45 protein-coding genes (1 of these 45 running past the window's edge) are annotated in these 57,671 nt (G+C 33.4%); 39 read left to right on the forward strand and 6 right to left on the reverse strand.

The window, feature by feature from the left end:
- The 5 genes from JST55_16570 to JST55_16590 all read right to left on the reverse strand — a co-directional run.
- The coding region (locus JST55_16570; GenBank protein ID MBS1495122.1) for a hypothetical protein at positions 1–3,888 on the reverse strand (3,888 nt) is incomplete at its 3' end.
- 174 nt (positions 3,889–4,062) lie between these two features.
- The gene (locus JST55_16575; GenBank protein MBS1495123.1) at positions 4,063–5,559 is read right to left on the reverse strand and encodes a T9SS type A sorting domain-containing protein; all 1,497 of its coding nucleotides are present in this window, start codon (positions 5,557–5,559) and stop codon (positions 4,063–4,065) included.
- Positions 5,560–6,180: 621 nt separating this feature from the next.
- Positions 6,181–7,263 (reverse strand): site-specific integrase, encoded by a 1,083-nt coding sequence (locus JST55_16580; protein ID MBS1495124.1) that lies wholly within the window; start codon positions 7,261–7,263, stop codon positions 6,181–6,183.
- A 2-nt stretch (positions 7,264–7,265) separates the two neighbouring features.
- Positions 7,266–7,577: a hypothetical protein gene (locus tag JST55_16585; GenBank protein MBS1495125.1), complete on the reverse strand. Its 312-nt coding sequence runs from the start codon at positions 7,575–7,577 to the stop codon at positions 7,266–7,268.
- Between the two features lie 396 nt (positions 7,578–7,973).
- The gene (locus JST55_16590) at positions 7,974–9,446 is read right to left on the reverse strand and encodes a hypothetical protein (protein MBS1495126.1); all 1,473 of its coding nucleotides are present in this window, start codon (positions 9,444–9,446) and stop codon (positions 7,974–7,976) included.
- A gap of 228 nt (positions 9,447–9,674) precedes the next feature.
- On the opposite strand from JST55_16590, the gene JST55_16595 reads away from it, so the two are divergent.
- From JST55_16595 to JST55_16785, 39 genes are all read left to right on the forward strand, one after another.
- Positions 9,675–9,860 carry a hypothetical protein gene (locus JST55_16595; GenBank protein ID MBS1495127.1) on the forward strand — a complete coding sequence of 62 codons (186 nt, stop codon included), beginning with the start codon at positions 9,675–9,677 and terminating at the stop codon, positions 9,858–9,860.
- A gap of 4 nt (positions 9,861–9,864) precedes the next feature.
- Positions 9,865–11,685 carry a T9SS type A sorting domain-containing protein gene (locus JST55_16600; GenBank protein ID MBS1495128.1) on the forward strand — a complete coding sequence of 607 codons (1,821 nt, stop codon included), beginning with the start codon at positions 9,865–9,867 and terminating at the stop codon, positions 11,683–11,685.
- An 81-nt stretch (positions 11,686–11,766) separates the two neighbouring features.
- Positions 11,767–14,391 carry a T9SS type A sorting domain-containing protein gene (locus JST55_16605; GenBank protein MBS1495129.1) on the forward strand — a complete coding sequence of 875 codons (2,625 nt, stop codon included), beginning with the start codon at positions 11,767–11,769 and terminating at the stop codon, positions 14,389–14,391.
- Positions 14,392–14,589: 198 nt separating this feature from the next.
- Positions 14,590–15,750: a DegT/DnrJ/EryC1/StrS family aminotransferase gene (locus tag JST55_16610; protein ID MBS1495130.1), complete on the forward strand. Its 1,161-nt coding sequence runs from the start codon at positions 14,590–14,592 to the stop codon at positions 15,748–15,750.
- Positions 15,751–16,081: 331 nt separating this feature from the next.
- Positions 16,082–16,621 (forward strand): hypothetical protein, encoded by a 540-nt coding sequence (locus tag JST55_16615; GenBank protein MBS1495131.1) that lies wholly within the window; start codon positions 16,082–16,084, stop codon positions 16,619–16,621.
- A gap of 15 nt (positions 16,622–16,636) precedes the next feature.
- Positions 16,637–18,895, forward strand: a complete 2,259-nt coding sequence (locus JST55_16620) for a polysaccharide biosynthesis tyrosine autokinase (protein ID MBS1495132.1) — start codon at positions 16,637–16,639, stop codon at positions 18,893–18,895.
- 111 nt (positions 18,896–19,006) lie between these two features.
- Positions 19,007–20,017 carry a UDP-N-acetylglucosamine 4,6-dehydratase (inverting) gene (pseB, locus tag JST55_16625; protein MBS1495133.1) on the forward strand — a complete coding sequence of 337 codons (1,011 nt, stop codon included), beginning with the start codon at positions 19,007–19,009 and terminating at the stop codon, positions 20,015–20,017.
- Positions 20,018–20,019: 2 nt separating this feature from the next.
- On the forward strand, positions 20,020–21,255 hold the full coding sequence (gene pseC, locus JST55_16630; GenBank protein ID MBS1495134.1) for a UDP-4-amino-4,6-dideoxy-N-acetyl-beta-L-altrosamine transaminase: 1,236 nt from the start codon (positions 20,020–20,022) through the stop codon (positions 21,253–21,255).
- Positions 21,252–22,115 carry an aldo/keto reductase gene (locus JST55_16635; protein MBS1495135.1) on the forward strand — a complete coding sequence of 288 codons (864 nt, stop codon included), beginning with the start codon at positions 21,252–21,254 and terminating at the stop codon, positions 22,113–22,115. Before pseC ends, JST55_16635 begins: the two co-directional genes overlap by 4 nt.
- A gap of 2 nt (positions 22,116–22,117) precedes the next feature.
- Positions 22,118–22,912, forward strand: a complete 795-nt coding sequence (locus JST55_16640) for an SDR family oxidoreductase (GenBank protein ID MBS1495136.1) — start codon at positions 22,118–22,120, stop codon at positions 22,910–22,912.
- 15 nt (positions 22,913–22,927) lie between these two features.
- Positions 22,928–24,691 (forward strand): N-acetylneuraminate synthase family protein, encoded by a 1,764-nt coding sequence (locus JST55_16645; protein ID MBS1495137.1) that lies wholly within the window; start codon positions 22,928–22,930, stop codon positions 24,689–24,691.
- Positions 24,691–25,674, forward strand: a complete 984-nt coding sequence (locus JST55_16650) for a hypothetical protein (GenBank protein ID MBS1495138.1) — start codon at positions 24,691–24,693, stop codon at positions 25,672–25,674. Before JST55_16645 ends, JST55_16650 begins: the two co-directional genes overlap by 1 nt.
- A 16-nt stretch (positions 25,675–25,690) precedes the next feature.
- Positions 25,691–26,716 carry an NAD(P)-dependent oxidoreductase gene (locus JST55_16655; GenBank protein MBS1495139.1) on the forward strand — a complete coding sequence of 342 codons (1,026 nt, stop codon included), beginning with the start codon at positions 25,691–25,693 and terminating at the stop codon, positions 26,714–26,716.
- Positions 26,717–26,760: 44 nt separating this feature from the next.
- Complete coding sequence (locus JST55_16660) at positions 26,761–27,294, forward strand: acyltransferase (protein ID MBS1495140.1); 534 nt, start codon at positions 26,761–26,763, stop codon at positions 27,292–27,294.
- A 26-nt stretch (positions 27,295–27,320) separates the two neighbouring features.
- Positions 27,321–28,031: a WbqC family protein gene (locus JST55_16665; GenBank protein ID MBS1495141.1), complete on the forward strand. Its 711-nt coding sequence runs from the start codon at positions 27,321–27,323 to the stop codon at positions 28,029–28,031.
- Positions 28,024–29,079: a pseudaminic acid synthase gene (pseI, locus tag JST55_16670; GenBank protein MBS1495142.1), complete on the forward strand. Its 1,056-nt coding sequence runs from the start codon at positions 28,024–28,026 to the stop codon at positions 29,077–29,079. Before JST55_16665 ends, pseI begins: the two co-directional genes overlap by 8 nt.
- A 163-nt stretch (positions 29,080–29,242) precedes the next feature.
- Positions 29,243–29,884 (forward strand): SGNH/GDSL hydrolase family protein, encoded by a 642-nt coding sequence (locus tag JST55_16675; GenBank protein MBS1495143.1) that lies wholly within the window; start codon positions 29,243–29,245, stop codon positions 29,882–29,884.
- Complete coding sequence (locus JST55_16680) at positions 29,881–31,236, forward strand: hypothetical protein (GenBank protein ID MBS1495144.1); 1,356 nt, start codon at positions 29,881–29,883, stop codon at positions 31,234–31,236. Before JST55_16675 ends, JST55_16680 begins: the two co-directional genes overlap by 4 nt.
- Positions 31,237–31,348: 112 nt before the next feature.
- The gene (locus tag JST55_16685; protein ID MBS1495145.1) at positions 31,349–32,191 is read left to right on the forward strand and encodes a hypothetical protein; all 843 of its coding nucleotides are present in this window, start codon (positions 31,349–31,351) and stop codon (positions 32,189–32,191) included.
- Positions 32,188–33,381, forward strand: a complete 1,194-nt coding sequence (locus tag JST55_16690) for a glycosyltransferase (protein ID MBS1495146.1) — start codon at positions 32,188–32,190, stop codon at positions 33,379–33,381. Before JST55_16685 ends, JST55_16690 begins: the two co-directional genes overlap by 4 nt.
- A gap of 116 nt (positions 33,382–33,497) precedes the next feature.
- Positions 33,498–34,664 (forward strand): EpsG family protein, encoded by a 1,167-nt coding sequence (locus JST55_16695; protein ID MBS1495147.1) that lies wholly within the window; start codon positions 33,498–33,500, stop codon positions 34,662–34,664.
- Between the two features lie 21 nt (positions 34,665–34,685).
- Positions 34,686–35,810 carry a hypothetical protein gene (locus JST55_16700; protein MBS1495148.1) on the forward strand — a complete coding sequence of 375 codons (1,125 nt, stop codon included), beginning with the start codon at positions 34,686–34,688 and terminating at the stop codon, positions 35,808–35,810.
- Position 35,811: 1 nt separating this feature from the next.
- Entirely contained in the window at positions 35,812–37,701 is a 1,890-nt protein-coding gene (asnB, locus tag JST55_16705) for an asparagine synthase (glutamine-hydrolyzing) (protein ID MBS1495149.1), read from the forward strand.
- Positions 37,702–37,726: 25 nt separating this feature from the next.
- A complete protein-coding gene (locus JST55_16710) occupies positions 37,727–38,740 on the forward strand; it encodes a GDP-mannose 4,6-dehydratase (GenBank protein ID MBS1495150.1) in 1,014 nt (337 codons plus the stop codon).
- 29 nt (positions 38,741–38,769) lie between these two features.
- The gene (gene asnB, locus JST55_16715; protein MBS1495151.1) at positions 38,770–40,644 is read left to right on the forward strand and encodes an asparagine synthase (glutamine-hydrolyzing); all 1,875 of its coding nucleotides are present in this window, start codon (positions 38,770–38,772) and stop codon (positions 40,642–40,644) included.
- Complete coding sequence (locus tag JST55_16720) at positions 40,637–41,725, forward strand: glycosyltransferase (protein ID MBS1495152.1); 1,089 nt, start codon at positions 40,637–40,639, stop codon at positions 41,723–41,725. Before asnB (JST55_16715) ends, JST55_16720 begins: the two co-directional genes overlap by 8 nt.
- Positions 41,722–42,258, forward strand: a complete 537-nt coding sequence (locus JST55_16725; GenBank protein ID MBS1495153.1) for an acyltransferase — start codon at positions 41,722–41,724, stop codon at positions 42,256–42,258. The genes JST55_16720 and JST55_16725 overlap by 4 nt, the downstream gene beginning before the upstream one ends.
- Before the next feature lie 24 nt (positions 42,259–42,282).
- On the forward strand, positions 42,283–43,413 hold the full coding sequence (locus JST55_16730; GenBank protein ID MBS1495154.1) for a glycosyltransferase family 4 protein: 1,131 nt from the start codon (positions 42,283–42,285) through the stop codon (positions 43,411–43,413).
- Between the two features lie 34 nt (positions 43,414–43,447).
- Positions 43,448–44,125 (forward strand): class I SAM-dependent methyltransferase, encoded by a 678-nt coding sequence (locus JST55_16735; GenBank protein MBS1495155.1) that lies wholly within the window; start codon positions 43,448–43,450, stop codon positions 44,123–44,125.
- A gap of 107 nt (positions 44,126–44,232) precedes the next feature.
- Complete coding sequence (locus tag JST55_16740; protein ID MBS1495156.1) at positions 44,233–46,371, forward strand: bi-domain-containing oxidoreductase; 2,139 nt, start codon at positions 44,233–44,235, stop codon at positions 46,369–46,371.
- Between the two features lie 23 nt (positions 46,372–46,394).
- Positions 46,395–48,266: an alginate lyase family protein gene (locus tag JST55_16745; GenBank protein ID MBS1495157.1), complete on the forward strand. Its 1,872-nt coding sequence runs from the start codon at positions 46,395–46,397 to the stop codon at positions 48,264–48,266.
- Entirely contained in the window at positions 48,267–49,514 is a 1,248-nt protein-coding gene (locus JST55_16750) for a glycosyltransferase family 4 protein (protein ID MBS1495158.1), read from the forward strand. It abuts the gene before it with no gap.
- A gap of 35 nt (positions 49,515–49,549) precedes the next feature.
- Complete coding sequence (locus JST55_16755) at positions 49,550–50,677, forward strand: hypothetical protein (protein ID MBS1495159.1); 1,128 nt, start codon at positions 49,550–49,552, stop codon at positions 50,675–50,677.
- Between the two features lie 3 nt (positions 50,678–50,680).
- Entirely contained in the window at positions 50,681–51,286 is a 606-nt protein-coding gene (locus tag JST55_16760) for a sugar transferase (GenBank protein MBS1495160.1), read from the forward strand.
- A 9-nt stretch (positions 51,287–51,295) separates the two neighbouring features.
- On the forward strand, positions 51,296–52,300 hold the full coding sequence (locus JST55_16765; protein ID MBS1495161.1) for a hexapeptide transferase: 1,005 nt from the start codon (positions 51,296–51,298) through the stop codon (positions 52,298–52,300).
- 762 nt (positions 52,301–53,062) lie between these two features.
- Entirely contained in the window at positions 53,063–53,377 is a 315-nt protein-coding gene (locus JST55_16770) for a hypothetical protein (protein ID MBS1495162.1), read from the forward strand.
- 85 nt (positions 53,378–53,462) lie between these two features.
- Positions 53,463–54,134: a YdcF family protein gene (locus tag JST55_16775; GenBank protein MBS1495163.1), complete on the forward strand. Its 672-nt coding sequence runs from the start codon at positions 53,463–53,465 to the stop codon at positions 54,132–54,134.
- Positions 54,135–54,166: 32 nt separating this feature from the next.
- Positions 54,167–55,351 (forward strand): aminotransferase class I/II-fold pyridoxal phosphate-dependent enzyme, encoded by a 1,185-nt coding sequence (locus JST55_16780; protein ID MBS1495164.1) that lies wholly within the window; start codon positions 54,167–54,169, stop codon positions 55,349–55,351.
- Between the two features lie 15 nt (positions 55,352–55,366).
- Positions 55,367–57,058 carry a hypothetical protein gene (locus JST55_16785; protein ID MBS1495165.1) on the forward strand — a complete coding sequence of 564 codons (1,692 nt, stop codon included), beginning with the start codon at positions 55,367–55,369 and terminating at the stop codon, positions 57,056–57,058.
- 397 nt (positions 57,059–57,455) lie between these two features.
- On the opposite strand, the gene JST55_16790 is transcribed toward JST55_16785, so the two are convergent.
- Positions 57,456–57,671: the 3' portion of a hypothetical protein gene (locus JST55_16790; protein ID MBS1495166.1), read on the reverse strand. The gene runs 1,221 nt beyond the window's last position; only the last 216 of its 1,437 coding nucleotides appear in the window; the start codon falls outside the window, past its right edge; its stop codon occupies positions 57,456–57,458.

The following is a 57,671-nucleotide window of genomic DNA, read 5'->3' on the forward strand; positions in this document are numbered from 1 at the left end:
TTGAATCGAACCAATGTTTGCATTATAGTTATGGATTGCCAATTGTACTAATCTATTATTTAATAACATCATCTTTTTTTCATTGTTACTTAATCTATCTAACTCAGAAAGTTTTGAAGTAACCTGAGATTTCAATTTATTGAGAAAGATGTTTGTTATGACAGAGTTCTTAACATCAATTTTTGCTCCAATTGATTTAATTTTTAGATTGGTATTGATGCCCTTTATTATAGCGTTATTTACAAGGTTCATAAGCCCGATATTTTCGAAATTATCTCCTTCATGATAATGAGCTAGCAAACTGTCAATTATTAATCTATATACTCGGGATTTGTTTAGATTAGCATAAAATATTTCTTTATCATCACCGGATGTATTTATTATATTTTCATAATCATTTACAGCCGGAGTTAAAAATTCTTCTTCAACTTTAGTTTCTATTTTCAGGTCACGAGATCTCTTTGATATTATTGTATCTGTTGAGCTGTTAGCAATATTGGAATAGAATGATTCTAAAGTTGACAAATCAGAATTATTAATTACCGATGTATAAAAAATATTGTTTAGTGCTACAACCTTAGAAAAATTGGTATCCTGTAGATTGTATAAATCATATGCATAACCTAAAGCAGCATTATTATTATTTTGATTTCTGGAAACCATAAAATTACCTAATAATAATTCGGATTGTGGAATTTCAGAATTATCTTCATTTATAACTCCGAAACCGCATGGAGTGAAATCAAAATTATCCGCATAATTTTTATAACTAAATGAATAAGCCGGAACTAATCTTCCACTAGGGTTACCGCCCCAAGCATTTCCGCTACAATAAATCATAGGAGGTGTTACATATATTTCCGAGTTAAAGATAAGGGTATCAGGTTGGTCTCCTCCCGAATGTAAATAATCTTCAATGATATTATGTCCATTGTTAATTATAGGATCACTGTTATAATTTTTATCATTATCACAATAGATTTCAGGTCCGGCACTATTAAAAATATGATTTGACCCTCCTATTTCATAGGTTTGATTTATTGTGTAACCTGGCGTCATTAAGGGATGTGAATTGTTAGTCAAAAATAATCCTACTCCATTATTTTCCATTTGATTACTATACAAAACAGGTTGAGAATTATCTAAAAGAACACCATATTGCATACAATTACTTATTGAATTGCAATTATATGACCCACCGGAAGCGTAACCAACTATTCCAGTCGAATAGCCGTCATTTGAATTTGCTCCTGTAATTGTATTTCCGTAGATATCCCCGTAAGGACAATTGAGCATTGCTATACCAAACTGACCAATATTGTTTAAAGTATTATTTCGAATATGTGCGATGTCAACGTCGGAGCAGCCAATAGATGTATATTGATAATTTGAATTGCAATTAAATGTATTATTTAAAATATCGACTTGAAATAAATCCGGATGAGCATTTTGAATTACTATATCATGAGCTATGGAGTTATTAAAAACACAATTTTCTATATCCATATGTTGAATATAATTTGCTTCTATTCCTGTTAAAGCATTGCTAAGTGTTACTTGACTAAATATAATATTTCCACCGGTCAATTGTATTCCCTTCCATGTTTCATTTACATTTTTGGGAGATAAAGTAACTCCGCCGCCGCCAACCACACTATATATTGATGAGTTGTCAAGAACAATTCCGGAATTATTTTTAAACTTCCAAACATTTCCAACCTTCAAATTAGCTGAATGTAAAGAAATATCATTATCAATTTCAGCCCCTACACCTGTGGAAGCTAAGTAGATATTACAATTTGATAAATCTATTTTTGAATAATTTCTGTTTTGTACCAAGGCAATATCGTAAAAATCAGGATCAGAGTAATTTGTCTCTGAGACATTAATGTTCCTGAGAACTATTGGATTAGTTCCACCGGTGTTAAACATAGTAAAATCCCTAATATTGCCATTGGTATTCTGAAGTTTTATATTTTCAACTACAATAGAGTCTAACTGAGACGTTCCTCTACATTCAATTCCTGCAACTGTATTAATATAACTTTCACTTGTATTGGCATAGTTAGCACCTTTGAATAATATTGGATTATTATCATGTGTTCTACTTTTAAATGGTCCTAATACAAAACTTCTTCCTGCAACACCTTCAATTTCCGTATTCTCGTAAAATATATAATTAGCATTTGGGTCATTTTCATGATAGTAAACTTTATCAGAAAGTGAATACATCTGTGGAACACTTCCCCTGTTATATACTACATGTTGATAGTCAGGTGGCTCTGAAATTGTATATTGGAGAGTAAAGCTTATTCCGCTGTTAACATTACTGTAATCATTTTGATTTATATTTGTCAGTTGTATACCTGTTTTGAGATTTTCTCCTGAAAAAGTCCTTTGAGTAAGAAATGATTTATAAGCTCCTGAAACATCAGCATGAGCAAAAAAATGAAGTGGATTTCCTATACTCCCGCACATTTGGCTGAGTAGAACAGTAGGATCTGCTGGTTTTATTATTATTGTAGGATCTTCTCCTGAGCACGAAGAAACAGGTTGAGGAGTATACGGAGAGTAGTGCCAAATTAATAAACCTCCTTTAAAATCATTTATGTTATCGGTTACTATTTGCCTGTCAAATCCAATTCTTTTTCTGTTTTCCAATATAAAACATTCACCAGCCAGATGATCCGGGGAAACTGTTGGCTTACCGTAAATCGTAACAATGCCGCATTTATTGCTGGTTTCGATCGGTGGTAAATTTGTTTCTGTCATTGAATGTTCATAAGGTACTGCATCTAGCCATCCTTTTCTGAGTTTATAGACGGGATTTGGATGTGAAGGACAATTCAAATCTCTAGTCATAAAAACATTCATTAAATCATATCTGCCTGAAACTGTATGTCCCCAACCGAATGCACTATGTCCAAACTCATGTGCCATATTACTAAATCCATCAATTCGGCATGCAATTTCATCCGGTTTTGCGTTCATGTCTCGTACAATAATGCCGTCAGAAAATCCTAAACCTTTAAATCTATATGATGAACCGGCAAATACAAAAATGCATTTACCACCTGCTGCATTAAAACTTGTATAATCAAACGGCGTTTGCCCATGTGAATACATGTATTTCAATTTTTTAATCATATCTTCCTGCATAAGTTGAAGTCTGCTTACATCATCTGCAATAGGGGGATTTGTATATGTATACCAGTAATAATCCGGCATATACGATGTAGCTTCCGGTCCATACTTATTTTTATCTAATGTAATATACTTTATTATTTGCTTTCCGTTTGGTAAAGTTATATAGTCATTTACAATTCCCTGATAATCATTTCCGGAATTTGGATGAGTAGTCGCCGGTATTACATCTAGCATATTGGATGAAACCTCTTTCCAATATTGTCTCATACTTCCATATGCCTGGTCGCCATACATACTGTTATGGGTCTGATAATCAGGATGTGCACTGCCCTGGTAAGTATTTGTTATATCAAAAAACATGTTATATCTATCCTGCCATGAATATTTAGCTGCATTTGTATATAGCGTATGAGAATTTCCCGAAACAACATAGGGCGATAAATCGTTTGTTAAGCCTATTTCACCGGCTGCGTCAAAATTCGGAACATACTGTAAATCACTTGTATATATAGGCTGTTCACCATTGTCACTGCGTCTTCCGTCCGGAAAGTCAAAATAAATAACTGCCAGTTGAATTGTCTGTGAGGTTTTCCAGCTTGCAGATAAATATTCAGGTTCTTGTTGAATTGAATTGACGTTTGTAAAACACTTATCTATTTCTGTATTTTGAGCAAAAGCTAAATTAGAAATAATCAATATTGCGTATAAAAATATACCCAATATATAATTAACTTTTTTCATATTTTAATGTTTTTAGTGTTATAAAATAGGGCAGCTCTATATACTTCAAAAAAGTATATAAAATTAATAATTATCCGTTGGCGCGTGTAATTTATTAAGGGGCTGTCCCTGTGATTTTAAAATTGTTTTTTTAGGAAAAATTTTACTACGGTCCTTTATTCATTCTTTTTTATTTTATTTTAATAAAATTAGTTTTTTAGTTTCAAATGATGTTCCCCCAATAAATAATTTATAAAAGTAAACACCACTGCCAATTGCAGAAAAATTATATTTTATTAAATATCTTCCCGGAGTAAAATTCCCCTCCATTAATTTTATTTTTTCTTTTCCAAGTAAATCATATACAATAATTTTAATATCTTCTGACCTATTTACGTCGAACATTATATTTGTTTCAGGATTAAAAGGATTTGGATAGTTTTGATATAGTTTGTAGTCAGAAGGAATTTCGCTTGAAATATTATGAATTGCTACTGTGCTGTCCGGCTTGTTGTATGATCGAATATTACCGAATATATCTCGGTTTCCAAGCCTGGTATCAGTCCATGTAGTTATTATTCTTTCATTCGAAAAAACAAAATCTGCAAATGATTGTTCTTCAAATGGAAACAAGCTTGAAACTGCAAATTCATTCCCTATGAAATTCCCTGATGAATCTGCCCTAAGCATATAAGTTATTCCGTTCAAGTCATTATTATAGCTTAAAATAAAATTTCCATTCCTTAATTTTTTTACGTTTGGATTAAATCTTTCTACTCCTTGGTTTCCGTATAAAGTATTATCGCCTTTTCTTACTCCGTCTTTATTATATAATTGATATACAACACTTCTTGAATTGAACCCAAGATTGTAATAAGAAAACACAATGCAAAATCTTCCCACACTATCCGAAGAAACAACAGGATTAGTATAACTATCAAATGCACCTGTATTATTGTTTACTTGTAATCTGCCGCCGATAGGACTTCCACCTGCACTAAATAATTGTGCCAAAATGTTTATTGCTCCGCTTCCATTACTTTCAGACCAAGCTATAATGAAACTGCCGTCATCTCTTACAGATAATGCATTGTAATCCTTATTGACAGTAGTATCAGTTACAAGGATATTATTGCCAATTCTGGTTCCTGCCGAATCAAATTTTTGATATTTTATTGCTGAATATGCCCAATTTTGATTGACTTCTAACCAGCTTATCAATAAATAACCGTTTGTATTTATAGCTATCTTATAGTTTCTAATTACATTTAAATTATTATCTTTAAAATTATTTGTTGTTGAAATAGAATCACCATATTTATTGAAATGTTTTATTCTATAGAAGTAGCTGTTGCCAATTTTTTCATTCCAAATCACAAAAAAATTACCATTGGGCTTTACTACAATTTCGGGGTCATAGGCAAAGATTGTTTGTGAATTTATTTTTGTATTATTTCCAAGTATAGTTCCATTAAATGAATATCTCTGAAAATAGACATCAGAAGAATCGTTCCTTCTATTATCATTCCATACAATAACAAAGTTTCCCAAAAGATCAGATCCTATTCTAGATTTACTTTGCGAAAAATTTGTAACATCACTGTTAACTCTAAAATCCTGAACAAGTTGAGGGAAAGCTTTTGTAGTTACTAGTAAACAAATTATATAAATAAACAAATAATACTTTTTCATAATTTATTTTTGACCTATTTTACGAACTAAAATTAAGTAAGCAGATTTAAATTCTGTAAAATTTAACAGAATAAATTGTATTGTTGATTTCGAGTAAAATGAATTTTTGTTTTCTGACGGCATAGATAGCACTTTAAAAATATAAAATTTAAATGAATCCATTAAACCAGGATTCAAAAAAACCTGTGCCACTAAGTTTTTGAATTGTTAGTTTATAATGAGATAAATTTACCTTACCTAAATTATCTCATATTAAAGTATATGGAGTTTATTATAACTATGAATTCATAATAGTCTATTTATTATTATAATCTTAAATAGTAATAAAAACGAACGATGAAAATATAAACTTTCATAACAAAAAAAATGTGTTTATTCTAATAATGAATAAAAAATTCTTCTAAATATTATTAAATTTTTTACCGGTTCGCCGTCTCGGATTTTTTATAGAAATTTCTTATCAGTGGGTTATAAGAAATATTTATTTCAATGTAAAATTAATCTTATGCTAATTATATGTCAAGTATAATTTTTTAACTTAATAAAAATTTAATATCATAGTTTCAAGAAATAAATTCCAAATTCAACAAATCTATAATCACCCGGAATTTCTCCGGGCAATTATTCTTGAATCATCTTAGGAAGGATTTGTATAGAAGAGTTTTCGATTTCAGCTTGAATGCTTACGATCTCTGGTAATGCATAGTATTTCATAGTTGTTGCTAGTTTCTTATGATGAAGCAATTTACTTACGAATTCTACTCGAACTCCGGCGTTTAACATTCTTGTTGCAAGAGTCTTACGGAATGTCTTGAGCGTAATTGTATAGTTGTTTGGTATATCAAAACGCTTCTTCATTCTGCGAAATCTTTGACCAATACTTCCACGTGTAAATCCTTCAAATAACTTCTGGTTTTTTGTTAAACTTAGCAGCGGTTTCATTTCTTCTTCTATAAATATTCTCAGTTCTTCGTATATCGGAAATGTTCTGAATAATTTTGTCTTTGACACATTAAGCTTTATATAGCTTTCCTTCATTACAAAATTATCCGAAGTTAAATTTAATGCATCTATCACTCTCATACCAGTTAATGAAAGGAAAACAAACAAAATGTATAGTTTGTAATCCAAATGCTTTGTTTCTTCAAGTATTTTTAAAAGCAAATCATCTGAAAACACAATAATTTCTTTTTCGATTTCTCTCGGACCTGGAACATTTCTGCAAGGAGATTTATCTAGTATGTCTTCCTTAAACAAATAAGTAAAAAACATTTTTATGTAAGTATAATTTGTTCTTTGAGTAGCATTACTAACGGTAGCTTTGAGTAACCGTAGATAGCTTGTAATATCTGAAGAACGAATTTTATCGATTCTTCTTTCCGGTTCAACTACTTTTGAAAATTTATTCATTGCATTTATAAACATGTTCTGATGTTCGATACTGCTGTTTGATAAATGATTCTGATATTTTTCAATTGCTGAATAGAGGGTAAGCTCAGAGGTTTCAAGCTCTTTAAGTATTAATTTTCTTAATAATGAATTTTCATTCTTTGTTTCGTAAAGTGCTTCAATCTCCTTGCGTTTACTTCTACCTAATTCCCAGTTACGTTCATTCGGAATGAGTGCCAAGTTTTCTCTTACCTTATGTCCAGCTTTATTGTACTCGATATGCAGTTTATTTCTGTATACAAATAATGATGCCATATTTATTTTTTAATTCTTGATTTCATGATTTGATATAGTGAAGAATGTCTATTCTCCCTTTCCCCGACTTTATTATTATTCATTTTATTTGACACATCAGATTCAAGTTCGTCCATATCGAAACTAGTAACGTAAGAAATAATACTTTGAACAGGAACATAAATTTTATTATTAATTGTTTTAGAAATTAGTTTTTTATCTCTGATTAGTTTTAAAAGATTACCTCTTCTAATGCCAAGTCTTTTCCTTGCTTCATTTAGTGAAAGTAATCTTAACTCCGGAAATTTTTCGTTTTCAATTTTATTTTGATTCATAGTTAGAATAATAATTAGTATTTACCTTTTTAAAATTTATTATAATTAGAATTTGATTTTCTGTCAGCAGTTTGTCAGCAGTTTTTGACAAGATTGGAACAAAAGGGAAACAAAGTCATTTTATGGCAACAAGAAAATCTACCCTATTATATAGAGTAAATTATTCCATATATTGTAAATTTGTGCAAAATTGAACAGAATCGAAGTATTTATTTTTTGTATTTTATAAAGCAAAGAATTATTTACTGAAATTTAAAAATAGCACAAAATCGTTTGTCACTGCATGGCATGCAAGAGGTCAGCGGTTCGACCCCGCTATTCTCCACCAATTTAAAAGCCCGATAAATTAAATACTTATCGGGCTTTCGTTTTTTAATGACGCTCACTTTATAATTTTTATCTGTTGTATATCAGTTCTTTTATTTTACTTATCAGCCAGACATTTTTTGTTTCCGACATAAATTTTTCCAGATCATACATTTCCTTTTTTTTCTCTTCTTTATCGGAAAGCATTGCTGTGAATTTTACCAGCAGTTTCATTCCTGCAATAAAATCCTTACCTGATTTTCTGTAATTTTCAGAGACTTTTTTGTTATCCTTTAAATAATGTGAAAAGGCATCAATGGCATAATTAATATTTTCAAGATAAGATTCAGATTGTTTCATAAGCTCATAAAAATTTTTTAACTGCATCAGTTTCATATCATAGGTAAACACTTCATTTGCAAATCTGAATTTTGAAATATAATCCAATGATGTAATGTAATCTCCCTTATAATGATTAAGATATGCGTAAGAATAATTTAGCATATTTTCTTTGAAATCTGGGTTTAGTTTTTCAGCGTATTCTTCGATATACTTTTCAGTCCAGTCTATATCTCCGGCATGAAGTCCCGCAAGCATAAACATTTTGAAAGTTCCTGCGTTGATATATATAATTTCTCCCGATGGAAACAATCCCTGCGAGAGTCCAAACTTTACAAACTCAAACTTAAGCTGAATTGTCTGCTCCGAAGGATTAGCGGTGTAGTAATTTAAAACCGATGTGAAATAATTCATCTTATGTCTGTGGTCAAGGGTATCGAATGTATCCATATAAACTTCATTCAGCTTCATATACAGATGCTCGAATTTTTTATTCTTAAGCATCGTGCATAACAAAATAATATCAAGTTTTATTTTTTTATAGTTGGGATAATCGGGGCGGAGATTATCCAGAAATTTATCGAGCTCGATGTTATTTATCAGAAGTGAAAGCTGCTCTGTTTTTCTTTGTATATTGTAAGATTCAGAGTTCACTTTCAGACTATTTAACAGGTGTGAAGAAATATTAACAAAGAATGTAATTAAATCCTCGCTCTGACTTTCGACTACACCATATATTTCCGGATTTTTATTTGTAAGGCTTTTAAAATGAAATATTAAATTTTTCAGCAAAATCATCTGAATCTCACGGATAAATCCTGAGTCCAGATCTTCTTCCATCAACAAAGTTTCTTCTGCTTTCTTTTCACCTAATGCATAAAGCGCCCGGTGAGAATATCCTTCAATGAGAAGATAGTTATAATAGAAATTCATGTTCTTCAGGGAGTCTACTGCTATATAATCATCAAGTATCTTGCTGAAATCGGAGTTCAATGTGCGTAATATTTTTGATTGTTTTCCTTCCTTGTCATCAAGCTTACCGAAATAACTTTTAAGAAATTTTTCTTTGCTGATTTCAAAATCAGGATGATACTTCATAATGCATTCATAGTACTTCGTGAGGTCTCTTCCAGTGCTGAAGTAGGGTGATAAGATGAATTTTTTGAAGTCTTTTATATCAGAACTATTAAAGGTTTTTAATACACTTATGATTTTTTCGTTCAATTTCTTGGGGTTTCTTCGTGCGGTAATGTATTTTTAAATAAAGAAAAAAACAATCTATTATTTTGAATAGATGCGGTGTATAAGAAAATTTGCTGTGGCAACTTTAAAAATTTCTCTTTGCAAACCGCAGTGCATATTTACTAATTTGCGGATGTGCACAAATGGTGCACGCTGCGTGCACTCTCCCAAAACATCGTCCGCACGAAAAGATAATTCAAATTCTCCCAAATGAAAAAACAAACTAAAAAAGCACGGGGATATAGACTGTTCCCTCAGACACAAAAGCAGATTGCGAAAATACAAAAACTGCTTAATGCTGATTCAGATAAGGCAATCTCAACAGCATGCGACTTTTTTTTGAAGCAGCATAGTGATGTAAAAGAAAAAGCAAAATTTTTAACAACTAATTTATAATAATATGAAAAAAATAATATTTACAATGTTCTTAATTCTGATTTCCCAATCAGTTTTCTCTCAACAAAATAAAACTCCGGGAATAACTCACACGGAAGTTACAAGCAGTTCCGTACCTGATGCAAGGATTACTGAAGTTGTAAAGAATTTAAATGATGCAAGACTTGCTAACGATTTAGTATCCACTAAATATTGGCAGGAAAAACTTAATCAACTTACTTCTCCGCAGAAAATACAGTCCTCAAACGATGCATTTAATTTTTCCAGAGGTTCAGAAAATTATAATCCCGGCGAAGTATTAAATCTTACAAGAATAACGAGTTCAACTGTAATAGCAAACTCTATCTCAAGAGAAAGAATTAATGGAATTATTTTCGCAGCAATTGGCGTTTACGGCGGTCCGACAACTCCCGATACACTTAAGATATACAAATCTACTAATAACGGTTTAACCTTTTATTTAATGTACGGAATTTCTCAGTCAGAATTAAAAATAGATTATAACGGTGTGGATGCAGAAGCAGTATCAAAAGGTGATTCTGCTTATGCTTTCGTTGCTATGTCTTATACACTGTCAGGTTACAAGTCAATCTCTGTAATCAGAATCCGTGAGGATGGAGACATGGTATCAATATTGAGCGCTGCCGGCTCGCCAACGTATGTATATTCAAATGCCAGAATTACCAGCGATAATGCCGTATTTTCAACAAGTACATATATATATTTATCTCTGACATTAGATTCTGTTGCAGGCGGAAGAAATCTTAAATCAAAATTGTATTACATTCCCGATATATATGCGTCTTCTATATCGGCTCTTTCAGGTTATCAAAGTAATGCAGGCGGACAATATGGATATTATGTAGCCGGGATATCACCTGATTCTGCAAAATTTGAAACAGATATTGCCTGCGTTAACGGAGTTGGCAATATAAACCTTTTGTATACTGTTACGGTTGTGCGCGGAATTCCCGGATTATTCGGCAGCGGCACTTCACTTCATTTCACAAGAAGTGATACATATGGTACTACAGCTCCCACTTTATTTAATACAACTGACCCCGGGTTTTTGAAAGAAAGTCCAAGAATTGCAAGTACAGGATATCAGAATAATTCAGCGATGGTTACAGTGCGTAGATTATATGGCGGAGGAGACTGGGACCCCTATTATTTCTACACATCAAACATTACTGGAGGAGCTCCGATTTTTGATGCAAACTATATTGATGAATTTTCCGATACTACTACAGGAATTTCAGTTGCAGGCAGACCAAGATCCAACGGTTCATATTTATTCGCATATAACAACAGAAGAGGAGAAAATTTCAGCGCAGTAAACAGCAGGACTTTTAATGCAGGTGTAATGGGAAGCACCGTGCAAATGAATCCAACAAATGTTGGCGGCACAAACTATTACGGATACGCAAGTCCAAGTTTTAGAAATGTAAATGGTGATTCATGTCTTGTAATCTGGAGTGGCCCTGCCGGTAATGGAAGCTATGTGACAGGCGGCTGCTCGGGAACTGTTTTCACAGGTACGGGTAATTCAAATTCAGCTGCAGATAATTTTCATCTGTCACAAAATTATCCTAACCCGTTTAACCCTTCTACAATAATAAATTATTCATTGCCGGTCCAAAGCAATGTATCAATAAAAATATTTGATGTACTTGGAAAAGAAATAAACAGTTTGATAAATGAAGTGCAGACAGCAGGAATTCATTCTGTTGAGTTCAATTGTATCAATCTGCCGAGCGGTGTTTATTATTACAGAATTGAAGCAGGAGATTTTGCAGATACAAAGAAAATGCTGCTGGTTAAGTAAGCCGGTTAAATTTCTCAGCCGCTGCTGCTTATCTCCCGCAGCAGCGGCAAATTAAAATATAATAAATTTAATAATATCCCCATGAAGAAAATTATATATAACTCCGCTTCCATTCTGGTATTATTGTTCCTCATATTTTTTTTAACCAATGCTACAATATTTAAAAAAATTGATATAGACAGTGATGAGGGATATGAAAAAAATGATATTGAAAATAATCAGAAGAAAACTGAACATGAAGCCGAGGGCGAAGGTGAAGAAAAAGAAAACCCTGCCTATGTGAAACTTTCCGTTCAGGAAACAGCAGACTTATGGGAAAAATATGAAAGCACCTTAAAAAATTCACAGGTTGATAACGCCTCTGACCCATGGATTTCTATGGGTCCGAAAGGCGCATTCAACAGGCTGACTCAGGTGCCGGGATCAAAATTCAGCGGTAAGATATTAGACATTGAAATTACCAATCAGGGATACTTCAGGATTGGAAGCGCTAATGGAGGATTATGGGAGCAGCTTTTCATAGGAGAACCTGTGTGCTTAACAGATAATATCACCTCTCAAAAGATAGGTGCGTTTGCTTCGAATTTTCTTAACCCGGATGAAATTTACGTCGGTACAGGAGAAATTGGAGGAGGAAGAGACGGTACAGGAATATTTAAAACGACAAACAAAGGTGTAAACTGGGTAAACATTTTACCTGCAAATAATTCTTTATATTTAGCTGCCGTATCAAAAGTCCTTTATAATCCTCTTTACCCGGAAATAGTTCATATATCGGGAGCAGGACAGCTTAATAATTACCTGAGGACTACTAACGGAGGAACAAACTGGCGGGCTATTAATATTGGAGGCATGACTACAATTTCTGATTTAGTAATAAATCCTCTTGACCCCACTATTCTTTACGCTGCTGTGTGGGGCAGTAATGCCGCTACGAATATATTCAAAACCACAAACTCGGGCAGTACCTGGAATGCAATGGCATCTACTTCAGGGCTGCCAACAGCTAATTTTGGAAATACTACTCTTGCAATTTGTAATGACCAGCCAAATATTTTGTATGCTTTAATTGCAAACAGCACCAACAATAATTTGCTGGGTGTTTATAAAACAATTAACGGTGGAACAAACTGGAACAGATTAAACACTCCGACGGAATTTGATATTTTAAACGGACAAGGCTTTCATGCAAATTCAATTACGGTAAGTCCGCGGGACCCGAATAAAGTTTTAGCGGGTGGTGTTTATTTAATCCGTTCAAGTGACGGCGGAACAAACTGGACTGCAATAACAAGTCCGTCAATTCAGCCCGGCACTGTAAATCCCAATGTACATGCAGATATACAATCATTTGAATGGAACGAAAACGGAACTACTTTATACCTGGCAAATGACGGAGGGCTTGCGGTTTCATCCGATGCCGGAGTGACGTATAACACAAATATAAATTCATTCCCGATAACGGAGACAGTATATTTTGATTATAGCGAAGGCAACAATAATTATCTGGCTTCAGGAGTGGAACATAACGGAACAGTAGTGACAAGCAACGGAGGAGCTACATGGAATCACACACAATATGGTGACGGTTCCGGAGCGGCAATACATCCTACAGATCAAAACTTATATTACTCGACAGTCGGAGTAGTGCCAAATAATCCCGTTCCGTTCTACCCAAGCTTCAGTACTAACTCGGGATTAACATGGACCGGTGTTACAAACAATATTACAGGAGGATGCGGGCAATGGTACAATCAGATTAAAAGTTCTCGTACTCCGAATAATTTCCAGATATTTGTTCCTATATGCAAAGGTATGTGGAGGTCTACCAATAACGGAGCAAACTGGCTGAATTTAAATATGCCGATGACTGCAACGGGATATTTAGACTATGGTTTTGATGTCATGCCGTTAACAAACCAGTTATTTGTTCCTACAACGGATTCTACTACATCTAATACTGGTAAATTATATACAGGAATTAGCCAGGCATGGTTTGATATATCTCCTAATATTGGCAATAAAGTAATTCAAAAAGTTAAAGCAGCATTCCTGCTTCTGGCAATTGTAAGAGGCAGTATTGATTCTACAAATAAAATATACAAGATGTCTGCAGACAGAGTTTTAAATCCCGAGTGGACAAAGGTACCTTCAAACGGAATATCACAATATCCGCTGACAGATATTCAGCTTGATTACTCTGATACTAACAGGATGATAGTGGGAACTCAGGGATGGGGATGCTTTATTACAACTAACGGAGGACAAAACTGGTACCCATGGAACGAAGGTCTTCCGAAAGGAATGATTATACAGGAAATGAAATTGATAGACTCAGCACAGGGAGAAGATTACGTCTTAATCTCTACTTACGGCAGAGGAATTTTTAAAAGAAAACTTAATGCAAAAGTAATTTCTGTTTCAGACCCGGTTGAAATACTCAAACAGTATGAGCTAAATCAAAACTATCCGAATCCTTTTAATCCGGTTACAACAATTAAATTTAATATTCCAAAAAAGGAGTATGTAAAACTTAGTGTATATGATATTAACGGAAGAGAAGTTTCAACACTTGTAGACAGGGTAACTCACAGCGGAATTTATACTGCAAGCTTTAACGGTGCCGATTTTCCAAGTGGAGTTTATTTTTACAAACTCACAACTCCATCATTTACCCAAACTAAAAAAATGATATTAGTAAAATAGTTTGATTAGAAACTAAACCTGGCAGGATTAAAAACCTGTCAGGTTTAATTACCTTCTTTCATCTTCCCTCCGTCCTCATAATTCTTTTTCACATTAATAACACACTCTGCTTTTCAAAATTCCCGCTTTCAAAATCAATGTTTTATTTGATTTTCAAAGACCGTATATATTTTGAAATAAAATAAGTATTTTTAAAGAATGGCTGAAGAAAAAAGAATAATAAAAATATCGGAACCTGTACTTGGTGAAGAAGAGTGGCTGGCTGTTAAAGAACCTTTGAATTCCGGTTGGCTGACACAAGGTCCAAAGGTAAGGGAGTTTGAAGAAAATTTTGCAGCACGTCATCAGGTCAAACATGCAGTTGCAGTCACAAGCGCAACAACAGCGCTGCACATTGCTGTTGCGGCTTTAGATATAAAGCCCGGCGATGAAGTAATTGTTCCGGCGTTTACCTGGGTAGCCACCTCTAATGCTGTACTTTATCAGGGCGCAAAAGTAGTTTTTGCTGATATTGATACAAGTACCTTCAATATTAATACCGACGATCTAAAAAAGAAAATAACAAATAAAACTAAAGCTATAATACCTGTGCATCTGTTCGGACTGTGTTCTGAAATGGATAAAATTCTGGAAATTGCAGGTGATATACCAATAATTGAAGATGCCGCCTGCGCATCCGGAGCTTCGTATAAAGGTAAATCCGCGGGAAGTATGGGAAATTTAGGATGTTTCTCATTTCACCCGAGAAAATCTGTAACAACAGGTGAAGGCGGTATGGTTACAACAAATAATGATTCACTTGCCGATAAACTACGAAAATTAAGAAATCATGGAGCTTCAAGCTCAGAAGAAGAAAGATACAATGGACCAAAGCCTTATCTTATGCCTGATTTTAATCTTTTAGGATTTAACTACAGAATGACCGATATACAGGCTGCGATTGGTATAGTTCAGTTAAAAAAACTGGATAAATTTATAGATGAAAGGGCAAGGTGGGCTGAATTTTATATTGAAAAGCTTTCTGCTATAGATTGGATAAGTACTCCTTCATTTTCAAACGATTATAAACACGGCTGGCAGTCTTTTGTTATAATGGTAGATGAGAACAAATCTCCCGTTACCAGAAACAAAATAATGGAATATTTGCAAGATAATGGAATTTCCACCAGACCCGGTACACATGCAGTACATATGCTGAACTATTATTCAAAACTATACGGGATTAAACCTGAAGATTACCCTAATGCAAAAAAAGCAAACGATTGCTCAATTGCACTGCCACTTCACAACAAAATGACTGAATTGGATTACGAATACACTATCCACCATTTAAACAAGGTTAACAATTCACGATTTTAAAATCTAATTTACAAACCATTACTTTCAAATAACTTATTTCAATTAAATTGCAGCAGTTTTTGGTACTGCTGCAATTTCGAAATATCTTATTATAATTTAATTAAAAAATATTGAAATTCATTGAAAAATCAAATTTTTTGGCTTTTTTTAGCCCTTCTACTATATTGAAATTGAGGCTATTTCTATGTATATTTAATATTCCTTTTTATCGCAATTTTTTATATCTGTGATAGAACTGGCGGAGCTATAGGTTTTGCTCTACGGTATTGTAAAAACAATAAAATAGTGTCGTAAATAATTGCAATTTTACATTGCGATATAAAAATATTTTATGCCAATAAAAATTTTAAGATTTTCAATAGTATTTGTAATAGTTTTCTTTACTTTTTCTAATGCATCCTTTTCCCAGGATACAACTTTAGTGATAGGAAACAAAGTTTTAAAGCAAAAAATTAATTACTATGATTTCTCAGACCCTACTAAGATAAATTTCGAAGTCACAGTCTGGGGTAGTTTTAAATCACCCGGTAAATACATTGTACCCGAGGGTTCAACTTTGATAGATTTAATAACTTTTGCAGGTCTGCCGCTTTACAGTGAATTGCTTGAAGATGTAACCCTTTTGAAAGCAAAAAATATTTCATCAAAATATGAATCTGCTAAGGTTTTGAAATATAATTTTAAGAAATTTTTTGATAAAAATACATCTAATTTTAATATTGATAATCCTTTATTAGGTCCGGGAGATATAATAGTAATCCCTCTGGAAGTTGAAAAAAGTTTCTGGGATTACTTTAAAGATGGATTAATAATAATCGGACCGATAGCTTCAATACTTTCGGTTATTATTGCATTAAATAATAACAAGTAACAATTAAAATATTAAATGGATAATTCTAATAATAATACAAACGAGAAAATAAATTCCACCTTAGACAGCGAAAATTCTGAAGAGGTAAGGAGGTATTTATTCATTCTTTTACAGAATAAGTATCTGATTATTTCTCTTATTGTAGTGGGTTTTTTAACAACTTTTCTTTATTCTAAAAACTTAAGAGACATATATGAATCTAAAGTCACGATTAAAATAGAAAAGCCGCAAGGAAACGTTTTAGATGAATTCAGAATGCAGGAATTCGGTCAGGAGAAAACATACATTTCTAATCAGATTGCTTTAATTAAAAGCTATATTGTTAGAAACATGGCTGCTCAGAGCCTGCTTGATACCCTAAGAAAAGAAAAAGTTTACAAATCTTTCAGCCATCTTGTAAGATATAAAGAAAAAGATACAATTGTAATCAATGAACTGGCACTTCGTGAACTTCTCTCAAAAATTGTAGATGTTACAAACCCAAAAGGTGTAGATAATCTTGAAATATCTGTAAAAGGGAGCTATTTCAAAGAAAATCAGTTAATAGCTTATACCATGGCAAACTCATATATACAGTACAATCTGGATATGAGCAGAGCACAGTTAACATCAATAAGAAAACTTTTAGAAGAAGAGAAAAAGAAAAAATTTGACGAACTATCCTTAGCTGAAGGCAATCTTGAAGATTACGAAAAACGTACCGGTATTGTAAGCATGGAGCAAAATGTAACTAATCTTATCTCAAATTCTTCCGAGCTTCAGGCATTAAAGAATTCAACCGATATAGAAATTAAAGTTGCCGAGACAAAAGCAAACCAGCTTACTGCAGAATACTCTAAAATTGACCCTGCTTTGAATAATTATATTACAGCAAAGATAAATGAACCATTGCTGGATAAAATTCAGGCGGAACTTGCTGACATAGAAATTAAAAAACAGATTGCTATCTCCGATGTAAAAAATGCAACAGTCAGAGCACAGATTGAAAAAGATGCTGATAATAAAAAAGCTGCTTTACAGAATGAATACGACAGACAGATTGAAATATTAAGAAAAAGTGTTGACGCTGTTACGCCTCAGAACAGAGCCGATTTATCTAATGACTTGCTGAAATCACAAATCGATTTACGTGCTTTAAGAACTAAACAAAACGCAATACAGTCTATTATCAGAAGATATGATGCTAAATTTAATGAATTACCATCCAATGTTATAGAATACGCAAAGCTTGAAAGAAATAAAACAGCTGCGGAAAAACTATACACAACTTTAGAAGGAAAATATCAGGAAGCGCTTATAAATGAACGTTCACGATTAGGTAATGCATCTATAATTGACCCGGGTACAGATAATTACGGACCTATCGGACCGAACAGAATACGATTAATACTTATCGGTACATCTGTCGGGCTCGCATTAGGTTTATTATTCACATTTGCGTTAGATAAATTTGATAAGACCATTAAAACTCCTGAAGAGTTAGAAAACAAAGGTGTCAGTGTTCTTTGCTGGATTCCTTCAATTGAAGAACTTGACATTTCAAATTCGCCTCACCGGGAATTCCTCATGGGTGAAAAGAGCAAATCAAATATTTCCGAATCCTTCAAAGCGCTCAGAACAAGATTGCAGTTTTCAAAACTTGAAGAAAAACCGCTTAAGTCTATTCTGATAACTTCATCGATACCTTCTGAAGGTAAAACGACTGTGTCTGTTAATCTTGCGGGAAGTTTTGCTCTTGCAAATAAGAAGACACTTATACTTGACTGTGACTTAAGAAAACCTAGAACACATACAATATTCGATTTAGAAAGATACCCGGGATTGAGTGATTATCTTTTTTCTAACTGTACACTGGAAGAAATTACAAGACCGCTTGATATACCGAATTTATTTATGATTACGGCAGGTACCATTCCTCCGAATCCGTCTGAAATTCTTGGTTCCACACAAATGAAGAAATTCATGGCTAAGCTTGAAGAAATTTATGATGTAATAATAGTTGACTCACCGCCTTTTATCAGCGTTACAGATGCAGAAATACTTTACAATATTACAGATGGAACAATTCTTGTTGCCCAATCTAATAAAACAATCAAAAGAGCGTTCTACAGCGCCTATCAAAGATTAACTTCTGTTAACAAACATAACTTATTAGGTGTAGTACTAAATAATTTCAAGTATAAAGCATCCTACGGATACTATTACGAATATTATTATTACTACTCACAAAGCCAAAAGAGTGTGACTTCAAAGAAAAAGGGAGATAAGGTATAAGCCTTATCTCTTCTTTTTCCACTATTCATTAGTAATACATCAAACTTATCTCACGTATTTTCTTAGTTTGAACAAACTATCAGAAAAAATTTCAATTAAATTTACACCTAAATGTTCTCAAAAAAAGCATTATTAATTACCGGTGGCACCGGTTCATTCGGCAAGGCTTTTGTAAAAACTATATTAGAAAAATGGCCTGATATACAAAGACTCGTAATTTTTTCCCGCGATGAGCAGAAACAATTTGTAATGGCTCAGGATTATCCTGAAGACAAATATCCTATGATAAGATTTTTTATAGGTGATGTAAGGGATTACAGCAGATTGAAACGGGCTCTTGAAGGCATAGATTACGTTGTGCATGCTGCTGCAATGAAGCACGTTCCTATTGCAGAATACAATCCGGATGAATGCATTAAGACTAATATCATAGGGGCAGAAAATCTTATTAATGCATGTTTACAAGCTAATGTACAGAAAGTTGTTGCGCTCTCAACAGATAAGGCAGCAGCTCCGATAAATTTATACGGAGCAACCAAACTTGTTTCTGATAAACTTTTCATAGCAGCAAATAATATAAAAGGATGGAAGCCGATTACATTTTCAGTAGTAAGATACGGTAACGTAATGGGTTCAAACGGTTCTGTTATTCCTTTCTTCCTTAAAAAACAAAAAGACAAAGTACTTCCTATAACAGATCCCAACATGACAAGATTTAATATAAGTCTTGCTGAAGGTGTTGATATGGTGCTTCATGCATTTGAAACCGCATGGGGCGGAGAAATTTTTGTTCCGAAAATACCATCGTACAGAATAACGGACGTAGCCACAGCTATAGGTCCTGATTGCGAACAGAAAATTGTAGGAATAAGACCCGGAGAAAAGATTCATGAAGAAATGATTACTACATCAGATTCATTTTATACTTACGATTTAGGAAAGTATTATACTATAATTCCATCTACACCAAGATGGAATGTGGATGATTTTATAGCGAAATTCAGCGCAAAGAAAGTAGAACCTGAATTTAAATACAACTCAGGTGAGAACGACGATTGGCTGACGGTAGAACAAATAAGAAGTTTAATAAAAAAACATGTTGAATCAGAATTTGAAAATTAATAATGAGTGAACTTAAAGATAAAAAGATAATTAACTCCGGCCCGATTCCTTACGGAAGACAAAACATAACTGCTGACGATATTAATGCCGTGACAGATGTATTAAAATCAGATTATCTGACACAAGGTCCGAAGATAGCTGAGTTTGAAAATAACTTTGCAGAATATATCGGAGCTAAGTATGCTGTAGCGGTGGCTAACGGAACAGCTGCATTGCATTTGTGCGCATTAGCTCTTAATGTAAAACCCGGAGACAAAGTAATTACCACACCTATAACATTTGCTGCTTCTGCAAACTGTGTAAGATATTGCGGCGGTGAAATTATTTTTGCAGATATAGACCCGGAGACATATTTAATAAATGAAAACTCTGTAAGAAAAATTTTAGAAAGCGAACCAAAAGGTTCAGTTAAAGGAATTATTCCCGTTGATTTTGCCGGAAGACCCGTTAACCTTGAAAAAATTAAGAGAATTGCCGAAGAGTATAATCTTTGGATAATAGAAGATGCTTGTCATGCCCCGGGAGGATATTTTACCGATAGCGCCGATACAAAACAATTTTGTGGTAACGGTAATTTTGCTGATCTTGCAATTTTTTCATTCCACCCTGTAAAACATATAGCTTGCGGTGAAGGCGGAATGATAACAACTAACAATAAAGAGCTTTACGATAACCTTTTAATGTTAAGATCTCACGGCATTACAAGAGATGTTGATTTATTTGAAAACTCAGTGAACGAAGCATCAGGTTTTTTTAATAATGAAGAGAATACAAATGATTACCCGGGTTGGTACATGGAAATGCAGCAGCTGGGGTACAATTACCGCCTTACAGATTTTCAGGCAGCGCTTGGTACTTCACAGTTGAAGAGAGCAGATGAAGGTCTTGCAAGAAGAAGAGAAATTGCAGCGCAGTACTTTGAAGCATTTAAAAACACCGGCTGCATTAAAGGCCAGTCAGGTGTTGTTGAAGGACATGGTTATCATTTATATATAATAGAAGCAGAAGACAGATTAGGTCTGTATAATTATCTGCGTGAGAATGATATTTTTGCACAGGTACATTACGTTCCGACTCACTTAATGCCTTATTATAAAAAATTCGGATGGAAGCAAGGTGATATGCCTTTTGCTGAAAGCTACTATCAGAATTGCCTGAGTCTTCCTATGTATCCCACACTGACAAACGAGCAGCAAAACTTTGTAATACAGACAGTATTTGATTTCTATAAAAAATGACCCCTGCATTAAAAACTTCCAAACTTGCTTTAGGCACAGTACAATTTGGATTTAAATATGGTATAAGTAATACTTACGGTCAGACTTCTCTCAAAGAAATAGGTGAAATTCTTAAACTAGCTTTTGATAACGGGATAAGAACTATTGATACAGCAAGACATTATGGAACAAGCGAAGAGAATCTCGGTAATTTTAAATTAGACGATTATAATATAGTATCAAAATATTTTGATACTAATGATGAAAAGACACTGAGACAATCTCTGGATGAATCTCTCAAAAGTTTAAAGCAAAAAAGTTTATACGGATATATTGCTCACAGTACTTCCACATTGTTTGAGCATCCTGAACTCTGGGACATTTTAAATCAGTTAAAAGCAGAAGGTCTGGTTCAAAAAATTGGAGCTTCTATGTATGCTCCTCAAGAGCTTAAAATGCTTTTAGATAAAAAAATGGTTCCGGATCTGATACAAATTCCTTTCAATATTATAGATAACAGGTTCGAACCTTACTTCCCTATCTTAAAAAGTTACGGAACGGAAATACATACACGTTCTGCTTTTTTACAGGGAATTTTTTTTATGGATTACAACAAACTTAATTCATACTTTAGCGAGCTTGTTCCATTCCTTAAAGAACTAAACTCAAATTTTCCTGATTCAAATTCTAAAGCAGGCTTTCTTTTAAATCATTGCGTTAGCAATAACAATATTGATAAGGTTGTAATCGGGGTAAATAATGCAGAGCAACTATCCCAAAATATAAATTCACTGCAGCAGGAAATTCCCTCCGTGAATTTCAGTACCGATTTGAGAATTTCAGAAAAAATATTATTGCCATCTAACTGGCCGCAAAATTAAAAATGAATTATCCACCCACTATAGATTTAACGAATAAAGTAATAATTGTTTCCGGAGGATATGGACATCTCGGCAAATCAATAGTAAAAGGTCTGCTCCTTCACAATGCTATAGTAATTGTAGCGGGCAGAAGCAAAGAAAAATACGATGATATCTTAAAAGAGCTTGATGAAAAACATTTAGTAAATGTTTCCTTTCAGGAATTTGATATATCTGACAGCAAATCAATTCAAAAAGGATTTGAAACAGTTTTTAATAAACACGGAAGGATAAATGTACTTGTTAATAATGCTTGCTACCTTGAAGGTCAAAATCCTGAAACAATGACGGATGAAGAATGGCAGTCTGGGGTTACAGGAACATTATCAAGCGCCTTTTGGTGCACAAGAGATATAATTCCATATTTAAGGAAAAGCAGTCCTGCATCAATCATTAATGTTTCATCAATGTATGGAGTTATTGCTCCTGATTTTCAAGTGTACGACGAATCCCCTGCTTATTTAAATCCTCCGCATTACGGAGCGGCGAAGGCAGGCTTATTACAATTAACAAGATATTATGCCAGTTATCTCGGAAAAGAAAACATAAGGGTTAACTCAGTTACTCCGGGACCATTTCCATCTAAAGAAGTTCAAAAGGATAAAGTTTTTGTTGATAAACTTGCAAACAAGACACACCTAAAAAGAATTGGAGAGCCCGAAGACATTGCAGGGGCATTTGTTTTCCTTGCATCTGACGCAGCAGCTTTTATAACCGGACAAAATATAGTCGTCGATGGCGGCTGGACAGCAATTTAAAAAAATTTTCACTACATGATTTATAATATACTAGAAGTCGCAAATTCCCATGGTGGAAATTTTGATTATCTACTTTCACTGATAGAAGAATTCAGTGAATACAAAGGCTACGGCATGAAGTTTCAACCGCTGCATCCTGATATGCTTTCAACTGAAGACTATGAGGGATATCCTATTTACAAAGAATTGATGTTTACTCCCGAACAATGGGAAAAGATTTTATCAAAAGCTAATGAAACAAAAGAAATCTGGCTGGACTTATTTGATCTGTACGGAGTTGAAGTATTTGTAAAAAACAGAGATGTTGTGAAGGGAATAAAATTTCAATCTTCAGTTTTATACAATGACGTTTTATTGAATGAGTTATCAAAACATAAACTCAAAAATATAAATCTTGTAATCAATGTAAGCGGATATGAAATAGAGCAGATACAGGAAAGAATTAATTCTCTCAATGAAAGATTAGAACCCAAAGAAATTTTGCTTGAAGTCGGATTCCAGGCTTATCCTACTTCCCTTTTAGATTCGGGATTTGTAAAAATTCAGACATTAAAAAATATTTTCCCCAACAGAATTGTATTTGCCGACCATGCTGCGGGAGAAAGCGAAGATTCTATCTGGCTTCCTGTTGTAGCTGCTTTAAACGGCGCTGATGTAATTGAAAAACATATTAAGCACAGCAGTCTAGAAACAAAGTACGACCATTTCTCAGCAATAGATATCGACAGGTATAGAAAATTTACAGCCAATCTTGAAAATTATTTAGATTTAAAAAACCGTCCTTTCATTAACGAAAAGGAAAAAGAGTATTTAAGAAATTCAATACAGGTACCGATTTGTAAATCCGGTCTGGAAGCAGGTCAATTGATTAACACTTCAACTGATTTGGATTTCAAACGTTCCGGAAAACCCGGATTGAATGCTTTGCAAATTAAAGAGCTTGTTGAATCTTTTCATATCCTTGCAGTTCCTAAAAAAGCAGGTGATACTTTTTTAAAAGAAGATTTTAAAAAAGCAACGATAGCAATTATAATAGCATGCAGATTAAAATCTGCAAGGCTGCCTAAAAAGGCATTACAAAAAATCGGCAATCTTCCTTCTGTGCAAAAATGTATAAAAAGCTGTCTTAATATTTCATCAATTAATCATGTAATACTTGCAACATCAACATTAGAAGAAGATGCCGAATTAAAAGACCATACTTACAGATCTGATGTAATATTTCACAAGGGAGACCCTGATGATGTAATACAAAGATATCTTGATATAGCTGATAAATTGCACATTGATGTTATTATAAGAGTCACAGCTGACAGCCCGTTTACATCTCAGGAATTTGCAGATTATCTTTTACATGAGCATTTTAATTCGGGTGCAGATTACACTGCGGCTGTAAAATCTGCTTTAGGTGCAGATGTGGAAGTGATAAATACTCAGGCACTTCATAAAGTTAAAAATCATTTCAAGAGAGCGGACTATTCAGAATACATGACATGGTATTTCCAAAACAATCCTGAGCATTTCAAACTCCACATTACTAATTTACCTGAGGAGTGGGTAAGAGATTACAGACTTACTTTAGATTACCCCGAAGATCTTGAATTATTTAATAAGATAGATGCTGAACTTAGTAAAGAAGATCCTGAGTACGGCACAAAAGAAGTGATTGCTTTACTTGATAGGACAGATCTTTCAAAAATAAATCAGCACATTACTCAAAGATACGTTGTTGATAAAGAATTGATTGATACGCTTAATGAAGTTACGAAGATTAAGTAATGAAAATTGCATTCATTACAGACGGCAACAACACGCTTGGAATGGGACACGTTTATCAGGCAATTACATTGGTAAGCTTCCTGAAAGAAGCTGAGAGTTCACTGCAAATATTTTTTCTGACTAAGAGTGATACACATGTAATTGATTTATTAAAAAAATCCGGATGCGGAGTTACTTATTGCAAAGATGATGAAGCAATTTTTGAAATCTTAAAAAAAGAATCTCCGGATAGAGTTATCTTCGATAAGCTGGATGTTGCTCCTTCTCTTGCTCAAAAGATAAAAGAAGAATTAAAGGTTAAGCTCGTCATTTTAACAAATCTGACCGATGCTAATAAATATGCCGATGTAACAGTAATGGCCGGCATGGGAAGTAACTTTCAGAATATATATTCTAAAGATAAAACCACTGGACAGGTACAATTCTGGGGACCAAAATACTGGCTCCTAAGATCTGAATTTTACGAATACACTAAGACAACAAACAGAGAACAACCTGTCAAAAATATTATGCTAATTTTCGGCGGTGCCGATCAGGCTAATTTATCTACTCATGTTACAGATGCCCTGTTTAAGTCCGGTGAAGTTTATAATATTACAATAGTGCTTGGTTCAGCATTTGAAAATTATGATGAGTTGAATAATGTTCTGGAAAACAATAAGCAATCAGAAACAAAGGTAAATATTCTCAAAGGATTAACTGAAGTAGCTAAAACAATGAGTGTTCAGGACGTGATATTTGCATCTCCGGGACTCTCTTTTTTTGAAGCACTATTAGTCGGAGTTCCCGTATTGTGCTTTCACCAAAATGAGTTTCAATATAACGCATGGAAGGGTCACATACCTACTCTCGATAAAAATGAGTTGGAAAAACTTCCTTCCATTATGAAAAATAAATCTTTCATTTATCCTCAGGATGAATTAATTACATCTATGGAAGTCGGTAAAGGAAAGAATGAAATAGTTACAGAAATTTTAAACTGAGATTAAATTTTATAAAATGAATAAGAAGATATTAGTTTTTGGAGCAGCAGGTTTTATGGGTACATATCTGATAGATGAACTCTCTAAGCAAAATTATGATATTACCGCTACCGATATAAACGAAGCGGGAGAAAAGTATTACAAAGGAAAAAATATTCCTTATATCTATGTAGATATCACAAAGCAGGAAGAATTTGAAAAGCTGCCAAAAGAAAAATTTGACGCTGTGCTTCACCTTGCTGCATTTCAGCCTGCAAATGTAAGCGCTAAGAATTACGATCCTAAGACATACATAAATGTTAATGTGATAGGTACACTAAATATTCTTGATTACTGTAAAAAGAATGATACAGGAAAAATTATTTACGCAAGCTCACACAGAAACACACAGGGACTTTGGGTAGATAATAAAGCAATTAAAGAAGAAGACGGAAGAAGTATAAAATACACCGGTGAGTATGCTATGTTCAGTATATCAGAAACAGCTGCGCAGGATTGTGTCCTTCATTATGCAGCGCAATACGGATTAAGCAGTATAATTTTCAGATTGCCGCCTGTTTATGGCTTTGGTCCACATACTGAAATTTTCAAAGACGGAAAACCAATTAAGACAGGTTTTCAGATATTCATAGATAACTCAATAGCATGCAAGCCGCTTGAGCTATGGGGCGATGCTAATAAGGGAAGAGATATAGTTTATATAAAAGATGTAATTGATGCGTTTGTAAAAGCAATTAACAGCAGTACTGCAAAAGGATTATATAATATTACCTCCGGAAGATATTTGACTTTGCGTGAAGAAGCAGAAACAATTGCTAAAGTTTTTTGGGGAGATGACAGTGAACCAATAATAATTGAGCGTCCTGAAAAAAACAATGGGATGGATGCATTTGTATATGATATAACTAAAGCAAAAGAAGAGCTGGGCTGGAGCCCGCAGTATTCATTTGAAGATATGCTTCATGATTATATAAAAGAAGGTAAAGATAATAAATTTGGATACCTTGTTGAAAAGAGAAAGACAATGTTAAAAGAAGGATAAAAAACAAATCTATTTTTTAAATAAATTAAACCGGAGAATCTATTATGTCTGAATTAAAATTAGAAGGTCTTGAGTTAATGGGTGAAAACGTTAAATCAAAATTAAAATCATGCGGCGAGGGCGTTGTTATTTATCCTATGGCAAAAATTGCATTTCCACATGTAGTTGAATTAGGTGCTCACACAAAAGTCCGTGACTTTGCATTTATTTTTGCAGGTGAAGGATTGATAGTCGGTGAATACACAGATATACAACCTCACACAGTAGTATGGGGCGGCGGATTAACAATAATCGGAAGCAGAGTTTCAACAGGACCCGGTACAGTATTTTTATCAGCAACTTATTCCCATGAAAAAGGAATGAAGATGGTTGACGGTATGGGTGAGAACTCAAAAGTTAAAGGCGGCAGACTTGAAATAGGCGATGATGTTTACATAGGTGCTAACTGTACAATCATGCCTGTGAAAATAGGTGAAGGCTGCGTAATCGGAGCAGGAAGCTTTGTCGGCAAAGACTGCGAACCTTGGGGAATTTATGTAGGAAGTCCTGCGAAAAGAATCGGTACAAGAGAAAAATAATATTTAAATTTACAGAATAAGAAAAGATGAAGTGCGCAATAATGCAGCCAACATATTTACCATGGCTGGGATATTTTGATTTAATAAGAAATGTTGATAAGTTCGTTATCTATGACCACGTTCAGTTTGAAAAACAATCGTGGCAGCAGCGTAACAGAATAAGGAATAAAGAAGGCGAGCTTATGCTTACAATGGCGGTAAAGCATGAAAAGGGATTGGAAAGAAGAGTGAAAGATGTAAAGATTGATTATTCCAGAAGTATTCCGGCAAAACACTTAAATTCTATAAAGCACTCTTATGCACGTTCAAAGAATTTTTCAGATATATTTCCTGAGTTAGAAAATATTTACCAAAAAAATACTGAGTTCCTATTGGATTTAAATATTGAGTTAATAAATCTTGGGATGAAGTATCTCTCCATTTCCAAAGATTTTATATTCTCAAGCGAAATGGATGTTCAGGGACAAAAAGTTGAAGGAATAATTGATGTCTGTAAAAAACTTGGAGCTGATAAATATCTTTCGCCCGTTGGTTCAAAATTATATATCGATGAGAATAATATTTTTCCTGAACATAATATTGAACTTTCGTATCAGGATTTTACGCATCCTGTTTACAATCAGGTCAATTTCAAAGATTTCATTAGTCATCTTTCTTTTATAGATTATTTATTTAATGTCGATTTAGATGAAGTAAAAAAATTTGGAAATTTAAAACCGGAAAATCACCATGTTTAAAGATGAAATAAAAATAGAAAATATTACTATAGGTAAAAATCATAAGCCTTTCATAGTTGCTGAAATGTCGGGTAACCATAATCAATCTCTTGATAGAGCATTTGCAATAGTTGATGCTGCAGCAGAGTGCGGCGCACATGCAGTTAAATTGCAGACATATACTGCCGATACAATTACTATGAAGGGTGCTCATACTATTATGGAGGAAGGTTCATTATGGCATGGAAAAGAATTGCATGAGTTATATAAAGAAGCATACACACCTTGGGAATGGCATGGACCTATTATAAAGAGAGCAAATGAAAAAGGACTGATTTGCTTCAGCTCCCCTTTTGATGAGACAGCTGTTGATTTACTTGAATCACTCAACACACCGTTATATAAAATAGCATCATTTGAAAATACCCATCACCCTTTGCTTAAAAAAGTAGCGCAAACAGGCAAGCCTGTTATAATGTCTACAGGAGTTTCCACTCCTGCAGATATTTACGAAAGCATTCAGGTGTTACGAAATAACGGATGCAAAGAATTAATATTGTTAAAATGCACAAGTACATATCCTGCCACTCCAGAAAATACAAATCTGAAAACTATACCTCATATGAAGGATTTGTATTCTTGTCCCATCGGCTTATCTGATCACACCATGGGTATAGGAGTTTCTATTGCAGCAGTCTCTTTAGGAGCAGTAATGATAGAAAAACATTTTACATTAAGCAGAGCAGAAGGCGGAGTTGATTCGGCATTTTCTATGGAGCCTCATGAAATGAAAAGTTTAGTTATAGAGACTGAAAGAGCATGGCAGGCATTAGGTGAAATAAAGTACGGGATACAAAAAGTCGAGAAAGAGAATGTAATGTACAAACGTTCAATTTACGTTTCGAAAGATATCAACGAAGGCGATGTATTTTCCGAAGAAAATCTGAGAGTAATTCGCCCCGGTTATGGTTTATTGCCGAAATTTTTTGCAGATGTCTTAGGCAAAAAATCTTCTAATGCTATAAAAGCAGGTACTCCATTAAAATGGGAACATCTTTTTAAACCTTAACAATTTACTTCCATCATTGTTAGTATTATTGTTTAATTTTATTGTTAAACAATAACGGTTTTAAGGAGTCAGAAGTTTTCTAATATTTTAATCATCCTCACAAATTTTATTTCTACGGGGGAAATAAAAGGGAGTAATTCCCTTTTCGTTTATATTATAGATTATGCGAGTTTTATTTTTAACGGATTCGTTATCATTACCCAGAAAATATAAGACCGGTGTTGCAAAATGGGAAGATACCTATGTGAACTTACTTAAAAAAGCACGCCCCGATATTGAATTTATTCACGTAGGTTTAGGCGGCGGCACCATTACTCAAATATTTCTTCTTTTAAATTATTATAAGTTAACAAATCCAGATCTGGTAATATTGCACTCAGGTATTGTAGACTGTGCACCGAGAGCTTTAAGTCAGTTAGAACTTCAGCTTGTAATTAAATTAAGAATATTCCGATTGGTAAATCCGTTCACAAATTTTTTCAGAAAGCATAGAAATATTTCTTACACAAATCCTAAAGAGTTTGAAGAGACAGTTGTAAAAATTAAAAACGTATTTCCGGATGTTCCATTTGTTACTATCGGTATTCTTCCGGGATGTGATGAATATGAAAAAACAGTACCTGGTATAACAAAAAGAATTAATACATACAACGAGATATTAAGAAGAAATTCTACATATATTTCTAATGAAGATTTTCCAAGAGACGGTATTATTGAAGACCATCATCATTTGAATGAAAAAGGTCATAAAGTTATTTTTGACAAGATACTAAATCTACTTAGTTCGGATAAATATAAAGATTGAGTCTTGCACAGACGATTGCAAATAAATACTTAATGCTAAGAACATTATTTACTAAAAAGGCGAGTTCAGGAAAGACTGTTGCTTTCATGGGATTTTCCAGCATCTTCAACAGTGTTATGTTGATGGCTTCGGGTATTTTAGTAGCCCGCTGGATATTACCGGAAAGCCTTGGGTTATTCAATTCTTTCAATATAATTACTTCTTATATAATTCTCGTTCAGGCAGGCGTACCGAGCGGATTGAGCAGAGAACTTCCCTTTTTTATGGGAAGAAATGAAGTTAGTAAAGCTGAGGAAATGGCAGCTGTTTCAAACTACTGGGGATTGATGTTAGGAGGTATTTGTATGGTATTAGGAATTCTTGGTTGTATTTATTTTCTTTTTACAAAGAACTATGAATATGCCGCAGGCAGTTTAGTCATCGGAGTAACTTCATTTCAGGCTCTATATATTACCAAGTATATTAAAGTCCTCTACCGCTCCAATAATGATTTTAACAAACTTTCTGCCATTGAAATCATAGGTGCAGTTACAGCTTTTGCAAGTATAGTTTTTGTATGGAAATTTGGATTTTACGGATTATGTATGCGTGCCGGTTTATTATGTATTGTTGATTTTTATTTTGCGTTCAAATGGCGCCCTCTTAAAGTTGGACCCAGATGGAATAAGAAAAGTTTTATTGCTATTATGAAAGTTGGAATGCCGATTTATTGGGTGGCAAATGTTTATGGATTGATGCCGATCTTTCAGAGAACTGCAATACTTTCTTTAGGCGGGACAAAATCTCTGGGATTGTTTACTCTCTCCGTAGTTGTAGATAATGCCATGGGTGTTCTTAAAAATGCAATCAGCAGTAACAGCTTTCCTAAAATGGCTGCAGCCTGGGCTAAAGGAGCATCCTTTATGCAATTGCTGAAAATCCCATTGAAGATGATAATTTTTTCAATCTTAATCAGCGCAGGAATTGCTGCTGTGGGATGGCAAGTATTGCCATTTTTTGTTCAAAAATTTTTTCCGAATTACTTTGAAGGTGTTCCTGCTGCGCAATGGTCGTTAATAGCAGGATGTGTCGGGTACATTCTTGTTTTTTCGAATGTCTATATGATAATACAAAAAAATGTTGACAGGCTTTTTTCATTTGTTACAGGTATTGCAGCATGGCTCATTTCACTTTTTGTATTAGTAAAGCTTAACGGATACAGTTTATCGATTTTTCCGATTTCAATGATGGTAGCTTATATTTTTATTTTTCTTGTTGATGTTTTGAATTTTAAAAGATATTCCCGTACTGTTGCTCCTTTAAGTTTCGAAGCGACACCTGATATAACTGATGAATTGAACGATGTTAAATAGTTTATTGCGATTTTTTACAGGACGAGAAATAATCTTATATACCCGCCACAGGCAGACTTTACCTTTAATTAATAACGAAACTAAAAAAAAGTATTTTTTTGCACAATATACCTTGCTTTGGAAGCTTACCTTTCCTTTCGGAAGAAATTCAAGCTTAAGATACAGAGTGATGGCGATATTTCTTAATATTGTTTCCCCAAAATATATTTTAGATGTTAACTGGATTATGAAGTACCATACTCTATTTTACGTATGGTGTAAAAAATCCAGAAATTCAAAATATGTTGTAGTTCAGCACGGAATTTATGCAGCGGGTATTATTACAGAAATGTCGCACAGATTCACTAAGTGCGATGTTATGCTCTGCTGGAGTGATTATTTCAAAGAAGTTTTATCGGGATATAATCAGGGAAAGAAAACAAAATTTTATGTAATTGGTAACCCGGTTTACAATCAGTATGACAGAAATAGTTTTGAATATAAAAAAGATATTGGCAACAAAATTTTAATTGCTATATCCCCTATGGGAGGAGAGCGTCTTAGAAAACTTACAGAGTTTAAGAATAATCTGGAAAGCATGAATTTTACAGTAAACATTAAAGAGCATCCGCTTCAATCATCGATGGAAAAACCTCTTACAGGTTTTAATAAGATAACAGGTGATTTATATACTATACTAACCTCGGATGAATACGATATTGTAATGTGTGATACTTCTACAAGCCTTTTAGATGCAATATTTTTTAAAAAATATGTTATGTTTTTTTCACCGGAAAACACGACTATTCATTACACGGATAATATTTATTCTAAACATTTAAGAAATTTTGCTGACGAATATATATCAATTAACACGAAACAAGACTTACAAAGCAAATTAAACATTTCAGACCAGGAAAACCTGTTCAGTCAGTTAGTTTCTCCCGGTGTCAACAATTTAAATATGCTTAATTGAATATTTTATTTGTAAATACATCTGAATTTAGCCGTAATGCCGGAGGAGTTGGCACTGTTACTTATGCATTAACGAAGGAGTTTTTAAAAAAAGAGTGTAATGTATATTATATGTCCTTAAAAAAAGGTGATGAAAAGCTGACAGACTTTAACGGCATTCGTCACTTTTTTATTCCAGATGAGACCAATTTTATTGCACCGGAGAATACAAATTTTATAAAACAATTACTCAATAAGTACGATATAGATATTATAATTAATCAGGCCGGCTTTAATGTTCCTGCTTTGAAAGGGTTGAACGCTGCAAAAAATGAAAAAGTAAAAATAATTACAGTACACCATAATTGTATTTTATGTCTTTATAAGAATTACCGCCATATAATTACGAAAAGTTATGGCAGTCATAGATTTTTTAAACTTATTAATAATCCAATCGGATGGTTTTTACTAAACATTCAATTTAAGATTAAACATTCCGGATACTTTAAATTTATAATCAATAATTCCGATAAACTTGCTTTGCTTTCGGTAAATTTTATAGAAGAGCTTAAGTTTTTTGTAAAAAATTTACCTGAAGATAAAGTAGTAGCTATTTCCAATCCTGCGCCTTATGAAGCTGTACCGGGTATCGAAGATAAGAAAGAAAATATTTTATTATATATAGGAAGAATTGAATATCAGCAAAAAAGAACTGATTTATTACTTGAAATTTGGAAATTACTTTATAAAAAACATCCCGACTGGAAACTGGAAGTTATCGGTGAAGGACCGGCAAGAAATGATTTAGAGAAAAAAATCAAATCTGAAAACATAGAGAGAGTGACATTCCATGGTTTTCAGGACCCCAAAGCGCTGCTGGAAAAAGCAAAATTTTTTTGTATGACTTCTGCTTTTGAAGGCTACGGAATGGTTTTAGTTGAATCTCAGGCATACGGAGTTGTCCCCTTCGCTTTCGATTGTTTTACCGGATTAAATGAAATAATAAAAAATGGCTCTACAGGTAAAGTTATCAAACCATTTGATATAAATGAATATGCTTCAGAACTGGAAAAATTAATGACAAATGAATCTGAAAGAATGAAAATAGCCATTGAGGGACAAAAAGCTGTTGAAAAGTTCAATGCTTCTAAAATTGCTGATGAGTGGATTAATTTATTTAAAAAACTATTGAATAGTAAACCTATCAGATGATAAGAAACGCCAGAAATAAATTATCCCTTTACATATTCTTTTTTATTTGGCCTTTTGCCGGGTTTTTATATGCTGCGAAGAAAATACTAAATAAAAATTACCATTTTGTAATTCTTATGTTTGCTTTTCTATTCGGGTATAGCGTATATGCTTTTAACGGCGATATTGTTTCTTACGCAGATAGTTATGAGGAAGTTTGCAAATATGACTATGCGGATTACTGGTACCTGTTGGTACACACATATTCATCTGACAGACTGGCAGATTATAATGCAAATACGGTTACTACTCAGGCTGATATCTATGCACTAACCTTACAATTTTTACTAAGCAGAGTTACAGATAATCCAAGATGGTTCTGGGGTATTGTCTCAGTAATTTATACGTATCTTGTTCTGAAATTTATTCTGGAAGCTGCTTCTTTACTGGAAGGTAAGTCATCTAAAATTCAAAAAATATTTTTTGCGGCTTTATTACTGACAGTGCCGTTCTATGTAGGTGTAACGGGGATAAGATTTTGGACTGCGTTGTTTTTATTTATGATTTATGCAATAAAATTTATTAAGAAGGGAGATATAGTCTACTTTTTTATAGCATTCAGTTCTGTTTTTATACATTATACATTTTTAGTACCCGTTATTTTATTATTGATATACAGATTTGTTCGGCTTTCCAGATTATTAACATATACTTTAATCTTAGTCTCGGTAGCTTTCTTTTCTTTAACAACTGCTACAACATCTCTTAATTTTATAAAAAACCTCACCTCAAATTTTGATGAGACAAGGATTGATTCTATAACCGATAATTATACTAATGTTGATATTTACTCGGATGTAGTTGATCAGAATGATGTTGCTAACTGGTATGTTAAACTTGACGGTGTCGGTTTTTTATACTTTCTTATAGGGATATTCCTTCTTGAATATTCAGGTCTTTTTAAGTGGAAAAAAAATGAATTTATCGAGAGGCTTGAACCTTTTCATGTTATAATATTTTGTATCTCGTTAATTACATTTAATCTCGGTTCTATCGGAAGATTTTGTTATATATTTTATTTAGTCAGTTTGCTGCGGCTTGCAATATTAGCAGGATTAAACCCACATAACAGAATTTTAAAAACACTGGGATATATCACTTTGCCATTATTAATAATACACGTTCTGCTTTCCTGCCGCGCGGGATTCTATTTCGTAGACCCTCTTTTACTGGTGGGAAACCCGGTTATTCTTATTTTTATGCAATCAAGTATAAGTCTTTCAGAATTAATTGTCGGACATTAATATTTTCACAAAATTTTAAACATGCAATTAAATTCTGAATTTCTGAAAAATGGATTTACTAATTTCTTAGGGTGGAAAACAAGCCGTAAGATATTAGTAATTGAATCGGATGATTGGGGCACAAATAGAATGCCTTGCAAAAAAGTATTTGATATTTTAGATAAGAAAGGTTTTAAGCTGGATTCGCATTACAACAGACTGGATACCTTAGAGACCGGAAAAGATTTAGAAATGTTGTTTGAAGTATTAAGTTCTGTAAAAAATTCAACTAACGTTAGCCCGGTGATGACTGCTAATTATTTAGTAGCAAATCCGGATTTCGATAAGATCAGAGAGCATAATTTTGAAAATTATTTCTATGAAACTTTAACAGAGTCCTCTGTTAAGAATCCCTCAGTTAAGGAATCTATGGAGATTATGAGAAGCGGAATTGAAAACAAACTCTTTTTTCCGCAATTTCATGGCAGGGAGCATCTCAATTTCAGAACCTGGATGCATGCTTTAAGATCTAACCACCAGCAAACAAAAATTGGATTTGATTACGGATTTTTTTCTTTGAAAACCGATTCTGAATTTTCTAAAAGAGGCCACTATCTGACCGCATTAGATTTATATTCTTCTAAAGATTTACAGGAAGTGGAAGACGCACTTACAGACGGAATAAATATATTTGAAACGATATTCGGATATCGCCCAAAATCTTTCATTGCTCCAAATTATGTCTGGCATAAAGATATTGAAAAATCTTTGAAAAGTGCAGGAGTAGATTTCATTCAGGGACAGAGAAATCAGGTTTCACCTATTTTAGATAAAAACAACTACAAATCTATTTTTCATTACACCGGACAAAGTAATATTCATAATCAGAAATATTTAGTCCGGAATGTTCACTTTGAACCCTCTTCTGATGAGTCAATTGATTGGGTTAATCAATGCTTAAAAAATATTTCAGAAGCATTTTTCCTAAAAACTCCATGCATTCTCTCAACTCACAGAGTTAATTTTATAGGGACTATTTCCCCTGAAAACAGAGGAAATAATTTAAGAAAGTTTAAAATACTTTTACAGGAAATCATAAAAAGATGGCCTCAAGTAGAATTTCTGAGCACAGTTCAGCTTGGAGAATTAATTCAGAATAAAAAATAATATGTGTGGAATTACCGGTTACATAGATTTTAATAATACTACCCCCTCCGGTGTTTTAGACAAAATGGTAAAAACTATTGCCCATCGAGGCCCTGATGATTGCGGCTCAGAAATATTTAATCTGAGCAGCGCTCAAATAGGCTTAGGGCATACAAGATTATCAATTATTGACCTTTCTTCCTGCGGTCATCAGCCAATGCATTTTAAGGATTTATGTATCACTTATAATGGAGAGATTTATAATTATCTCGAAATAAAAAAGGAATTGGTTGAGCTTGGTCATAAATTTAATACGGGTTCCGATACGGAAGTAATTCTTCATGCCTATGATGAATGGGGTATAAAAGCAGTTGACAGATTTATTGGGATGTTTGCAATTGTGTTATTTGATAAAAAGAAAGAAGAAATTATTTTGATCCGTGACAGAGCCGGGGTTAAGCCTCTCTATTATTATTTTAAAGACGGCATTTTTATCTTTGGCTCTGAACTAAAATCTTTCCATAAACATCCAGGCTTTAAGAAGGAAATTGATTTGAGCGCTTTGTCTCTATATTTTGATTTCGGATATATTCCTTCCCCATTTTCAATTTTTAAAAATTGTTTTAAACTTGAACCCGGTCATTATTTAAATCTCAGATTATCGAATCAAGAATTAAAAAATAGTACTTATTGGGATGTAAGAGATTTTTACAAAAAAGATAAACTAAAATTAAGTTATCCCGAAGCGAAAAGAGAACTTCATGAAATTCTTGAATCAGCATTTAAATACAGAATGGTATCTGATGTTCCGGTCGGAGTTTTTTTAAGCGGCGGATATGATAGCACTGCAGTTGCTGCATTACTTCAGAGAGAACTTTCAGGAAAGCTTAAGACTTTTACAATAGGATTTAGTGAAGGTAATAACGAAGCACCTTTTGCTCAGGCATCTGCTAAATATATAGGAACTGACCACACAGAATTTTATTGTACTACAACTGAAGCACAGTCTATAATTCCAAAACTTTCTTACTATTACGATGAACCTTTTGCAGATAGTTCTGCAATACCGACAATGCTAATAAGTAAACTTGCAAGAGAACAAGTTACTGTTGCTTTATCGGCAGATGGCGGAGATGAGTTATTTGCCGGATATTACAGTTATGTTTCTCTCTGGCAAAAGATGGATTTGATTAACAGAATTCCTCCTAAATTCAAAGGAAATGCAAAGTTCTTTTTCGCGATAGCTGAAAAATTAATTCCTGATTCAAAAATAAGTCTAACACATAAAATTAACAGTGTTTCGAAAGCACTAAATACGGATAACAATCAGCAGGCAATTGATTTATTCCGAATGATGAACAGCCTTCCGGAATCTTATAGAAAAAGTATATTCAATCAAAGCTTCGAAGAATATACACACGGGTTTTATCAGGAAAGCGGCGGTTATAAAAATGCTATGGAAATTGTGCTTGCTGCGAATTTTCAGATGTACTTGCAAAACGATATACTTACAAAGGTAGATAGGGCAACAATGTCTGTTGCTTTGGAAGGCAGAGAACCTTTATTGGATCATCGATTAGTTGAGTTTGCTGCTCAGATACCATTTGAGTATAAATCTGACGGTCACATAGGGAAACGCATATTGAAAGATATCTTACATGAATATGTTCCGCAATCTATGATGAACAGACCTAAATCCGGTTTTTCATTGCCAATCAATAACTGGCTAAAAAATGATTTAAGTTATCTGATAAAAATTTATTTAAATGAAAAAGCACTGTCTGAATCCGGATTATTTAATACAAACTTTATCACAAATCTTGTAAAAATGTTTGAAAATGATAAGCTGCATTACAACTCTCTTATCTGGAGATTATTGATGTTTCAGATGTGGTACAAAGAATGGATGTGATAAATTAACATTATAAAATTTATTAATGAATTATACTCCTAAAAAAATATTAATAACAGGCACTGCAGGGTTTATAGGATTTCATCTTGTAAAATTGTTATCTGAACAGGATGTTACTATTACCGGATTAGATAATATAAATGGATATTATGATACACAATTGAAAATTGACCGTCTGTCCGAAACCGGAATTGATATTAATGATTCATCTGAAACCATTCAAAGCACTAAATACAAAAATTATAGATTTCTAAAATTAGATGTAACTGACACTGAAAAAATCAGTAAGCTTTTTAAGGAAGAAAAATTCGATACAGTTGTACACTTAGCTGCTCAGGCCGGAGTAAGATATTCAATTACAAACCCTGAAATATATGTACATTCGAATATAATAGGATTTCTGAATATACTTGAATGCTGTAAAAATAATGATGTTAGGCATTTAATATATGCATCAAGCTCATCTGTATATGGTAACAATGAGAAAGTGCCATTCTCAGAAACAGATTCAGTAGATTTCCCCGTAAGCATGTATGCTGCTACTAAAAAAAGTAATGAATTAATGGCTCATACTTACAATCACGTGCATAAACTCCCTTCAACCGGACTAAGATTTTTCACTGTTTATGGTCCATGGGGTAGACCTGATATGGCTCCTTACTTATTCACGAAATCCATTATGGATGAAATACCAATCAAAGTCTTCAATAACGGTGATTTATATCGTGACTTTACTTATATAGATGATATAGTTTGCGGAATTCAAAAAGTCGTGTTAGCAGGACCGAACTCACAGGGATATGCGGTTTACAATATAGGAAATAATAAACCGGTTCATCTACTGGAGTTTATAAATGTAATCGAAAAGTTCACGGGTAAAACAGCAGTAAAAAAATGGTTACCTATGCAGCCGGGAGATGTATATAAAACTTATGCAGATATTAGCGCTCTCTCTGAAGCAGTTGGTTACAAACCGGAAATTGATATCGATGAAGGTATTGAGAAATATGTAAAATGGTTCAAAGAATATTATAAATAATTTTTTCAATAAATATATTTTAACATAATATGTGCGGTATAGCAGGATTGATAATTAAGTCCGGACAAAATTACGATTTCACAAAATTCAGAGATGCAACAAAATTAATGTCTCATAGGGGGCCTGATAATTTTGGAGAATATTACAGCGGCAATCTTGCGCTTTTTCATTACAGATTAAGTATTTTAGATTTAGAAGAACGTTCTAACCAGCCTTTTTTTAATGACAACAAGGATAAAGTAATAGTTTATAACGGTGAAATATATAATTACAAAAGTCTTGCTTCGGAATACAATTTTAAACTTCACACAACTTCAGACACAGAAGTAATACTCAACACAATTGATGCTAAAGGGATTGATGCTGTTAAAGAATGGAACGGGATTTTTGCTTTTGCAATGCACGATACTATTAAAAATACTCTGACTCTTGCAAGAGACAGATTTGGTGTTAAACCACTTTATTTTTTTGAAGATGATTACTGCATAGCTTTCTCATCGGAAGCAAAAGTAATAATGAACTGGTTAGACTCCTTTAAATTGAATTTTCAGGGGTTATCGGAATATATGTGGTATGGCAATACACTCTCATTGCAGACAATGGTTGACGGGATGATTAAACTTAAGCCCGGGATTACACGAGAAATTGATTTAAATAATTTTAATCAGACTGATAAAGTTTATTGGTCTATTGCTAAAGATATTAAACAAGACAATAAATCTTCATTCGACCAGTCCGCCGCTAATGTAAAGGATTTACTTGAGAAGGCTGTTCAAAAGCAGCTTGCCAGTGATGTACCTATAGGAATATTATTAAGCGGAGGAATTGACTCTAGCGCAGTTACAGCTTTTGCTTCACGACACGTAAACGGTAAACTAAACACTTACTCTGTTGAATATGATTTTAATATTGGCGATAAAAGTGAATTAGCCAAAGCCGATTTAATAGCAAAAAAGTTTAATACTAACCATCATGAATTTAAAATAAATTCAGCTGATTCAATTGATATCTTTGAGATGTTGGTTTTGCAATATGATGAGCCCTTTGCTGATGCGGCGAATATACCTTTATATATGCTTGCCAAGGAATGTAAATCGGATGTAACTGTAGTATTACAGGGAGATGGAGGAGATGAATTATTCGCAGGTTACAGAAGATATAGCTTATTAAATTCTTTAGCCTTTTGGAAATTAGCGACTAAAATATCCAGCACCTTTTCACGAAACGGTTTTATTAAACAGCGTTTAAAGCGTATGTCAGTTGCTTTAAATCAAAAATCTGATGCTATGAGAATGGCTTTCTTTATGACACAAAATACTCTGGAGAGAAAGCCTGAATCAATATTTCAACCTGAATTTTTCAATTTATTATCGCTGCAAAATCCTTTTCAGGAATACGTTACCAAGAATGATATTTTCAGTGACAAAGACTTAGTACAGCGAATGCTTTATACAGATTTTGAAATCTTACTACCGCATACTTTCCTTGAGAAGGTTGATAAAGCAACGATGAAATGCAGCATAGAAGCGAGGGTTCCTTTCCTTGATAATGATTTGACTGAATATGTAATTTCATTACCATCATCTTATAAAATAAAAAAAGGTGATAAGAAGTTTTTGCTTAAAGAAAGTTTAAAAGGTATAGTGCCGGAATCTATATTAAATGCGCCTAAAAGAGGGTTTGATGTTCCCTATAAAAAATGGCTGAAGACAACCATGTATGAATATTCAAAATCAAAAATATCCGGATATAAAAATCCTAACAATCTTTTAGATAAAAATGTCTTGCTTAACATGCTTGAAGAGCACAAAAACGATATAGCTGATAACGGAGTAATTCTTTGGAAGGCATTGATATTATTAGTATGGCTTGAGAACTACGAGAAAAAATTAAAATTTGATTGAGCTGAAATCTCCTCAAAAAAAATATAAAGTGTGTTTTGTATTGCCGACTTTAACTATAGGCGGCATGGAACGCGTGATGTCTGAACTTGCAATTTATTTCGCGCAAAAAGAAAATGTTGAAGTTCATTTTTTATTGATGACTAAGAAAGAAAGATTTTATGAACTGCCTGCAAATATCAGAATATATGAACCTGAATTTGATTTCAATGTTATCGGCAACCGGGTTACTGCACAACTAAAAACTTTAAGTTTTATCAGAAAAAAAATTAAGGAAATAAATCCTGACAGTGTATTAAGTTTTGGCATAAAGTATAATTCATTTGTTTTATTCTCATCATTATTTCTTAAGCCGAAAGTTTTCGTTTCTGACAGATGCCGTCCGAGAAGCCTTGGCTTAGTCCATGATTTTTTAAGAGCAGTATTGTACAGAACTGCTTACGGAATAATATGTCAGACAGAAATTGCAAAAGAAATTATGTTCGGGATAACTAAACATAAAAACATAACGGTAATTGGTAATCCACTAAAGAATTTCAATATTCCGGAAAATACTGAAAAACAGAATGTAATTCTTTCAGTAGGAAGAATGATTGATACAAAAAGATTTGATGTGCTTATAGAATTTTTCAAGAAAACTAATTACAAGGACTGGAAACTTATTATTTTAGGAGACGGTCCTGAAATGCCTAAATTACTGGAATTGATAAAGAAGCTGGACCTATCAGAAAATGTTTTTTTACCGGGCAACCAAAAAGATTTAAGCGAATATTATAAAAGTGCGAAAATATTTGCATTCACTTCAAACTCAGAAGGATTCCCAAACGCGTTAGGAGAAGCAATGGTTGCGGGACTGGCTCCTATCTGCTTTAACTTTGTTGCCGGCTCTGCTGATTTAGTTATAAATGATAAGGATGGTTTTTTAATACCTATGGGTGAAAATGAATTATTTATAAAGAAACTTCAGGAATTAATGGACAATGAAAACCTACAAAAAAAATTCGGGCTTGAAGCAAAATCACACTGCGAAAAATTTTCGCTTTCCGGTATTGGAGAACAATACTATAAATTCTTAACACAATGAGCTGGAAAAGAATTATTTCAAGAATATTTTTTCATATTCAAAAGTTTTTAATAGGCTACTTAGCTTATTTCAACTCAAGATTATATATGAAATTTTATAACCGGTTACTTAGCAAAGCCGGTATAAAATTCAACGGAACACCAAGATTTATTTCTAAAAGCGCTTCATTTGATAACTTCAATTTTGTAACACTTGGTGACAGGCTAACCATATCTTCAAATGTATCTTTCCTGACACATGATTACAGTTTAACGACAGCTTTAATTTCTATTAATGAAAAACCTAAAACCGATACAGCCGTTTTAAAAGAAATTACTGTTGGTGATAACGTATTCATTGGTATGAATTGTATTCTATTGCCGGGGACTAAGATTGGCAATAATGTTATTGTTGGTGCGGGAAGTGTAGTAAGGGGCGATGTCCCTGATAACAGTATAATAATGGGAAACCCTGCAGCAGTGGTTACTGATATAAGGGATTATGCAAATAAAATGAAGAAAAAGGATATAAAATTATTTGCTGATAAAAAATAATAACATTACAACAGGAATTTATTAATGACGAAAAGGAAATTTTTATTTAACTGCTCTACTAATATAGTCGGAGGCGGATTAAAAAATTCTGCTTTCTTCATAAAGCAGGCGATGAATAGTGATAAGATTGAGTGGAACTTTGCTGTTTCTAAAGAAGTCAAAAATCTTCTTGAAGCATGGGGAATACAAACAAATGATTCTTTTCATGTTTTTGAAAGTACACCAGCGAGAGATAAATCAGCAAGAAAAAAGTTATCTGATTTAGTAAAAAAAATATCTCCTGAACTTGTCTTTACAATGGCAGGTCCGGCATACGTAAAGTTTTCATCTTTACATGTGCAGGGCTTAAGTAATCCTTATGTTACCCATGCAGATTGGGAAGGATTTATGCTAAGAGGAAGTTTTTCAAAAGCAGTAAGTTTTTTACTTCAAACTATTGTACAGCTTTGGTGCAGCAGATGGGCTGATTATTTTGTTTTTCAGACAGATGAAGCAAGAAATCAATATTGCAAAAGGGCATTTATAAATAGAAAAAGAACGACTGTTATCAGCAATGCTTATGATTTAAACATGAAGTCACAGTTGGAATCATTGGAAGAAAAACAAAACGGAAAAATAAGGATTATATGCCCCGCTCCTTCTCACTCGCATAAAGGCTTACAATTCATTCCGGCAATTGCATATGAATTGAAAAAGATTTTGAATAAACCTTTTGAATTTGTTTTAACGATAGATAAGGATTCAATGTGGAATAATATCGTGGGAAATTCTAAAAGATATAACGTTGAAGAAAATGTAGTTACACGCGGCAGCTTTAATTATTCTGAAGTAGTAGGGATATATAAAGATACTGATTTAGTTTTTGTTCCAAGTCTGGTAGAAACATTTTCAGCCACATATCTTGAAGCAATGGCTGCAAAGAAACCATTGTTGGTTGCTGATAAAGGATTTGCAAGAAGTATTTGCGGAGATTCAGCGGTTTATTTAAATCCCAAAGAACCTGTCAGTGCTGCAAAGAAGATTAATGAAGTTCTGAATAATGAAGCATTAAAAAGAGTCTTATTAAAAAATGGAATTACAACGCTCCAAAAATACGGAGACCATAAAGAAAGATTCAGCAAAATTGAGAATTACTTGTTAAGCATAAAGAGTTAACATTTTGAAACAAATCTAATATATAGTTATTAATATGGATGCAGTAAAATTACATGATTTGAATGCCGGTGTCTTTAACAAAAGATATGAAGAAAAAAACAGCTTTAAAGACAGACTTTCTGTCTGGATAAATTTATTCAAAAAATATTTTTCGGATAATTCAAAGATAATGGAACTTGGCTGCGGCCCTGGGCTAATGACTAAAGAATTACTTAAGATGGGTAACCATGTTGATGCAATTGACGGCGCCGGAAAAATGATCGAAATAGCAAAAAAAAATATCGGTGACTTAACTTCAGTGAATTTTACGGAAGCATATATATCCAAAGAGTTTCTTTCTAAATATGAAGATAACAGTTACGATAATTTTATATCTTCAAGTGTTCTTGAGTATATAAAAGATTTTGATTCTATACTTGATGAAGTAAACAGGATTCTGAAACCGGGAGGTATTTTCATTTTTTCCATTCCAAATAAACAAAGTTTATTCAGAATAGTTGAGAGAATTACTTACAAACTTTTTAAAAAGCCTTCTTATGTAAAATTTATATTTACACAAAAATCTAAAAGTGAAATTCAGAAATTACAGCAAAAGGGCTGGAAAATTCTTGACATTGTTTTCAACGGAGAAGTGCCTTACTATTCTAAACTCACAGCTTTCCTGCCTGGCCAGTATCAAAAAACAATGATGATTGTAATAATTAGAAAGTAATTTATTTCAAAATTATTATTACATCTTACAAATGCGTTCTGCTTTTTAACAAAGAGTATCAATTCACATATTTTGATTTATAAAATTAATACAAATAATATTTTTACATGAAACAAATAATCCAATCATTTCAAACGGGTAATACAGAACTTATAGATGTTCCTGCACCAAAAGTATCGGCAGGTTCATTATTAATAAAAACAACACACAGCTTAGTTTCACTTGGGACGGAAAGAATGCTGGTTGAATTCGGAAAGGCAAACTTAGTATCAAAGGCAAGACAGCAGCCGGATAAAGTCAAGCAGGTAATGGATAAAATAAAGACTGACGGATTAATGCCTACTCTTGAAAATGTTTTCAAAAGACTCGAGCAGCCTTTGCCTTTAGGTTATTGTAATGTTGGTGTAGTTATTGCTGTTGGAGAAGGTGTCTCCGGTTTTGCAGTGGGTGACAGAGTTGCATCAAACGGTAAACATGCCGAATATGTAAATATTCCGAAAAATCTTTGCGCTAAAATTCCTGAAAATGTAACACAGGAAGAAGCTTGCTTCACTGTCATAGGTGCAATCGGATTACAAGGCATGAGATTATGCGCTCCTACATTCGGTGAAACCATTGTAATTATAGGCTTAGGGTTAATTGGATTACTTACAGCGCAAATGCTTTTAGCTAATGGATGCAAAGTTATTGGAATAGACCTCGACGAACAAAAGTGTGAGATGGCAAGGAAATGGGGAGTAATTACTGTCAACACTTCAAAAGGTGATGACCCTGTAAAAGCTGTGCTTGAAAACACGGATAACTATGGGGCAGACGGAGTTATTATAACAGCTTCAGCAAAATCAAATGATATAATTTCTCAGGCTGCACAGATGAGCAGAAAAAGAGGAAGAATAGTATTGGTTGGTGTTATAGGATTAAATTTAAGCAGAGCAGAATTTTTTGAAAAAGAATTAACTTTTCAGGTATCTGCATCATACGGTCCCGGAAGATACGACGAGAACTATGAACAAAAAGGGATTGACTATCCCCTTCCCTTTGTACGCTGGACTGAGCAGAGAAATTTCACAGCGATATTGAATGCAATATCTCAGGGTAAGTTACATGTAAATGATTTGGTAACTGAAGTTATAGAGCTTGATGATTATCTGAAAATTTACGGGGAAATCGGTTCAAGTAAATCAATTGCTTCTATATTAAAATACCCTGTAAAAGATAATGTTAATGAAAATCCTAATACAATTAAAATAGGTGATGCTGAATTTAAGGGTAAAAAAGGTGTAGTAGGAATAATTGGAGCCGGTAATTTTACAAAGATGACTATGCTTCCTGCTATGAAAGAAAGTAAAGCTAACTTCAAATACATTGCATCACAAAACGGAGTGAATGGAACTATACTTGCAAAGAAATTTAATTTTTCTCACAGCACAACTGATTACAATGAGATTATAAATGATCCGGAAGTTGATACGGTTATGATTACAACCAGACATAACACTCATGCTAAATTTACTGTCGATGCATTGAATGCAGGGAAACATGTATTTGTAGAAAAGCCTTTAGCTTTAGATGAAAAACAATTAGATGAAGTACTTGAAGCTTACAGCAAGCAGCAAACAAAAACCTCTTTAACAGTCGGATTCAACAGAAGATTTTCACCGCATATACAGGCAATTAAAAAAGCTTTGGGAGGAAATCCGGGACCTATAAATATTAATGCAACTATGAACGCAGGATTTATTCCTGATAAAGTCTGGGTGCATGATATGGCAGTTGGCGGAGGCAGAATAATTGGTGAAGCATGTCACTATTTGGATCTGTGTACTTATATTGCTCAATCAGAAATTGTTTCAGTCTGTATGAATTCAATGGGAGAGATTTCAAAAGAAAACACAGATAATGCAAGTATCCTGGTTAAATTTAAGAACGGCACTAATGCAGTAATAAATTATTTTGCTAACGGTTCTAAAGAATACAGCAAAGAAAGAATTGAAGTTTTCTCACATGAGAAGACATATATTATGGATAACTTCAGAACAACAACAGCTTATGGTGATAAAAAATTTAAAAATTTAAAAACAGCAATTAACAAAGGTCATAAAATTCAGTTCGATCAATTTATTCAAAGAATACAGGAAGGCGGAAAACCGTTAATTCCTTTCAATGAAATTGTAAATGTTACAAAGGCTTCTTTTGCAGCGATTCAAAGTTTAAAAGAAAACAGATGGGTAGACGTAAGTGAATAAACTCAATATTTCGTTTTTTTAAGATGAGCCCGAAAAAATTATTATGGTATTTAGAAACGTCTTTAAAGCTGGGTGTAACTGATGTACTGTATGTTACAAAATATAAATTTTTACTAAAGAAAGGTTTATTAAAGAAGAAATTTCCTCAAAAGGCAGTTACTTTTGATAAATTTTTTTATAAGCCCATAGCTAAAGTTGAAAATTATCCCGTTGACTGGAAAATTAAACTTTTTAAAGAAGCGGATGGTCTAATTGAGGGGAATTTAAAATACTATTCCTTTCATTCAAAGAAATTAGGGAATCCTCCGAATTGGTTTCTAAACCCTTTCAATAATAAAGAATTTCCCGAGCATAATAAACATTGGACAGAGCTGCCCGACTTTAATAACAACATTGGTGATATTAAAAACATATGGGAAGCTTCTAAGTTTGACTGGATAAGCGTTCTATCACGAGCCTATGCTGTAAGCGGCGATGAAAAATATTTAGATACTTTAAACAACTGGATTTTCGACTGGACTGAAAAAAATAAATATAATTCCGGTCCTAACTGGAAATGCGGTCAGGAAACATCTTTCAAGTTGTTTAATTTACTTTTAGCTGCAGTCATTTTTAAGCAGGATAAAACCCCTGCAGATTCATTAATAAAATTAATTGAGTTATTCTTATACAGAATTGATGCTAACATCAGATATGCTACTTCACAAAGGAATAACCATGGTACAAGCGAAGCTGCTGCTCTTTACATAGGAGGAAACTGGCTTGCTTCAGTATCCGGTGAAAAAAAATCCGAATACTTAAAAATTGCCAATAAAGGTAAGAGTTTATTAGAAGGTTTAGCTGCTCAGTTAATTTATAATGACGGAAGTTTTTCACAGCATTCAGTCACATACCACAGAGTTCTTTTAGATACACTTTCTTATGTGGAGTTCTGGAGAGAGAAATTGAAGCTTAATGAGTTCAGCATTGAATTCAAAACAAAAGCATTAAAAGCCGGAGAGTGGATGGCATCTATGATTGATGAATCCGGTGACTGCCCCAATCTTGGCTCGAATGACGGAGCTATGGTTTTAAATATACATTCATGTGACTATAGAGATTTTCGACCCGGTTTACAAACTAATCAGGCACTTTACAAAAATGAATATTGCTTTGAAGATGGAGCTTATGATGAACCAATCTACTGGCTTGGAATAAATAAATCAGAATTAAAAAAAGTAACTCTCACTAAAGAATCTAAAGTTTTTCAGGGAGGGTATGTAATAATGAAAGGAAAACAATCATGGGCAGCACTACGTTTTCCTTTTTTCAGATTCAGACCAAATCAGAATGATATTTTTCACTTTGATTTATGGTACAAAGGCAAAAATATATTGATAGATTCCGGTTCATACTCTTATAATCCCGGAAAAGATTTTAAAGGTCCTGATTTAAAATCAGTACATGCTCACAATACAGCTTCGTTTGATGGAGCTGAACAAATGCCGCGCATAAGTAAATTTCTTCTTGCAAAATGGATTAAGCCCGGTACAGTAGGAGAAATAAAAACAGAAGATAAATATTCAGGCAACTGGGGAGGGAGTTATACTGATTACCGTGGAAATTCTCATGGAAGAAAAGTTGAATGGAATGATAATGATTGGACAATAACAGATAAATTATCCGGAAATGCAAAGTCGGTTAAACTTGGATTTAATTTTTATCCTGATGATTTTAAAATAGATAAAAACATCATAAATTTTTCATGGGGTAAAATTGAGGTTTCGCAAAATGCGTCAGTTGAAATAGTGGACCATCAGGTCTCATTATATTATTGGAACTTTCAGCCCGCTAAAAGAATATTAATATCTTCTGCAAACAATTCGATAATTATTACTAAAATAAGTTTAAACTAAATGCGAGTTCTATACTTTCACCAATATTTTTGTACTCCTGAAGGAAACTCAGGAATACGTTCGTATGGGATGGCAAAACATATTGTTGATAGCGGAAATAAAGTTACAATGGTATTTTCTGAATCACCAAGATTAAAATCACCGATTACTATTCCCTATAATAATGGAATGAGAAGAGGACAATACGAAGGAATCGATTTAATTGAGTTCAATCTGAAGTATAATAATAAACTGAGCCTGTTCAAACGGGCGTTAGTCTTTTTTAAATTCTCGCTTCGCAGCATTAAGTTAGTCTTCAGCGAAGATTACGATATTGTATATGCGACTTCGACTCCATTGACAGCGGGAATTCCGGGAATAATAATGAAATTATTCGGGAAGAAAAAACCTTTCGTTTTTGAAGTAAGAGATTTGTGGCCGGAGCTTCCAAGAGAAATGGGAGTTGTGAAAAATAAATTTGTGCTGTGGGGAATGGGAGTACTTGAATCTCTATCATACAACCTTGCCGATGCCTGCGTTGCTCTATCACCGGGAATTGAAAAAGGAATCAGAAAAGTTTTAAAGAAAAAAGATAAACCTGTCTATCTTATACCTAATGGATGTGATTTAGATATTTTTACGCCGGGCAGACACTCAAAAGATATCATACCGGGAGCAAAAGAAGATGACTTCCTTGCAGTATTTACCGGCGCACATGGTCTGGCAAATGGCTTAGAGGCTGCAATTAATGCTGCAGCTGTTTTAAAAAAATCAGATAAAGGTAAAAATATAAAATTAGTTTTTATCGGAGACGGCGCTTTAAAGGCTAAGTTAGTAAAAAGAGCTCAGGACGAAGGGTTAGATAATTGTGTTTTTTTAAGTCCTGTTCCTAAAAAAGAACTTGTGAATTATCTTAAAGCCTGCGACGTAGGGCTGATGCTGCTGGCTAATATCCCTGCTTTTTATTTTGGGACTTCTCCAAATAAGTTTTTCGATTACATCTCGATGGGAATGCCAATTCTGAATAATTATCCCGGATGGCTGGCTGAAATGATTACTGAATATAATTTAGGAATAGCAGTAGAGCCTGATAACCCTGAAGCATTTGCAAATGCATTAATAAAACTTAGTGAAGATAAATCAAAGCTTGAAGAAATGAGAATTAATTCAAGAAAGCTTGCTGAAGAAAAATTTGACCGTTTAAAATTAGCAGATAAACTAAATGAAGTTTTAGAGAAAACAGTTTCGGTATTCAATAAGAAAAAATAGTTATTCAAAATAATTTACATTTTTAAAAAAACATAATGAGTTTTATAGGGGATTTAAAGCAAAATATGTTTTCCAATCTGAAAAATATTGTTGGATGGAAAACAAAACGAAAGATTGTTGTATTTTCAGTTGATGATTATGGGAATGTTCGTGTAGATTCAAAAGCAGCAAGAGAAAATATGGATAAAGCAGGTCTTAAAGTACTTTCAATTTTTGATGCCTATGATACATTAGAAACTTCAGAAGATTTAGAAATATTATATAATACTCTATCATCTGTTAAAGATAAACACGGAAACCCGGCTATCTTCACACCTTTTGCAGTACCTTGCAATATAAATTACGAAAAGATGGCTGAAAATAATTTTGAATCTTATTATTATGAGCTATTGCCTGAAACGTTTTCAAAATTAAAAAACTATGCTAATGCCTGGAATTTATGGAAAGAAGGGATTGCAGATGGTTTGATGGAACCTCAGTTTCACGGAAGGGAGCATATGAATTTAAAAGTATTTGAAGATAAGTTAAAGAAAAAAGATCATGAAGTATTGACGGCTTTAAAGAACAGATCTTATACAAGCATTTCCGGTTCCGGATATGCTACTATTTCTTACACTGCAGCTTTTGAATTCTGGGACTTCAAAGAAAATGAAAGATTCGACGGTATAATAAAAGATGGATTAAATAATTTTGAAAAAGTTTTTGGCTATCCTTCCACTCATTTTAATGCACCCGGAGGTGCAGAGCACCCGGTCATTCATAAATCTCTCAGTGAAAAAGGTGTTAAGTATTTAGATGCGGCATTTATTAAAAGAGAACATCGTGACAGAGAAAAGTTTAAGAGGGTTTTTAACTATACGGGTAAAAGAAATGATTTGAACCAAATGTTCATGGTGAGAAATGTAGTTTTTGAACCAAGTTACCAGACAGGTATTGACTGGGTTAACTTCACAATGAAACAAATTGAATCTGCATTCCGCTGGAATAAACCCGCAGTAATCAGTTCACATCGTGTAAATTTTTGCGGTTACATCAGTGAAGATAATAGAAAGCTAGGCATCAACAGACTTGGTGAACTGCTAAAAAAGATTACCCAAAGATGGCCTGATGTTGAATTCATGTCAGCCAATAAATTAGGTGATTTAATTTATCAGGACAGATAGTTAATGTACAGATTTTTTTTTAAACGGGTTTTAGATTTTATTTTAAGCTTGATAGTTCTGATTGTTCTTTCACCTTTTCTTGTTTTATTCACTTTAATACTTTTAGCAGCCAATAAATCTACTGCATTCTTTTTTCAGGAGCGACCGGGCTTACATAAAAAGCCTTTTAAAGTCATCAAGTTCAAAACTATGAATGACAAAAAAGATAAGAATGGAAATCTGCTACCTGATGTTCAGAGAATTACAAAAATTGGTTCATTTGTCCGCAAGTATTCTATAGATGAACTGCCTCAATTTTTCAATGTTCTAATTGGTGATATGAGTTTGATTGGACCAAGACCTTTATTGTTCAAGTATATCCCGCTATATAGTAAAGAACAGGATAGAAGACATGAAGTAAGACCGGGTATAACAGGTTTGGCGCAGGTCAACGGACGCAACAGCATAAGCTGGAAAGAGAAATTTGAGTTCGATGTTTATTATGTCGATAACCTGTCATTTTTTTTAGATATGAAAATTTTATTCCAGACAGTTTTAAAAGTGATTAAAAGAGAGGGTGTAAACCAAAGCAGTGACAGACCTATGCAGCCGTTCAATGGAAACAATTAACAAATAATGATAATCAAAAGAGTTTTATATTTATCTTACTACATTAGAAAGTTAAACAGAAAAATGTTTAAATCTTTTTCCGCACATGTGAAAAAAGAAAATTCAATTTCTTCCCTGAGTTTATATTCAGATATTTTGCGAAGCAGTTTAAAATATAATATATCAATACTTGAATATTTTCAGTTTCATTTTATTAATTTAAATGATAAGGAAAGAAATACATTTGCAGGAACAGGATTTATGTATGAATATCAGCTGTTGATGAATCCCAAGTCAACCAGATTTGTTCTGGAAAACAAACTTATTTTTTTAGAGAAATATGGGAAATTCATAAAGCATAAGTTTTGTTCGCTCTCAAATATTGAGAAAAATCCTGATGCAGCAAACGAAGTGCTGAAAAATAAATCAGGTAAAATAGTTCTAAAAAGTTCTGACGGACAATGCGGTATCGGCATTGAAGTAAGAAACACCAATGAGTTTACTCCTGAAAAATTAAGGCAAAGACTCATAGAGACGGGAAATAACATGGTGGAAGAATTTGTTGTGCAGCATGACGACATTATGAAAATTTCTCCTTCAGGTTTGAATACAATCAGAATTATAACTCAATTGAATAGCAAAGACGAAGTTGAAATTTTAGGTGCAAGATTCAGAATATCCGTTAACTCAAGCGTTGATAATTTAGCGGCAGGAAACATAGCCGCTCCTATAGATGAAAATACCGGAGTTGTTAACGGTCCCGGTGTTTACAGCGATATTACAAAACCAGATGAAATAGTTCATCCAATTACAAAAGAAAAGATACTCGGATTTAAAATTCCTTTTTGGAGTGAAACATTAAATTTAGTTAAAGAAGCCGCTCTCTCAAATAAAACAAACAGATCTATTGGCTGGGACCTGGCAATTACAAATGATGGTCCGGATATAATTGAAGGTAATCATGACTGGTGCAAACTTTTATGGCAGCTTCCGGTTAAAAAAGGTCTGAAACACGATTTAGAAAAATATTTATAAAAAGTAATGATTAAAATTTTAGTAACAGGAATCGGCGGACCTACTCCCCGTTCATTTGTAAGAGCAATAAAATGGTTCGGCGGCGAAGAAGGCAAGCAGTTTGAATTTATCGGAGCAGATTGTAATCCCCGATGCTATGGATTATATGACAAAGAATTTTTTAGCAAAACATTTATTGTTCCCAGAGCAGATGCGGAAAATTACTGGGATAAAATGAACGATTTAATATCGGAGAATAATATTGACGGAGCAATTATATTACCTGAAGTCGAAGTTTTAGAATGGGCAAAAAACTCCGGAAAACTTAAAAAGAAAATAAAATTTCACTTACCCGATTATAACCTGGCTGTGAAACTTATCAATAAGCATACTTTACATTTAAGTCTTGAAGGGACGGATTATATTCCAAAATATTTTCAGTTAAATCCTAAAGAATACTCTTATAATGATTTAAAAAATACTGTCGGAGAAATTTTCTGGATAAGAGCAACGGAAGGTTCCAGCGGATTAGGTTCTTTAAAAATTACCAGTGAAGAATCTTTAAAACAGTGGATTTCTATTAATCCTGCAGTTAAAGAATTCATTGCGTCTGAATTTCTTCCCGGAAGAAACATGGCATGCAAACTTTTATACTTCAACGGAAAATTATTGAGAACAGCATGCGCAGAACGGGTTGAGTATATAATGGCGAAAGTTGCGCCTTCAGGAATAACAGGTAATACTTCATTCGGCAGATTATTAAATGAGCCCGGTCTCGTAGATATGTCTATCAAAGCTATCGAAAAAATTGCGAAGGAAAATAATACTTCACTTAACGGTATTTTTACTGTAGATTACAAAGAAGATGCCGACGGAAATCCAAAGATTACTGAGATAAATATAAGACATGTTGCATTTACATCTTCAATTGCTGCAGGAGGCGCTAATTTACCATTGGATACGCTGACCGCGTTATTCTTAAAGAACCCTGAAGAAATGGAAGTAATAAACTATAAATTCCCTGATGATCTGATATTTTTGAGAGATGTGGATTCATACCCAATTGTTATGAAAGAAAGTGATCTGAAACAAATTTAAATTTGATTATAGTTTGATCAAATACTGGTTTCATCCATTTAATATCTTTTGGTTATTATTCTTTATTGGAATTGCAGCACTTCTGATGAAGAAGGAAAATTTTTACATTCCATTATTTATTTTAGCTGCCTGCTGGTTCTTTCTTTCGACAAATTATTTAATACCAAAACTTTTAATTTCACAATTAGAAAATAAATATTCGCCATATACATCAAAAATTTCCAAAGATACATCTGTTTATAACATAGTAGTTTTAGGAGCAGGGTTTACGGAGAATAAAAAGCTGCCGTTTAATGACCAGCTCTCCCCTTCTGCTCTTTCAAGATTAATTGAAGGAATAAGAATTTATAACCTTCATCCAAAAAGTAAATTAATAGTATCAGGTCCGGGATTTGAAGGAGAAATTTCGCAAGGTGAAGTATTTAAAAAAGTTGCTGTGTCTCTGGGTATAGATTCTTCTTCTATAAACATTATAAATACAGCTACCAATACATATGAAGAGGCTAAAAAATATACTGAGAAATTCGGGAAAGATTCACAGGTTATTCTTGTTACAAGCTCTTACCATATGCCCCGTGCGATGACAATGTTTGAACATAACGGAATTAAACCAGTACCCGCTCCTACAGATTTTAAATTCAAAAATAACAAATTTTCACCGATGCTTTTTTTTCCATCTATTGAAAATATGCATTATGTTCAGATAGCTATAATTGAATACACCGGTTTAGTATATGCTAAATGGTTTTTATTTTAAAAAAAATATTTGTCGAATATAAATAGTAATGAATGAGCATTAATAATTCCTTTGAAACACCTGCCGGTGAGAAAGAAAAAATATATCTTTCTTCTCCGCACATGGGTGGAAATGAACAAAAATATGTCAGCGAAGCATTTGCTTCAAACTGGGTTGCTCCATTAGGACCAAATGTTAATGGATTCGAAGTTGATTTACAGAATTTTACTCATGTAAGCCATGCAGCGGCACTATCATCAGGTACAGCAGCTATTCACCTTGCGTTAATTCTATTGGGTGTAAAGCCCGGAGATTACGTAATATGCCAAAGTATGACTTTTTCTGCATCAGCTAATCCCATTGCTTATTTAGGCGCAAACCCTGTGTTTATTGATTCGGAAAAAGATACATGGAACATGTGTCCGGACTCACTTAGAAACGCAATAAAAGAATTAACAGCGTCCAATAAAAAGCCTAAGGCAATCATTCCTGTTCACCTTTATGGAATGCCTGCTAAACTTGATGAGATAATGGCAATTGCGACAGAATTCGAAATCCCCGTACTGGAGGACGCAGCAGAAGCACTAGGATCAACGTACAAAGGAAAGCCGTGCGGTTCATTCGGTAAATTCGGAGTTCTAAGCTTTAATGGAAATAAAATTATTACAACAAGCGGAGGCGGCGCATTAATTTCGGAAGATGATGGATTAATTAAGAAAGCAAGATTTTTATCAACACAGGCAAGAGATAACGCACCACATTATCAGCACTCCGAAATTGGTTATAACTACCGAATGTCAAATATTTCAGCAGGTATTGGAAGAGGCCAGATGGAAGTATTACTTGATAGAGTTGCAGCAAGAAGAAATAATTTTATAAGGTACAAAGAATTTTTTAAATCAAATGATGCTGTTACATTTTTAGAAGAACCGAATAGTGATTTTTATTCCAACAGATGGCTTACCACAATTTTAGTTGATTCAGATAAATCAGGAGGAGTATCAAGAGAAGATATAAGACTGGAATTTGAAAAGGAGAATATTGAAGCAAGACCACTTTGGAAGCCTATGCATTTACAGCCGGTATTTGAAGGCTGCAAATACTTTGGAACTGATGTCTCAGAAAAAATATTTGATACCGGTTTGTGTCTTCCTTCCGGTTCTAATTTGAGAGAAAGTGATTTTGACAGAATTTTTAATTCATTAGAGAAAGTTTTTAAAAATAATAGAAGCTTTTAAATTAACCCCGTTAAATTGAAAAATATAGCAAAAATTTCTTTTGCCGTTCTTTTGTTTCTGGTAATACTTAAGGGAAATTCATACGCGCAGGTAGATCTGGTAGAAATGCATGACTACATTTACACTTATCTTGAAAGAATGTACAACAATGGAATTATTCAGAGTTATAATTCTTCTATTTCTCCTATATCACGCGGAAGTATTATAAAATATTTATCCGAAATAAGAGAGAACCAAAATAAAATTTCTGCAACAGATAAAAGTTTCTTAAAAAAATATCTGGTTGAATACAACGTCGATAATAATGATAACAATGAAATTTCTTTTTTGAGCAAGCCTTCATTAGCCAATGTTTTTAACAACGAGAAGCAGAAATATCTTTATATATACAAAGATTCTACATTCAATTTTTATTTAGATGGACTTGGTAATTTCACTGAACGAATTTTCAGAGGTGATTCTCTAGGAAATCACAAGTCACTCACGGGAGAACTTGGAATAAGATTCAGAGCTAACTACAATGATATTGTAGCAGCATACTTGCAGGTATCAAACGGTGATCAATTATCCGGTACTCCGGAAGATTTTGAAGCTGTTAAAAAAACTAATCCTAAAATTAATGCAACAGGAAGTATTTCTGATTTTACCCGAACATTTTTTGACAGATATGAAGGATATCTTCGTTATCAGGCAAAAACAAATTGGGTTGCAGTATCAGTAGGAAGATACGGATTATCTCAGGGAGCAGGATTTATAGATAATCTTTTTATGTCTAAAAACAGCATACCTTTTGATTTCGTAAAATTGGATTTGAATAGCAAAATATTCCGCTATTCTTATTTATATGGAAGTTTGCGGGGGGACTCTCTGGGTAAAAATTTAGATTCCAAAAGTATAGCTTCCCACAGGTTAGATATAAACGTTTCTAACTCTTGCAGAATCGGATTTTTTGAAAGCATTATAATCAGCAATTCCCCTTTTAGTTTTACTTTTTTAAATCCTATCAGTTTTCTGACATCTGCTGAATTTAACAAAGCATCGCAGGGAACGAACAAAGATATTAATAACTCACTTCTTGGATTTGATGTTTTTGTAAAACCGGCAAATAAACTTTCACTTCAAGGGTCTTTACTTGTTGATGATTTGAAATTCTCTACCCTGTTTACTTCGGAGTCATCAAAAATAAATAAATTTGGTATTCAAGGCGGGGCGTTCTGGACCGATGCCTTTACTGTTCCAAATTTAAATTTAAAACTCGAGTACACACGTTTATCTGCATTTGTTTATTCTCATTCATCAAATAAAAGTACATATACTAACTGGGATTATTCTTTAGGGCATGCGTTGCCTCCGAACTCAGATGAAATTGCTGCACAGCTCGAATATCCTATATCAAGCAGATTAAAAATGAAAGTGGATTATAAGTTTCAAAGATCTGCCGATGGTTTTGTAAAAGATGCAAACGGAAATATTATAGAAAATTATGGAGGTGAAATTAGCAATTCAACTGCGCAATACCAAAGCACTTCAACTTTTTTAAAGGGCGACAGAAAAAACAGGAACATTGTTGAAATCAATCTTGAGTTTGAGCCTATAAAACAATATTACATAAATATTAATTATGTTAATAAAATATTTGATAACATTTTTGAAAGCAGAAGTTTAAAAGATAATTATTTTACCGTAACAGCAAAAGTGGAATATTAAAAATTTTATAATATCAATTTTTATCAAGCCTGAAGAGAAAATTCTTTTCGGGCTTTTTTATTTGCTATTGACAATTCTTACATTAAATCTGACAAGATTGTCAGTTAAAATATAATTTACTAAGTATTATCTCTAAAAATATGCTAAAAATGGCTCTTTTTTGATAAGTCCTTTTGGCACGGAAAATGGAATATAATAAACCGAGAAGGGTTAAATTTACAGTGAGTGTTAGGACTAAATCAGAGTGGTTCTGATTGAAATCCGGTATCAAACATCTATCTGGAATTGGGGTTACAGCTAGATATTTCATACGCACTCACTGTTTTTTTTTTATTCTGAATTTCGAAAGATTTTTTTGAATAAAGTAAAAGGGACGAAGCAATTCGTCCCTTTTTTATTATTGAAAATCAAGTTCGGTAAGCTTCCTTCGCACCCAAGTCATATCTCCTATCGATTCTTTAATACACTTATTAATTTTAAATGTATCTTTTTCTTTTCCTTCCTTAATCTTCACAAGTTCCCTTACAGCACTTATGTATCCCTCGTAATATGTAATCCATTCAGCAGGCAGATTGGCTTTTTTTATGTAATGATTAAAATTATCCAGAGTAAA

This window comes from Bacteroidota bacterium (genome assembly GCA_018266835.1).
Taxonomy (GTDB): Bacteria; Bacteroidota; Ignavibacteria; order Tepidaquicellales; family Tepidaquicellaceae; genus JAFDZO01.

Excerpts from the sequence above, each read along its gene's own strand:
- JST55_16575 (MBS1495123.1), bottom strand. The coding sequence starts at position 5,559 with ATGAAAAAGTATTATTTGTTTATTTATATAATTTGTTTACTAGTAACT.
- JST55_16580 (MBS1495124.1), bottom strand. The coding sequence starts at position 7,263 with ATGGCATCATTATTTGTATACAGAAATAAACTGCATATCGAGTACAAT.
- JST55_16585 (MBS1495125.1), bottom strand. The coding sequence starts at position 7,577 with ATGAATCAAAATAAAATTGAAAACGAAAAATTTCCGGAGTTAAGATTA.
- JST55_16595 (MBS1495127.1), top strand. The coding sequence starts at position 9,675 with ATGAAAAAACAAACTAAAAAAGCACGGGGATATAGACTGTTCCCTCAG.
- JST55_16600 (MBS1495128.1), top strand. The coding sequence starts at position 9,865 with ATGAAAAAAATAATATTTACAATGTTCTTAATTCTGATTTCCCAATCA.
- JST55_16605 (MBS1495129.1), top strand. The coding sequence starts at position 11,767 with ATGAAGAAAATTATATATAACTCCGCTTCCATTCTGGTATTATTGTTC.
- JST55_16610 (MBS1495130.1), top strand. The coding sequence starts at position 14,590 with ATGGCTGAAGAAAAAAGAATAATAAAAATATCGGAACCTGTACTTGGT.
- JST55_16615 (MBS1495131.1), top strand. The coding sequence starts at position 16,082 with ATGCCAATAAAAATTTTAAGATTTTCAATAGTATTTGTAATAGTTTTC.
- JST55_16620 (MBS1495132.1), top strand. The coding sequence starts at position 16,637 with ATGGATAATTCTAATAATAATACAAACGAGAAAATAAATTCCACCTTA.
- pseB (MBS1495133.1), top strand. The coding sequence starts at position 19,007 with ATGTTCTCAAAAAAAGCATTATTAATTACCGGTGGCACCGGTTCATTC.
- pseC (MBS1495134.1), top strand. The coding sequence starts at position 20,020 with ATGAGTGAACTTAAAGATAAAAAGATAATTAACTCCGGCCCGATTCCT.
- JST55_16635 (MBS1495135.1), top strand. The coding sequence starts at position 21,252 with ATGACCCCTGCATTAAAAACTTCCAAACTTGCTTTAGGCACAGTACAA.
- JST55_16640 (MBS1495136.1), top strand. The coding sequence starts at position 22,118 with ATGAATTATCCACCCACTATAGATTTAACGAATAAAGTAATAATTGTT.
- JST55_16645 (MBS1495137.1), top strand. The coding sequence starts at position 22,928 with ATGATTTATAATATACTAGAAGTCGCAAATTCCCATGGTGGAAATTTT.
- JST55_16650 (MBS1495138.1), top strand. The coding sequence starts at position 24,691 with ATGAAAATTGCATTCATTACAGACGGCAACAACACGCTTGGAATGGGA.
- JST55_16655 (MBS1495139.1), top strand. The coding sequence starts at position 25,691 with ATGAATAAGAAGATATTAGTTTTTGGAGCAGCAGGTTTTATGGGTACA.
- JST55_16660 (MBS1495140.1), top strand. The coding sequence starts at position 26,761 with ATGTCTGAATTAAAATTAGAAGGTCTTGAGTTAATGGGTGAAAACGTT.
- JST55_16665 (MBS1495141.1), top strand. The coding sequence starts at position 27,321 with ATGAAGTGCGCAATAATGCAGCCAACATATTTACCATGGCTGGGATAT.
- pseI (MBS1495142.1), top strand. The coding sequence starts at position 28,024 with ATGTTTAAAGATGAAATAAAAATAGAAAATATTACTATAGGTAAAAAT.
- JST55_16675 (MBS1495143.1), top strand. The coding sequence starts at position 29,243 with ATGCGAGTTTTATTTTTAACGGATTCGTTATCATTACCCAGAAAATAT.
- JST55_16695 (MBS1495147.1), top strand. The coding sequence starts at position 33,498 with ATGTTTGCTTTTCTATTCGGGTATAGCGTATATGCTTTTAACGGCGAT.
- JST55_16700 (MBS1495148.1), top strand. The coding sequence starts at position 34,686 with ATGCAATTAAATTCTGAATTTCTGAAAAATGGATTTACTAATTTCTTA.
- asnB (MBS1495149.1), top strand. The coding sequence starts at position 35,812 with ATGTGTGGAATTACCGGTTACATAGATTTTAATAATACTACCCCCTCC.
- JST55_16710 (MBS1495150.1), top strand. The coding sequence starts at position 37,727 with ATGAATTATACTCCTAAAAAAATATTAATAACAGGCACTGCAGGGTTT.
- asnB (MBS1495151.1), top strand. The coding sequence starts at position 38,770 with ATGTGCGGTATAGCAGGATTGATAATTAAGTCCGGACAAAATTACGAT.
- JST55_16725 (MBS1495153.1), top strand. The coding sequence starts at position 41,722 with ATGAGCTGGAAAAGAATTATTTCAAGAATATTTTTTCATATTCAAAAG.
- JST55_16730 (MBS1495154.1), top strand. The coding sequence starts at position 42,283 with ATGACGAAAAGGAAATTTTTATTTAACTGCTCTACTAATATAGTCGGA.
- JST55_16735 (MBS1495155.1), top strand. The coding sequence starts at position 43,448 with ATGGATGCAGTAAAATTACATGATTTGAATGCCGGTGTCTTTAACAAA.
- JST55_16740 (MBS1495156.1), top strand. The coding sequence starts at position 44,233 with ATGAAACAAATAATCCAATCATTTCAAACGGGTAATACAGAACTTATA.
- JST55_16745 (MBS1495157.1), top strand. The coding sequence starts at position 46,395 with ATGAGCCCGAAAAAATTATTATGGTATTTAGAAACGTCTTTAAAGCTG.
- JST55_16750 (MBS1495158.1), top strand. The coding sequence starts at position 48,267 with ATGCGAGTTCTATACTTTCACCAATATTTTTGTACTCCTGAAGGAAAC.
- JST55_16755 (MBS1495159.1), top strand. The coding sequence starts at position 49,550 with ATGAGTTTTATAGGGGATTTAAAGCAAAATATGTTTTCCAATCTGAAA.
- JST55_16760 (MBS1495160.1), top strand. The coding sequence starts at position 50,681 with ATGTACAGATTTTTTTTTAAACGGGTTTTAGATTTTATTTTAAGCTTG.
- JST55_16770 (MBS1495162.1), top strand. The coding sequence starts at position 53,063 with ATGTCTATCAAAGCTATCGAAAAAATTGCGAAGGAAAATAATACTTCA.
- JST55_16775 (MBS1495163.1), top strand. The coding sequence starts at position 53,463 with ATGAAGAAGGAAAATTTTTACATTCCATTATTTATTTTAGCTGCCTGC.
- JST55_16780 (MBS1495164.1), top strand. The coding sequence starts at position 54,167 with ATGAGCATTAATAATTCCTTTGAAACACCTGCCGGTGAGAAAGAAAAA.